Raw genomic sequence first — 57,671 nt, 5'->3', positions numbered from 1 at the left:
CTCGCCGATCACCGCCTCGGGGGCGAACTTGCCGGTGCTCCAGGAAGTGATCAGCACGTCGTAGGCATCGGCGAGGTCGGCGGGCAGGGAGCCATCCTTGCTCCATGTCACCTCGCCCAGGCCGGCGAGCCGTGCGCGAGTCGATTCGTCGTACAGGCGGTCTGACTCCTCTGGAGTGATCGCGACGAAGATGCGGGTGTTGCCGGCGGGGGTGGTCATGCGGTCTCCTTCGAGGGCTGGAGCAGCAGGGATGAGGGGTCCAGTGGCAGCACGCCAGTGCCGCGGGTCAGGCGGTCGAACAGTCCAGCCAGCCCAGGCGGTGCAGGTGCGCCCGGAGGTGGCGAGCGACGGCAAGGGACCCGGCTGTGGTGAGGTGACCGGGATCGGTCGAGAGCGAGGGTGGCTTGTTGCCCGCACGCCGCTCCGAGAGGTCCTCAGGGGTCGGTGCGAGGCCGGTGACGGCGGGCAGTTCGCGACTGGTGAGGAAGCGCTGGACGTCGACATAGCAGTCGCCGTAACGGGAGGCGCCGGCCGTGTTGATCGCCAAGATCTTGTCGCGCATCTCGGGATCGGAGTCATTGTTGGTGAACTGGCTGATCACCACCACGCGGGCCCCGGCCTCGGCTAGCCAATCGGCAGTGGCATCGATGCGCGCTATCACCCCAGTGGCGCTCGACCCCCGATTCAGGTCATTCTTGCCCATCCACAGCAGGCAGTCCTCCCCGCGCCAGGCGGTGCCCAGATTCGGGACGACAGGGCCGCCGTCGACAGGAACGGGGGCTCCCGGCTCGGTGCGGGTGAGGAAGACGCCCTCTTCGCTGCCATGCACGACGACGTCGAGGTCGCCGACGCGCCCTGCGAAGGGCTTCAGCGCGGCGGCCGACAGGTCCAGACCCGTCGGCCCCATCCGCACTGTCCCTGCGTTCGGTAGCGTGCCGCCTGCGACGCGGACCGGCACGGGCAGGGAACCGATGCGGGCGGCAGTGTGGTGGGAGGTCTCCCCGCCGCGGCCCTCGTTGATGAAGCGGATGCCGTCGGCGGCCAGCACAGAGTCCATCGCCGGGCCGATCAGGGCCATCGAGGAGGAACCCCATCCCACGATCCGGCGGCTCATGACAGCCACGCGTCCTTGCCGTCAGTTACGAACTGTTCGTCCAGCAGTTCGGGGTAGCGGCTGCGGGTGGAGGTGATCAGTTCGGACTGGCCGGGGGAGAGGAGGTCCGGGCCCAGGCTGGTGGTGGTGGACACCAGGCCCTGCTGTCGCAGCACCTCGTTGACCCCTGGCACGCAGCCGGCGAAGTCGTGAGCGACGTCGAAGACGGCGGCATTGACCTCGACCAGATCGGTGGCCGAGGCCATCAGGTCCTGATCGATCGCGCCGGATGCGACCGCGGCGTTCGCGCGGGCGACCAGCTCGACCGCTGCCTTCGTGCCCACTGCCCATTGCCCCAGCAATCCGCCGCGGGCGCGCACCTCGCGCAGCTGCCCCTTGACGGTCGCCCGATAAGGGGTGAGCAGATCGTGCACGATGGCATCGTCATTGCCGGTCAGCACCGCGACCCGGTCCCAGCGGTCGTGGGCCAGCAGCTCCTGCAGCACATCGTTCGTGCGGTACCGGTCGAAGGGAGCGACCTTCACGGCTACCACTGACTCCAGCTCGAACAGCCTGCGCCAGAACCTCCTGGTCAGCGGCGTGCCGCCGACGCTGTTCTGGAGGTAGAAGCCGATCGTGGGCAAGACCTCGCCGACGGCCTCGGCGCGCTCCAGCAGAGTGGCCTCGGAGCGCTTGCTCATACCCCAAGGGCTCATCAGCGCTGCCTCATACCCGAGCTCGCGGGCGGTCTCCGCTTCCCGGACCGCCTGCGCGGTGTCGCCGACGAGGCCCGCGACCATGACCGGGCGGTGCGCCAGGGGAGCGGCTGCTGCCGGAGGGGTCTCCTCGGCCGTGCGCGCGGCCAGCTCCCACACCGTGCGCAGCAGCCCGGGGTCGTGGTGGAGCTCGAACTGCGTGGTGTGGACGCCGACGGCCAGGCCATGGGCACCTGCGGCCAGCTGGTATCGCGTCAGTGCCCGCTGCGCGGCAAGGTCCAATGCACCGCTGTCGTCCAGCGCCAGGGGATGGGCGGGGATCACCACGCCTGCATCCAGGCGGGCGTGCAGGTCTGTGGCCGTCCGCTCCTCCAGATCGGTCATCAGAACTTCCCCTCCCGCTGCTGGAACTTGGTGGCCTTGCCCAACTGTCGGCCACCGCCGGACACCCACTGCCCGACCCAGCGCACCAGCCGACGCAGAGGAACACTGGGGTAGCCGAACAGTTCGTGGGCGGCAGAGGAGTCGCTCAGCAGGGCGTCTGTCGCTTCGTCGCCGACGATGATCGGCTCCGTTCCCATCTCCTCGCCGAGCCACTGCGCGATGCGGCGCACCGGCACCGTCTCCGGTCCCGTGGCGTTGAGCAGGTACGGATCCGAGTCCGCCACTGCGATCGAGCGCAGTGCCCAGGCGTTGATATCGCCCTGCCAGGCGACGTTGACGGCCGGCATGGTCACGTCCACCGGCTCGCCGGCCGCGATCTTGGTGGCGACGTCGGCGATCACCCCATAGCGCATCTCGCAGGCGTAGTTCAGGCGGAAGAGCGTCGTCGGCGTCCCCCAGGTGTGGGCGGCGTAGCTGAACAGGCGCTCGCGGGCCAAGCACGATTGCGCGTACTCACCGACCGGCTCGGCCGGGTCGGACTCCGCGGACCCGCCGTAGCCCAGCGGGGTCAGCGGATAGACGTTGCCGGTGGAGTAGACCACCGAGGGCACCCCGCGATACCGATCAGCGACCATGGCCGGCATCGCGGCATTGGACCACCAGGTCTGGTGTTCATTGCCGGCGGTGCCGAACTTCATCGCGGCCAGATAGAACATGGCCGCGGCATCAGGCAGATCCGCGTAGTTCGCGGAGTCGGAGAGGTCAGCCGGGTGCACGAGGACGCCGTTGGACTCGAGCTGCTCCCGGGCGGCTGGGTCCGAGAAGCGAGAGACCGCGATGACGCGGGCGTCGGAGCCCACCTCGTCGAGGGCCCGGCGGGCCATCCGGGCCATGGTGGGGCCGATCTTGCCGCCCGCACCTAGCATCACGATGTCACCGCCGGCAGCGGCCAGGGCCTTGCCCACACCAGGCAGTGGACGGGAAAGCAGCTCGTCGAGCTCGGCCTCGTCGCGCGGGCATGTGGTGGGGAGCGCTGTCCCCGGGATGCGTGTGGTCGCGGTCGACACTGATCGTCCTCACGTCGTGGATCGGTCGAGAGAAAAGCGTTTCTCTCCCTGGCTGAGCGTAGGACGGTTCCGTGGAAGCGTCAAGCGACCGATTGCAACAGTTATCCTCCCTGCATGGCAGTCACCCTGAAGGACGTCGCGCAACGTGCCGGCGTGTCGGTCCCCACCGCCTCGCGCGTTCTGTCGGGCAGCAGCTATCCCGTGATCGACGAACTCCGTGCCCGGGTCCGGCAGGCCGCAGAGGATCTCGACTATGTTCCCAACGCCCAGGCCCAGGGGCTGCTGCGAGGCAACACCGGCACCATCGGCGTGCTGGTCGGCGATGTGGGCGACCCCTACTTCTCCGAGATCGTCAACGGCATCCACGACCGCGCCACGGCGGAGAACCTATTGGTGACCATTTGCCACACCGAGCGTGATCCGGCCCGCGAGCTCGGGTACTTCCGGATGCTCCAATCTCACCGGGCCCACTCGGTGATCCTGGCCGGCTCCGGACTGAACGACGAGAGCTACCGAGCGGGCATCGCCACTCGCGTCACATCCTTCCGCGCCGCCGGCGGGCGAGTGGTCGCCATCGGCACCCCGGTGATCGATGTGGACCGAGTGCTGGTCAACAACCGCGACGGCGGCCGGATGCTGGGCCAGCACCTGACTGGGCTCGGCCATCGCGACATCGCCCTCATCGCCGGGGCTGCCACCCTGGTCTCCACCGAGGAGCGCCTCGGCGGCCTCAAGGAAGCCCTCGATGAGGCCGGGGCTCGACTGGTCATTCATCACGGACCGCCGACGAGGGACGAGGGATATCACGCGGCCGGCCGGTTGCTGGAGCAGCACCCGGAGCTGACCGCGATCACCGGCACCGCGGATCAGATGGCCATCGGAGCCCTGTCGTATCTGCGTGACCATGGGCGCAGCGTTCCGGGGGACATCTCCGTGGCCGGCTTCAACGACATCGACGTCTCGAAGGACCTCTCGCCATCGTTGACCACTGTGCGATTGCCGTTGCGAGAAATGGGGTCGACCGCGCTGGACATCGCACTGGGGCTGGACCTCGGGGCTGGAACCGGATCCGGTGAAGGCGCTGCGCGCGGCGCCCAGGCGCTGGTGGAACGGCAGCTCGGGGTCGAGCTGGTGGTGCGGCAGTCGACCGGGCCTGCGCGGACCGGATGAGGCCAGCATGCATGTGGCGTCCGTTCAATGTCGAGAGCTCCCCGGGGATATCCGGGTGGTCGACGCTGAGGCTTCGTTCACGGACATCCCGCTCACACCGCCGTTTGTGATCAGTGGGCGGCCGATGGCCCACCTGACCTCGGCGAAGGTCCACGTGGCAGTAAAGACGCGCGCGGGAACATCCGGGCACGGCTCCGGTGCAGGCATCCTCTCAGTGCCCTGGTCGTGGCCCCGCTCATCGCTGAGCCTGGACGAGCGAGACCAGCTCCTGCGTGAGCTCGTGCGTACATTGGCCGCTCGGCTTGTCGAGCTACAAGGCGTGGGAGACCCGTTTACGTTATGGCGCCCTCTCGAAGCGGAACTCGGCGCAGTCCTCGAGGCCACCGCGCAGCGGGCAGGGTTCGAGGAGATCCCGCCCCTGGCAGGGCTGCTGGCCCTTGGCGCCATCGACAGTGCCCTCCATGACGCCTGGTCTCGCACGGCGGGACGGAGCCCCTACGAGATGTACACCCGCGAGTACATGAACCAGGACATGGGCTGGGTGATCCCCGAGTTGGCCGGTGTGTACCCGGGGGACTATCTGGGGCCGCGGCGCTCTGCATTGCCTGTCCAGCACGCGCTCGGAGTGGGCGATCCCCTGCAGGGAGCCGGTCGGAAGGAGGGCGCGGCAGGGCCCGCCGGTCTGGAGGACTGGATCCGGACTGAGGGAGTCGCCCACCTCAAGCTCAAGCTCGCCGGTGATCCGTCGAGCGACGCGAAACGTATCGCCGATGTGTACGCGCTCGCCAGCGGCCTCCCCGGGGCCACCTTCTCCTTGGACCCCAATGAGGCATATTCCATCGAAGCGCTAGAGCAGATGCTCGACGAACTCGCGGCCCGTTCGAGTCGTGCTGCCTCGGCGATCACCTATCTCGAGCAGCCCTTCCCGCGTGGCACCGTGATCGATCCCGCCAGGATGGATCGATTGACCAGCCGATTTCCGGTGCTCATGGATGAGGGGTATTCGAGCCTCGGTCAGCTCGCGACACTGCGAGAGCAGGGCTGGTCCGGCGTGGTCATCAAGGCGGCGAAGGGACAGTGCCATGCGATGGCCACCCTGACTGCGGCCCGTGCTCTCGGGCTGCGGGTGGCAATACAGGACTTGACCACAGTCGGCGCCGCCCTTGAGCATTCGCTCGGTCTCGGCGCAGAGATCGGTGCCGATTGGCCCCAGATCGAGTACAACAGCCGCCAGTACGCGGCCGATGCCAACGCGAAGCTGGCCTTGCGGCGCCCCGAGCTGATTTCGGTGCGGGACGGGTACGTGCGCGTGGATCGGGTGCCGGTCGGGCTGTACAGCAGCTGACGAGGCGGCACGCCGTGCGAGCCCGGGAACTGTGACCCGAGCGGGACCAGAAGGGTCCCGCCTGCGGCCTCGTGATCACGATTCGATGACGGTGGCCCCAGATCTGCAACCGGTCGCCACACCCCCTTGACATCGCTTGCAGTGAGCGTGATGCTTCACACAGAAAGCGTTTGCGGTCACGGGGCGAGGACGCCCTGAGGCGACGGTGCCGACCGTATCGGAAAGGTGAATCACATGGCAGTGATCAAGAGTTCGAACCAATTCAACCGACGGGTCCTGCTGGGCGCCGGCATCGGCGGGACCGGCCTGCTCGCCACCGGTTGCTCGATCTTCGGTTCCGGTTCCGGCGGAGGAGGAAGCGGCGGGGGCGACGACGGCCCCGCTATCACCATCGCCCGGACCTCAGACATCGATAGTCTCGACCCGCATTACGTCAACAGCAGCATGTACATCCTGCCTGCCAGCATGATGGAAGGCCTGGTGATGCAGGACGAGACCGGCTCCGAGGTGGTCCCCGCCATCGCGGAGTCCTGGGACGTCTCTGAGGACGAGCTGACCTATACGTTCCATCTGCGCCAGGGCAACTGGTCCAACGGCGACCCGATCACGGCAGAGGACGCCGTCTGGTCCTTCCAACGGCTGCTGAGCCCCAGCGGAGCAGGATCGGGTTACACCACCGGCGCCTCGAGCTATCTGCCCAGTGCCCAGATCCGGGGGGCTGCCGATTTCCAGGCCGGCGCCCTGGATACCTGGGCTGACGTCGGCATCAGCGCTCCGGACGAATCGACCGTCGTGATCGAGCTGGAGGGCCCGAATCCGGACCTGCTGTTGAATATGACCCACTACTCGATGAGCGTGCTCCACCCGCCCTCCGTAGAAGCGGAGCCGCAGAACTGGACCCTGCCCGAGAACTGGGTGGGGAACGGCCCCTATGTGCTCACCAACTGGGTTCCCAACTCGACCCTGGAGATGGAGAAGAACCCTGAGTACTGGGACGCCGACAACGTTCAAGTCCAGAGAATCACCGTTCAGCTCTCTGGCGAACTGACCACCCAGACTCTCTCTTTTCGCAATGGAGAGCTCGACATCATCGGCGTGACGGGAGAGACCCTGCAAACCGATCCTGACCTGGAGGTATCCACGGTCCGGGTTGATGGGTACTCCACCTTCTACCTGCAGTCGATGTGGGGAGGGCACGAGGCGATCCAGGACCAGCAGGTGCGTCGAGCCATCTCGATGGCGATCGACCGTGAGGCACTGGCCGCGACCAACGCCGGGATCGTGGCAGCGGGCTCCCTTATCCCCGACAGCGTTCCCGGCTGGAGCGAGGAATTGGTGGCGCCATTCGACCCCGACGGCGCCCGAGCGCTACTCGAGGAGGCCGGCGTCATGGATGACCTGCCCGGGCTACGGATCCAGGCGGGTTACGAGGAGCCCATGCTCGAAATCCTGCGCGAAGGACTCATCGACGTGCTCGGATTGGATGTCACCATCGACATCCTCGAGGCGGGCGTGCATTCCGAGACCCGCTGGCAGGCACACGAGGACACCTCGTCCATGAGTTACTACTACGGGTCGTTCGCCGGTGTCTCGACCATGACCAATTGGATCTTGAACATCTTCGGCTCTGACCACGTCCGGCAGTTCTCGATGCCCTACGAGGCATGGGAGGAGCTGCAGGCCGTTCAGGGCGACGAGAGTATGAACGGCGCCCAGGTCGCGGGCAAGGTCGAGGAGATCCTCTCCACCAGGTCCACGGACGAAGCCCAGCAGTATGCCGAGATGGCAGGGGAAGCAGTGACCACCTTGGATGTGGACGAGCGGGCCCGGAAGTTCATCGACGCTGCGAAGCAGCGCGAGCAGCTCGCGTACACCGTCCCGCTGGCGTGGGGATCACAACTGCTCGCTGGGTCCGACCGGCTCAGCGGCATTCAACTGCGCCCCTCGCCGGAGGGCTACTACTACAAACACCTCTCAGTGTCCGAGTAGACGAGCGCACGCTCACCTGTTAGGAGGATCGATGAAGATCGTCATGTTCGTCGGACGCCGCCTGGTCCGTCTGGTGCTGTGTCTGTTCGCCGTCTCGGTTCTGACTTTTGGCCTGTTGCAGCTGGCTCCAGGGGACTTTGCCGGGATCCAGGCTGCGGGTGGAGGCAACGTGAGCCTCGCTCAACAGGCCACGTCCGAGACTCGTTCGGAGCTCGGGGACCGCTACGGGGCCGAAGTGCCGATGTGGGAGCAGTACACGACGTTCATGACGGGCGCCGTCACCGGAGACTTGGGGCCGAGCTACCGGTACCCCCACCGCACGGTGGAGGAGATCATCGCCTCCGCCTTCCCGATCTCGGCAGCACTAGCGGTGACCGCAACCCTGGTCGCGGTCGGAGTAGCTCTGCCGATCGGAATATTGGCGGCAGTGCGACGACGCACGATTCTCGATACCGGCACGATGTTCGTGGCGACCATCGGGAACGGTCTGCCCAACTACCTCGCCGGCCTGGTGCTGGTATTGATCTTCGGGGTCGCGCTCGGGGTCCTGCCCCTATATGGCTGGCAGGGGCCGGAGCACATGGTCCTGCCCACCTTGGCGCTCGCGATCGCCCCGATCGGAGTACTCGCACGATATGTGCGCTCCTCGATGCTGGAGAACCTGAGGCAGGAGTACGTCGTCACCGCCCGGGCCAAGGGCGGACGAGAGAGCGCGGTACTGATCGGCCATGTGCTGCGCAACTCGCTGATGCCGCTGGTGACCGTGGTCGGACCGATGTTCGCCTCTCTCGCGACCGGAACGATCTTCGTCGAGCAGATCTTCGGTATCCCTGGGCTAGGGCACTACTTCACCCAGGCGGCGGTCAGTCGAGACATGCCGCTGCTGATGGGCACGACACTCTTCTTCGCTGCACTGCTGATGGTGATGAACCTCCTGGTCGATCTCAGCTACGCGGCGGTGGACCCGAGAGTGCGAGCCGACCTCGGACTGGCTTCCGAGGGGCGCCGCCGACAGGACGTCGCCGATGGCGACGGCACCGGGGACACCGGTCAGCCTGTCTCGGCTGAAGGCACGGCGACGAGAGGAGCAATCTGATGACTGCTACCGCGAAATCGGGCGTAGAGGAGTCGGCGGCCATCACTGCGTCGGCACCACGCGCAACCAGTGAATGGACGCGTCGATGGCAGCGCTTCCTGCGCAATTGGCTGGCGGTAATAAGTCTCGCCTTCATTCTGGTGGTTTCGGTGGTAGCGCTGGCTTCGCCGATCATCGCGCCCTATGGGTATGCGACCATTCACGCCGGCCAGGAGCTGCTGCCCTCCTTCAGCGATGGGTTCGTCATGGGGACGGACCCGTTGGGCCGGGACATTTTCTCCCGGTTGATCTATTCGATCCGCACCGCGCTGTTCATCGCGATCGCAGCGGAGCTGATCTCCCTCTCCGTCGCCTTTGTGATCGGCCTCGTGGCTGGGTACAAAGGCGGCAAGTACGACCAGATCCTGATGGCCGCAACCGACGTGATGTTCGCCTTCCCCGGGTATCTCTTCGCGGTCCTGCTGGTCGCGGTCATGGGCCGTTCGACCTGGGCCATCATCCTCGCCTTGTCGATCGCTTCGTGGGTTGGCCAGTCTCGCCTGCTGCGCGCGCAGATCATGCGACTGAAGACTATGGAGTACGTCGAGGCTGGCCGCTCCATGGGTGCCGGTGGATGGACGCTGGTGATGCGCTACATGGTCCCCAACGCTCTTGGCCCGGTGCTGGTCACCGTCAGCTTTGGCATTCCCGCCAACATGCTCGCCGAGTCTGGCCTGGCGATTCTCGGCCTCGGAGTCGCACCACCGACGCCTTCGCTGGGCTCGATGATCATCGACGGCTATGCCTATGTCCTGAACCATCCGCACCTGATCGCCTGGCCCACGATCATCTTCATCGCGATCATGGTCGCCTTTACCTTCATCGGCGATGGCGTGCGCGACGCCTTCGACGTCGACGAGACCTAGCCGATAGACCAGGAAGGACTTATTCATGCTTCTCGACGTCTCCGATCTGGTTGTTGACTTCTCGATGACCGACGGCTCGACAGTCCACGCCGTCAAGGGCTTGGACCTCCAGTTACCCGACCAGGGTGCCACCGCAGTGATCGGAGAATCCGGTTCCGGCAAGAGCGTCTCTATGCGCGCGATCCTGGGACTGCTGCCCAGCAACGCGAAGGTCTCGGGCTCCGCACACCTCGAGCTCGGTTCCGGGGACAGGGTCGACCTGATCGCAGCTGGAAAGAATCGTCTGCGCAGAACTCGCGGGCGAGAAGTGGGAATGGTCTTCCAGAACGCCATGGAAGCTCTGAACCCCTCGCTCACCCTCGAGAGGCAGCTGTCCGAGGCGATCTTGTGGCACGGACTGGGAACGCGCCAGGAAGCCCGCAAGCGCGCCATCGAAGCGCTGGGGGAAGTTGGCATACCCGAACCGGAGCGACGGGTGAAGATGTATCCCTTCCAGCTCTCCGGCGGCATGCGCCAGCGCGCGATGATCGCAATGGCGACCATCACCCGGCCCCGCTTGGTGATAGCCGATGAGCCGACCACTGCGTTGGACGTCACCGTGCAGAAGCAGATTCTCGACCTGCTGTCCCATATGCAGGATGAGGGCATGGCCCTGGTGATGATCACGCACGACCTGGGGGTCGCTCGATATCTGGCTGAGGACGGCGTGGTGCTGCGTCACGGTGAGGTGCGCGAGCAGGGAACGATGCAGCAGCTGCTCACCGCCCCCGAGGACCCGTACACCAAGATGCTGCTGGAGTCCGCCATGGACATCCGGCCTCCCGAGCAGGTCCTCACTCCCTCCGAGGACACGCAATCCGCGGAGCCGATGTCACCGGCCGGGCCCGCGGAAACGCCAGCGCGCGAGGTGCCGGCTGGATCGACCGGCGGGCACCTCGGCGAGCCGGGGCGGCCAGTACCCACTGCTCCGGCACCGAGCGGTCCGATACCGCTCGTCCACGCTCGCGGACTGGTCAAGGTGTTCCCCGGGGCGGCGGGGCCGATCCGAGCCGTGGACGACGTCACTTTCGAGCTCGCCAGGGGCGGCACCCTCGGGGTCGTCGGCGAATCCGGATCTGGAAAGTCAACCCTCGCCCGCCTGGTGCTGCGGCTGATCGAACCTACCGACGGTGAGGTCCACTTCGACGGGCGGGATGTTCTCGCGATGGGGCGCAGGGAATTGCGTCTACAGCGACGTTCCATGCAGATGGTCTTCCAGAGCCCCTACGGCTCGCTGCTCCCCGCCTCCACCGTGGCGGAGAACATTGCCGAGCCCCTGCGCATCAACCGCATCGGATCCAAGCATGACCGTCGACGTAACGCTCTGGACCTGCTTGACCGGGTGCAACTGCCGGGCAGCTACGCGGATCTATATCCCAGACAGCTCTCCGGCGGTGAGCAGCAGCGGGTGGCGATCGCTCGGGCGCTCGCTCTCGAACCGGATCTTCTGGTCGCCGACGAGCCGACGTCGGCACTGGACGCCTCGGTGCAAGCCCAGGTGCTCGAGCTGCTCGACTCCCTCCGCGAGGAGCTCGGCTTCTCGATCCTGCTTATCACCCACAACCTTGCCGTGGTCGAAAGGTTCGCTGACGAGGTCATGGTCATGAAGTCAGGAAAGGTCGTCGAGACCGGCGCGACCTTCGACATCTTCTCCCGACCCCGCCACGAGTACACCCGGACGCTACTGGATGCCGTGCTCCCGGTACATGCCGATGCCCGCTGAACCGCTCCTTGCTCTCGATGGCGGCCCCGCGATAGTCCCGCACGGGTCTCTGCCCACCACTAACGACGCCGCGGGCCGCACCATTGGGGACGAGGAGGAGGTGGCAGTCCTGCGGGTCCTGCGCTCCGGGATGCTCTCCGGAGTGTGGGGCACAGAAGTCAAAGCACTGCAGAGCGAGTTCGCCGAGATGATGGGTTCGGCCCACGCTGTCGCCTGCTCCAGCGGCACAGCGGCCCTTCACCTGGCCGTCGCGGCGGTCGACCCGGCCCCGGGCGACGAGATCATCGTCCCGCCGATCTCCGACATGGGTTCGGTGCTGCCGATTCTCGCCCAGAACGCGATACCGGTGTTTGCGGACCTCGACCCGGCCACCGGATGCCTCGACCCGGAGGACGTCCGGCGCAGGATCACCTCCCGGACCCGTGCCATCGTCGTGGTGCACCTCTTCGGAGGTGCAGCTGAAGTCAGCGAACTGCGCCGGATCGCCGACACTGCTGGCGTGCTCCTCATAGAGGACTGCGCCCAGGCCTATCTGACACGCGAGACGACCCATGGCCCCCTGGTCGGGACCATCGGTCACCTTGGGTGCTTCTCCCTGCAGCAGACCAAGCACATCACCACCGGTGACGGCGGCCTGGTGATCACCGACGACGAGCAGTTGGCCCGCTCGATGAGGCTGTTCGCGGACAAGGCGTGGCCCCGCGACACCGGGGAACGCACCTACCTCTCCTTCGCACTGAACTACCGGATGCCCGAGCTCAGCGGCGCGGTGGCACGAGTGCAGTTGACGAAACTGCAAGCAGTCGTGGAACGACGGCGCCACAGCGCCTACCGGCTCAGCGATGCGCTGGAACAGCTGCGGGGGCTGACCACGCCGACACCCAGCGGTATCCATACCTACTGGTACTACCCGCTGATGATCGACGGGCTCACCCACAAGGAGCTGAGATGGTTCGCGGCCGCTCTGAACGCCGAAGGGGTGCCCTGTGTGGCCGGATATATCGCCCGCCCGCTGTACCAGGAGCCCGTGCTGCGGGAACCCACGGCCTACGGAGGATCGGGGTACCCGATCCGCGGAAGGGCCGAGTACCCCGACGGCGATTGTCCGGTCGCTGAGGCGCTCGTGTCAGAGCGACTGCTGGCGATCCCCTGGAACGAGAACCTCACCGACCAGCAGGTTGATGCGATGGCCGAGGCGATCGTCAAGGTCCACGAAGCGGTGATGCCCGTATGATCCTCGACTGCGACCTGCTCATCGGCAGGGACATCACGACCGGGCGAAGGCTGACGGCTGCCGATATGCAGACTCGCCTCGAAGCCGCAGGCATCGCCGGCGGCGCCGTCTCCGGTCTTCGGGCTCTGAGTTACGACCCAGAAACCGGCAACCGTGAGGCTGACGACGCCTCCCGGACCTTCGGGTGGACGTTCGTGTGCGGAGTCGACCTGCGCAATCCAGTCGATGCCGAATCACGAATGGCGGCCGCCGCCGACCGCGGCACACGCCTGGTCCGCTTCGCGACCACGCGCCAAGGCATCCCCGGCACCGCGCCGCGTCTACGACTGCTCACCCGCCGGGCCACCGCGCTGGGGCTGGCTGTGCTGGTCGAGGGATCGACCCGATCCGTTGGTCTTGCGATGATGGGTCTCGGCGCGACGGTCGTCTTCCTGGACCAGCATTTCTACGACGCGGGGGAGTTCATTCTTGCCGCCCGCGAGGAACCTGGATTCCACGCCTCCACCAGATTGCTGGGCGGCCCCGACGCTTGGGAGACCATCTCCGAGCACGTCGGAGCGCAGCGGCTCGTCTTCGGCGCCCGCAGCGGATGGTCCGAGGAGCACTCCGCCCTCGAACGGCTGCGCTCGAGCGGACTCGATGCGACGCAGCAGGGCCTGGTGACCTCCGGGAACCTCCTTCGCCTGAGCGGAGGCCCGAGATGACCACGCGCATCATCGATGTCCACGCCCATCTGGGACCGTGGTTCTTCGGGCCCGACCGGGGGAGCACAGCGGACAACCTGCGCTCCATGGACGCGCACGACATCGACATCCAGCTCGTCTCCGGGGTGGAGGCCGTCACTTACGATGCGGTCAGCGGGAACCCCGCACTGGCGGCCGCGATCACCGGGCAAGACCGCCTGCGCGGGATGTTCGTGGTCGACCCCCGATTCCTCGGCGAGGGCGAGACGCAGCTCGACGAGTTGCTGCCCTCCGGACTGTTCCTCGGCGCGAAGATCCACACCGACTACGCGGCCACTCCTGCCGGGTCCCCGCAGATGGCCGATGCCCTGCGACTGTGCGCCGAACGGAAGCTCCCGGTGCTCGTGCATTCCTGGGGGACTCAATTGCTGGACCTCGCAGAGACGGTCGCGCAGGTGGACGATGTGCAAGTGATCGCCGGGCACATGGGCGGTCCGGCCTGGAGGCTCGCCCCCGAGGCGATACGCCGCACCGATCGCCTCTGGCTCGAGCCCGGGTATTCCCAGCCCGAGGCGGACCGAATCCGCTGGGTGCTCGACCGGGCCGGCCCCGAGCGGATCCTATTCGGTACCGACTCCACCTTGATCGACCCGGCCCTGGCCGTCGGTGCCTTTCGAGCCGCTGGCCTCGACGAGCACGAGGAGCACCTGATCATGCACCGCAACGCGGAGCGGCTGTTTGGGCTGTGAGGAGCAGGCCTGACCGCGGCTTCCGCGGGGCGCCTAGCTTCGTTGACAGCGGTTGCAGAGTGCGAGAGGCTTGGGTAGAAATCGGTTGCAGAGAGCGGGCGACGGAGCCCAGCATCCTGGAAAGGTGATCACCATGACCCCGATTCGATACCCCATCGACCCCGCTGGTCCGCCCGACGGCGGCCGCCTCAGCAGACGGCTCGTGCTGGGAGGCGGAGCGGGCGCCGCCGGTCTGCTCGCCACCGGCTGCACTATCTTCGGTGACGACGCGCAGGGCGGAGGCGACGGCTCGGGCGATGAGCGGCCATCTCTGCAGATCGTCCAGTCCTCCGCCTCCATCGAGAGCCTTGATCCCCACTACGTGAACAACTCGATGCTCGTCGTGCCAGCCGGTCTCCTCGAGGGGCTGGTTCTGCAGGAGGAGGACGCGGTGGAGGTGGTGCCTGCCGCAGCGGAGTCCTGGGAGGTCAGCGAAGACAGGTTGAGCTATACCTTCGCCATGCGCAAAGGAGCCGCCTGGTCCAACGGTGACCCGGTCACCGCCGGCGATGCCGAGTGGTCCTTCCAGCGTTTGCTGGACCCCTCCGGCGCAGGCGGGAATTACGCGGCCGGGGCGTCAAGCTACCTGCCCGGCCTGGGGATCAAGGGTGCCGCCGACTATCAATCCGGAGCTCTGGACGACTGGGCCGACGTCGGTATCACGGTCGAGGACGACATGACCCTGGTGATCGAACTCGAGAGCCCGAGCCCAGACTTCCTGCTGCTGATGTCGCACTACTCGATGGTCCTGGTGCATCCACCCTCGGTCGAGGAGGACCAGCAGGGCTGGCAGCAACCCGAGAGCTGGGTAGGCAATGGAGCGTACGTCCCGGTGAGCTGGGAGCCGAACTCCTCACTGGTGATGGAGGCCAACCCGGAGTACTGGGATGCGGACTCGGTCGGGATCGGCCAGATCGATCTTCGCCTTGCCAGCGATGGGCCCACCAATCTGCTCGCCTTCCGCAATGACGATCTCGACGTGATCACCGTCAGCGCGTCCACCGTGGAGCGCGATCCAGAGCTCCAGGAGTCTGTGGTCACGGTCGAGGGGTACGGGACGTCCTACCTCCAGGCGATGTGGGGCGGCCATGAGGCGATCCGGGACGACCGAGTGCGTCGAGCTCTGTCCTTGGCAATCGATCGCGAGATGATCACCGAGGTCTCGGCCGGTCAGCCGGGCACTGCGCTGATCCCGGACGTGGTCCCCGGCTGGAGCAAGGAGCTGGCCGTCTCCTACGATGTCGAGGCCGCGAAAGACCTGCTGGACGAGGCCGGGATCCTCGATGACCTGCCCGGGGTGCGGATCCAGTACAACTTCGAGGAGCCGTGGCTCGAGGTGCTGCGCGAAGGATGGATCGACGCCCTCGGCATCGATGTCGCTATCGAGATCCTCGAGAGCGGGGTCCACTCCGAGACTCGCTGGGCTCCTCATGAGGACGACTCGGTGATGAGCTTCTACGCCGGGACCTTCTCAGGCCTGCCCACCTTGAACAATTGGATCTATAACATCTTCGGCTACGACTACGTGCGGCAGTTCAGCCTGTCCGCGGATGATTGGGCCGAGCTGCAGGCGGTCCAGAGCGACGAAGGCCTGGAGGGACCGGAGATGGCCGCGCGAGCCGAGGAGATCCTCTCGACCCGCTCCTCGGACCAGGCGCAGGAGTTCGCGAACCTGGTCGACGAGGCCGTGGCCACTCTCGACGATGCCGGGCGTGACCGGCTGTTCATCGAGGCGGCGAGCGTGCGCGAGCAGATGGCGCTGACCATTCCGGTGACGTGGAACGCCCAGACCTGGGCGGTCGCAGACGACGTGGGCGGGGTCCAGCCCAGGCCTTCGCCCGAGGGTTATTACTACAAGTACCTGACCCGCAGCTAGGCCCTCAGGTCGCGGCTGGTCGGGCCCCGGTTGGACAACCGCGGCGTCCCGAGCCTCTCGGGGCGCCGCGGCATGCCTCTCAACCGACGTCGTAGATGTGCACCCGGTTGTCGTCGATCAGGTAGATCTCGCCGCGGGCAGTGATCGTCAGCGACTTCCAGGCGTGCTCCTCGTCCAGGACCGTCACCTCGCCTGTGGCTGAGACCCGGAAGAAGGTCTGACCGCCAACCCCGTAGAAGCTCCTGTCGTGCTTGCGGTACCGCAGGGTTGGGCTGCGGCCCCAGGTGGCGCCGGTCGGCGTGATGCCCAGTTCGATCACCGAGGTCACCTCATGAGTGGTGATGTCATAGGTGAATAGGTTGCTCTCGTAGGTGACGCCGACGAGGGTCGATGCCTCGGGCTCGAAGCAAAGCGTGGAGACCGTCTCGTCGCCTGGCACCGGGACGATCGTCGAGGTGACCTCACGGGAGTCGAGGTCGAACTCGACCAGATGGCCATCGGTGGTGGTCGGGACGGTGGACATGCCGCCGTAGATGGTGGTGCCGGCGTAGATGATCCCGTCGCGGTGGACGACCGTGCTGACCCCTTGATCCGCCACGACATCGCGATACACGTCGTACTCGCCGGTGTCCGGGTCGATCAGGCTCAGCGCCCCTCCGAGGTGCCCGTACTCCGGGATGGAGGCGGCGGCGAGCAGGCCGCCCGCGTCGGTCATCTCGAAGATCCGGTCCTGCAGGTGCGGGGAGATGAGGGTGGCCAGGGTGTCGGGGTTGGAATCCCACTCCCACGGCTCGCGCGCGTCATACCGATAGACCACGCCGTTGGGGTACTTGCTGACCATCAGATATGGACCGACGGCGGCGATGGCATCACCCTGTTCCGGCCCCTCCAGCTGGGTGATCTCTCGGCTGTGACTGTCGACGGTCGCGATCACGCCGGCGCTGAGGTAGGCGCCCACCCAGACGTTGCGGTCCGGGCCGAGCCCGATGCTGTGGGCGATCACCGGGGCGCTGTCGACGGCGACATCATGGACGGACACCTCGTCGGCGCTCGGGTCGAAGACGATCACCTCCCCGTCCTGACGGAAGCACGCGATCACATCGTGGTCGTCGACCGGAAACGCCTCCAGGGCGCGCAGGGAGCTGGTGGAGACGCCGTGCTCGGCGAAGCCTAACGGGGTTGCCTCGAGGGAGTCGGCGTCGAAGGCCCAGAATTCTTCCTCGACGCGGAAATAGGAGAGAGCCGGATCACCTCCACTGGCGAAGGCAGACGCGACCTGGTCCATTCCGGGGAGATTTTCGTGCCAGGTGCCGCTCGTGGTGTCATACACGCCGGTGCGGCCGGGGAGTGGCACCAGCAACAGGGGCCCGGCGGTCCCCAGGGCGGCGATGCTCGCAGGCGGGTCGTCCAGTTCGATCTCGGTCCGCTGGCCGGTCTCGGTGTCGATGGCGACCAGTTGGCCGGTTCCGATCCCGGTGCCGACGTAAAGGGCGCCACCGATCTTGGTGAAGCCCCAGGCGTACTCTCCGCCGTTGTCACTGGCTGGACCGAACTCGCGGACCTCGCCGCTGGACAGGTCGAGGGCGTAGACCTCCGAGCGCGGGTAGCAGCAGAAGTAGAGCGTGTCCCCGTCTGGGATGACGTTGCGGATTACCGCGTTGGCGATCGGCTGTCCGGACCCGCTGGTGGTGATGTGGGTGACGGACTGTTCGGCGTGGTCGTAGAAATGAAGCGCGGTGGCACTTCCGCTTCGCGCGGTGAAATAGGCGCCGCCCTCGATGCCGTAGACGCCGGCCCCGTATGCCAAGGATTCATCGGGGAGTGACCAGGAGAACAGGCGTTTCCCCGTCTCGGGGCTGATCACCGAGAAGGTCACCGGGGTGCCGTCGGACAGGGCGTAGAGGCTCGTGCCGCCTGCGCCGTCCGGGCCGCTGCCGGTGAGCCGGACGTTGACCGATTCCATAGCGATCCCGAGATCGACCAGCTCGCCGGATCCGGGCCGGCCGGGCGGCGAGGCGAGAGCGGGAGCGGGTGCTGTGGCGGCGAGCCCCGCAGCTGCGGTGGTGACGAGACCGGTCTGCAGAGCTCGTCGGCGAGTCAGATGTAGTACAGGCATGGTCAGCCCTTCGTTGGGAGACTGCGGAAGACCTCCAGTCTGCAACCCATTGCAGGCGATGTCCATGCTTACGGCACTACTTGATAGCGTTCGTGAGCCACTCCCGGATTCTTGCCATCACATGCTGTGGCAGCGGGTGCCCGCCGTCGTGGAGCAGCAGGTCCGGGCTCGTCTCCTCGGGCCAGCGCGATCGCGCCGAGCGGAACAGCTCCAGGTTGTGCGCCCCGTCGCTGTCGCCGCCCCCTGCGAGCAGGAAGGGCCGGGGTGCGACGAGTCCCAGCAGTTCGTCCTGGTCCCGGCCTTCGGGGGGCACGCCGTCGAGGTACCAGGGGTCGGTCCAGTTGGAGTGCGCGAACCCGAGGCCCGGTTCGTGTGCTGCGCCGGCGTTGAGGCGTGTGTCGAGAGCCGCCAGGTGCATCGCCAGCTTCCCTCCTAGGGAATGGCCGAAGACCGCCAGGCGATCGTCGCCGCTGAGCCCGGAGTCCAGCAGTGCGGTGACAGCGAGCATCAGATCGCCGATGCTCCGCCCCAGCGCCGTCATCGTCTGCTCACGGCGGTGACGCTGCGCCGCAGGACCATAGCGCTCTGCGAGGGAGCCTGCCGCCGCCGTGGCCGGATCCGCGGCTGAGACCTGCTCGAACCACCAGGGCACGGCGAGCACGGCGTGACCGGCCTGTGCTAGTTGCAACCCGTATGCCCCGAGCGCCGGGTCGCGATCTGCGCGGCGAGTGCGTTCACTTGGTTCCCCGTACAGAGGGGCGGTGTCGTAGAAGGGCACTATGACCGTCACGCCCGTCGGCGGCACGCCCTCAGGTCGGTGGAACTCGCAGACCAAATCACTGTCATAGGAGGACAGGGTGAGCTGTTGAATCGGACCGCGCATCCCTTTGTGCTGCGGCTTCCGCACGGCACCGATCTGCCAGGAGCCTGCTGGGTCCGGTTCAGCCCCGAGCCACCGCCGCCACCAGCGGCGAATCTGTTCGGTATCGGACCCAGGCTCCGCTGGCCCGTGAGCACTCTCCATCTACGCCGACCTCAGGCGCGCACCGGCAGCTCGGCGGGACGGACCGGCTTCCCAGTACGGCCGGACTCGTAGACGGCCTCGATGAAGGCGACCGCAGCCCGTGCGTCGGCCGAGGTCACCAGGGGAGCGTGCTCGTTCTGGACGGCATCGACGAAGTCGAGGTGCTGCTCGAGCATGATGTCGACGGCCTCGAACTCCGGCAGTTCCAGGCCATCGCGCGAATGGAAGTGGATCACGCGCTCGGACTCGGTGACGATCGAGCCGGCATCGCCCATCAGGCTCACTCGGATCGGAAGCTTGCCGTAGGCGGCAGTGGTGGCCTGGAAGGTCAGCTGAGCGCCGCTGCGCAGACGGGCGGTCGCGGTGACGGTGTCCTCCACCTCGATGCGCTCATGGGCCAACAGACCGGTGAAGGCGAACAGCTCCTCGACGTCCCCGAGCAGCCACAGAGCCAGATCCACCAGGTGTACGCCCTGATTCATCAAGGCTCCTCCGCCATCGAGCTTCCAGGTGCCGCGCCACGCCCCGGAGTCGTAGTACTCCTGGGAGCGCCACAGCGGCACCTCGACGGTCGCGGAGGTGAGGCGGCCCAATTTTCCCTCGGAGACGAGCGTCTTTAGGAATTGGTTCTCGGCGGCGAAACGGCGTTGACTGGCGATCGACAGGATCTTGCCGGAGCGCTGTTCGGCCTCGCGGATGCGATCGGAGGCCTCGACCGTGACCTCGATCGGCTTCTCCAGGAACACGTGCTTGCCGGCATCGAGCGCATCGATGGTCACATCGGCGTGCAGGCCCGAGGGCACCGCGATCACCACCACGTCGATGTCGTCGCGACCCAGAAGCTCTTCGACGCTGGCTGACGCCTCGACCCCGTTCTCCTCGGCCACCGTCCGTGCGGCCTCGGGATTCGCGTCGGCCAGCGCGATCAGGGTTGCCGGGGACGCGTCGGATAGCAGGCGTGCCACGTGCTGGCGGCCGATGATGCCGACGCCGATCACGCCGAAGCGCAGGCTGCCCGCGGTGCTGGAGTCATTCATCAGGAGTTCCTTTCGAGAGTGGACGAGATGGCCGACAGCACCGCGACGGGCGCCAGCAGTTGGCCGGGGGAGCGGGAGACCGAGCCGGTCTTGACGGCCGCCAGGAATTCGGCCAGGGCAGGAGCGTTGTAGTCCCCGCCGAGCGTGAGATCGTGCGAGACCACAGCGCCCTGGTAGATACCGGTGGCATGGAACGGCACCCGCGGACCGGCACCGGGCACGACGAAGGTGAACGTCACCTCGGTGTCGGCGATACGCACCGTGGCCACCACGGTGTCGCCGCGGCGCACAGCCCGCACATCGAGCAAGGCGGGATCAACAGCGGGGTTGCCGAGGATCTCCAGCGCTGCCTCGACATGGTGGATGCCGTAGAAGAACAGCCCGGAGTACTCGCTGTCTGGATCGGCTGGGCCGATCACGTGCAGGTGACGCAGCGGGCCGCTCTCCTTCGTCGGCACCAGATGCCCGATCTCGGGCACGTATCGCAGCGCCGAGCAGGACAGCAGCAGCGCCGAATTCTGCTCGGCGACCGAGAGTAGTTCCCGGGCGTGCTCGACCGAGGCCGCCAGGGGCTTGTCGACCAGCACCGGCTTGCCTGCCTCTAGCAGCGGCCGGGCGTGCACGAGGTGCTTGGCGCCATCACGGGTGGAGACGATGGCAGCGTCGACCTGGTCGACCAGCTCTGCCGGCTCCCCGACGATCAGGTCGATCCCGCCCAGCTCGGCTAGCTCCAGATTCCGCTCGCTGCGGCCACCGGCGAGGGCGGCGGCGCGCACCCCCGGATGACGCTGCTCCACGTTCAGGAACCGGGTGAAATGCGTGATGTGCGAGTTCTCGGTGCCGATCATGCCGATGCGCAGCACGGCTGCTCCCCTCGTAGCCCGGGGCCGACCCGGACCTGTCGCTGGTTGGTCGCGGGCTCCGGCGATCGCCAGGGAGGCGTAGACGACGGTGCCTGCGGGTCCCAGCCTGGTCTGCAATCGCTTGCACGTCAAGGGGAGAACGCCGTAGCTTGGAGCTGTACACCTATCGTTCGGCGCACTGGACGGGACCTGGTCGCCCTGCTGGGCGCTCCGGCCTCACCAGGGAAGGGAACCTCATGAACACTGTGATCGGCGTCGGACTGATCGGTCTGGGAACCATCGGCCGCAGCCATGCGCGCGCCCTCGACGCTCTGCGCGATCGGACCGATTTGCGTGCCTTCAGTGGGGGCGGCACCGCTGCCGCTGCCGAGGCCGGCTGGCCCGGCGCCGCCCAGGTCCCGCCCGAGGAGCTGATGGTTCGCGCGGACGTCGACGTGATCGCGATCTGCTCTCCGAGCGGGGTGCACGCTGAGCAGGCCCTCGCGGCACTCGAAGCCGGCAAGCATGTGGTGGTCGAGAAACCGCTGGCCCTGACCGCGCCCGACGCCGACCGCATCGTCAGCCTCGCCGCCGAGAGGGGACTGACAGTCTCGACCATCTCCCAGCGCCGCCTCGAACCCGAGGTCGTCGCGGTGCGCCGAGCCCTCGAGGCCGGGACTCTCGGCGCAGTGCGCCTGGCCACCACCCACGTCCACTGGTGGCGCGGCGACGACTATTACGCAGCGGTTGCCTGGCGCGGGGACCCGGCCGGTGGGGGAGGGTCACTGATGAACCAGGGCGTCCACAACGTCGACCTGCTGCAGTGGCTGGCTGGCCCCGTCGAATCAGTGACCGCCCAGCAGGCCACCCTCGCCCACGACACCGAAGCCGAGGACATGACGGTGGCCACCCTCCGCTTCGCCGGCGGGGCGCTGGGCCTGATATCCACCACCACCGCCACACCCCCCGGATCGCCCGCGACCCTGACCTTGCACTGCGAGCGCGGCGTCGTCGAGATCGGTCAGGGCGAGATCACCCGCTGGGACGTCGACGGCGTTCCCACCCCGCAGTTCGGCACCGACCGCGAGGGCATCGGCGTCGGCTCCTCCGACCACACCGCCATCGGCCTCACCGGCCACATCCAGCAGTGGCGCGACATCCTGGCCGCCATCGCCGAGGGTCGGGACCCGGCGATCACCGCAGCCGACGGCGCCGCCACTGTCCGCCTGATCGACGCCATCACCACCGCGGCCCGCACGGGCAGCCTCGTAACCCTCAAGGAGCTTCGATGAAGGTCGCCATCCTCGGCGCAGCCCACCAGCACGTCGACTACGCCCTGGCCGAAGTCGCTCAACGCGACGAGCTCGAACTTGTGGCGGCCTCCGAACCGGACCCGCAGTTGCGCGAGAGGTTCCTGAGCGGAATCAGCGTCCCGCTGTACGACTCCCCACAGCGGTTGCTGGAGGCCCACGACGTCGACGTCGCGCTCATCGCCGGGATCTACAGCCAGCGCGCCGAGGCCACCGTCGCCGCGTTGCGAGCCAGCGCTCATGTGCTGGCCGACAAGCCACTGTGCACCTCCCTACCGCAGCTCGAGGCGATCCGAGAGGCCGCCGCAGAGTCCGACCGGCACGTCTCGATCGTCTTCGAGAAGCGCTTCTACCCCGCCACTCTCGCGCTGCGGCGCCTGGTAGCAGACGGCACGCTCGGCACCATTGCGATGATCGCCTCCACCGGCCCGCACATGCTCAATCAGTCCACACGTCCGGCCTGGTTCCTGGACCCTGCCACCTACGGTGGAATCGCCGGCGACCTTCCCATCCATGACATCGATCTGATGCTCGACCTGGTCGCTGAGCAGCAAGGCGCAACCCCGGAAGGGACCGTCTCCGCACACGTCGGCAATGTCCGGGCCAAGGATCATCCCGGCTTCGACGATCACGTCGCTCTTCTGCTGCGCGCAGGCGACGTCCTGGCGACGATCGAAGCGAACTGGTTGGGCCCTGAGGCGGCCGCCGTCCACGGTCACTACCGGATGCGGGTGACCGGCTCCCGGGGCACGGCTGAGGTCGACTGGGCCTACCACCGCCTCACCGTGACCACCCACGATCGTGAGATCTGGGACGAGCCGCTCGGCTCCCCGCAACGTTCTGCCCAGTACTTCTTCGATGCGCTGCTGGCCGACCGGGAGCCGAAGATCACGACGGCAGCCAGTCTGCTGGCCACCGAGGTTGCGCTGAAGGCGCAACGTAGTTCCGGCCTACGCGGAGCACCTCAGCCGTTCTGATCCTCGGTCGCGCATGCGGCAGTATGTTCCTGACACCCCTGATCGGGGCGTGGAGGGCCAAGCGAGGCCGACGGAAGGACGCATGATGAAGAGGGCCACGATCTACTCGATCGCCAGCATCGTGGGCGTTTCGCCCTCGACAGTCTCGCGGACCTTCTCGCGCCCGGAGATGGTCAAGGTGGAGCTCCGAGAGAGAATCCTGGCTACCGCCCGGGAGTTGGGCTACGCCCCCAACAGGGCTGCCCGTGGCCTGGCCACCGGGCGCTCCGGGGTGATCGGCATGCTCGTGCCCGACGTCGAGAACCCGTTCTTCCCGCCGCTGATTCGTGCCGTCCAGGCCGCCGCCCGGGTGGAGGATGCCGAACTGCTGCTCATCGACTCCGAGCTCAGTGCGAGCGCCGAGCAGGAGCTGGTCGATCGCATCCGCCCCCAGGTTGATGGGCTGATCATCGCCTCGCCCCGCCTCCCCTCGAAACAGTTGCATGAGGTGGTGAGGGGCGTGCCGACCGTGGCCGTCAACCGCGCGATACGGAGCTTGCCTGCTGTGGTCTGCGACAACACTTCAGCACTGGAAGAGATCGCCGATCACCTCCACCAACTGGGGCATCGCCGCATTGCTCTGTTGCGCGGCCCCCAGGCGGCGTGGGCCGCCACCCACCGCGCCCGGGCCGTGCGCAACTGGGCTGACGACAAGGGCGTCGAGCTGGTCGAGCTGGGACCGTTCGAGGCGCAGTTCGCCGATGGTCGTGATGCCGCTGCGCAGATCGTGGAATCCGGCGCGTCGGCAGTGTTCGCCTTCGATGACTTGATGGCGGCAGGCGTGATCGCGGGGCTCAGCGCGCTGGGGGAGAGTGTCCCGCGCGATCGCAGCATCGTGGGGTGTGACGACGTCCTGCTCGCGCAGACCATGACTCCCAGCCTCACCACCGTCACCGCACCCTTCGCCGAGCTCGGGAGCTCTGCCGTGGAGATGCTCAGCGAGCTGATTGCAGGGCGTTCCCCACGTACGGTCACCCTGTCAGGGACTGCGGTGCTGCGCGGGACGATCGGGCCGGCCGTGGGCTGAGCCTGCTCTGAGCACAGCTCGCACGCTCCTGAGTACTTGGTTCGGGATCGGGCAGCTGCCCCCCGTCACGGGCCGGAAGTGTCCAGCTTGCCGCTCACTTTCCGTCGAGCTTGATGAGCTGCATCAGGTTGCGGCAGATGTGGAACGGGTCCTTCACCGGCAGTGCTACCACCCGATCCAGTGGCGCCCCGGCACGGTCGCGGATCTGGATCCACTCCGCACCGTCCTCCCCGCCGGGGAACGTCGCCATCGTGTACTCCCAGATGCGACGATGCCACTGCTCGGCGCCCGCACTCCCGTAGCGACGCGCCGCGATCGCTGTCGTCGCGGCCGCCTCCGAATGCACCCACCACAGCTTGGTCGACCACGTCGAGGTCACGAGCTGCTCATACGGTGTGTCCCTCGAGACGCCCCTCGGAGCCACCGGTCCCTCACGGTCCGTGTAGCGCAAGAGCCCTCCATGCTCATCATCCCAGCCCAGCTCGCACATCGCCTCGAGCGAGTCGAGCAGCGGGCCACGATCACGGTCGTCCTCGAGCAGGTCCAGCGCCTCCAGCACCACCCAGATCCCCTCGATCGCATGTCCCGGGACCCGATGCCGGGACACCAATGACTCCGGATCCGGGCCCGGCATCTCCGAGAACGTGCCGTCGGGCAATCGATGCCAGAGCACCGCCTCGACCGACTCCCGCAGTTGCTCTCGCTCCACGCCGGGGACCCCCAACGCCTCAGCCGCCTGCGCATGCACCAGCAGCGTGTTCGCCAGGATCATGCGCGGGCCATAGGCCTCGTGCCCGGCCGGGATCTCATACGGGGGAGTGGGGGCGGCGCCGGCAAGATGATCCGCCCTGGACCTCGCCAGAACCGGCGCCGCTGCCTCCAGCCAGCGCGAATCATCCGTCGTACGTGCGAGTTCAGCCAAGCCCATCACCGTGAACCAGTCCGCGTACACACTGCGCCCGGACTGTCCGAGAGTCTCCGGCTGCCCGCCGTGCCGACCGACGACGAAACGGGTCGTCCCGTCCTCCTGGATCGCGTGATCGACGAGGAAGGCAGCCCCGGCGCGGGCAGTCTCCAGCAGCCGGCTCGCATCGGCCGCAAGCAGACCCTGATCGGCCAGTCGCGCAGCCCGAGCCAGGAGCCATACGAAACGACCCTGCGACCAGGTGAACTTATCGGTCGAGATCCGCTCCCGGCCCCGATTGTCGAAGCAGGTGAAAAACCCGCCTGCCTCCTCGTCGATCCCGTGCTCGAGCCAGAACGGGAGGACCACCTGCTCAAGATGCGTTCGAGGGTCAGGCGAGCCTATGGGCGTGGCGGGTAGGGCGGTCGAGCTCATCGGTATCCCTCCAGAGGATGGGGCGCGGTCCTCCTATGATGTCGGTCCACATGGTACGGTGCAACCGATTGCACTGCAGCACTGTTCAAACATGTTGCGTCAAGCATGGCCCGAGAAACGGAGGAGGATGCTGATGTCGGTCTTCGATCGAGCATCGAAAGTGAACGTGGTCGTGAGCGACTCGGCGGAATCTGCGGGCACTGCTGCCGGTCACGCCGCAGCCGCGACGCTGCGAAAGGTCCTGGCCGAGCAACCGAGGGCGCGTGTGATCTTTGCGTCCGCTCCCTCCCAGGAGCACATGCTGCGCACCCTGGGTCAGGACTCCCTGATCGACTGGTCCCGAGTGACGACCTTTCACATGGACGACTACCTCGAGCTGGACCCCGCGCACCCTGCTTCCTTCGGAACCTGGCTGGCTGATCGACTGCCTGAAGCTGCTCGACCAGGCCTGGACCGGATCAAACAGGATGTTGATCCGGACGACGAGGTCCGCCGCTACAGCGAGCTCATCGCCGCGGCCCCGATCGATCTGGTGTGCCTGGGGATCGGCGTCAACGGCCATATCGCCTTCAACGAACCCGGCGACACCGACTTCGACGACCCCACCCTGGTGCGCAAGATCGAGCTGGCCCGCACCTCCCGCCAGCAACAGGTGGACGAGGGGCTGTTCCCCGACATTGACGCGGTGCCCACCCATGCCCTGACGCTGACCGTCCCGGCCATACTCTCGGCCCGCTCCCTGGTGTGCACGGTGCTCGGTGAAGCCAAAGCCGCCGCGGTCGCAGCCACCCTTCACGGCCCAGTGACCACCGAAGTGCCTGCGAGTGCCCTGCACACCCACTCCGACGTCGTCGTCCACCTCGACGCCGCGGCGGCGGCCCAGTTGCCTGCACAGCTGCGCGCCAGCGACGCCACATGATGAGCGGCAACGGGGCGCGATGAGTAAGACCCCATACAGCCGCCAGGATGTCCGCGTTGAGCCTGGACTCATTGACCTGCAGGTCAATGGCTATGCCGGGCACGACGTCAATGCCGACGATGTCGACATCCGGACCATCACTGAGCTGACCTATGCCCTGTGGGCTAAGGGAGTGACCACCTACTTCCCGACCGTGATCACCGCGAGCGAGGAGAAGGTCACGCACGTGCTGGCCGTCATCGCAGCCGCCCGTCGACGTGATCCGTTGCTCGCCCACTCCATCGCCGGCATCCACGTCGAAGGTCCATCGCTTGCGCCCGACGATGGTCCCCGTGGGGCTCATGATGCACGCTACCTGCGAGATCCCGACCCCGCCGAGCTCGACCGCTGGCAGCGCGCTGCAGAAGGACTGGTCAAGATCGTGACCCTCGCTCCCGAAAGGGCCGGTGCCGTCGCCTACACCGTCGCCGCCACCGCGAAGGGCGTGAGGGTCTCGCTCGGGCATTGCGCTCCTACCCCCGAACAGATTCGGTCTGTCGCCAGCGCCGGCGCGAGCCTGAGTACCCACCTGGGCAACGGCACTCACGCCACGCTCCCGCGGCACCCCAACCACCTATGGGCCCAGCTCGCCGAGGACCGTCTGACCGCAATGCTGATCGCCGACGGCCACCATCTCCCGGCCGAGACTCTCACCGTGATGATTCGCGCCAAGACCCCCCAGCGCTGTGTACTCACCTCCGACTCGGTTGCTCTCGCCGGGAGCGCGCCGGGCCTGTATCCCACCCCCGTTGGTGGCACCGTCGAGGTCGGAGCCGACGGGCGCCTGTCGCTCCCCGGCACAGGACTACTGGCGGGCTCCGGGCATTCCCTGCGCGAGTGCCTGGACTGGGCCACGACCCATCTGCCGTTCCGTCCCGCCGAGCTATTGGGTATGGCGACCATTACCCCTGCCGAGCTGATGGGCTTGGGCGACCGCATTTCCGGCGGCAAGGACCGCGTCAAGGTGGAGGACGGGCAAGTCGTCACGACGACTGTTGCGGGGACGGTCGTCCACCGCGCCTCCCGGGCAGATCGTGAGAGGGAGCGGAGGGCGTCGAGGACGCAGCCCGGGATACGAGGAGATGCCCTGTAGGGATCTGCCTGGGTGCTGCACCCTTTCTCGTGCACTGCCGACGTCGGTAGTCCGATGCCCGCAATACTCCATGTGGTCCGTCGCGCCTTGGCCCGACCGAGGAGCCTGGATCTGAGTGCAGGAGCGGGGTAGTAGTTCCGCCGCACGGCGGAGAACTGCTCCTGTGCAGCCGCTGCGCACTGACCTGTACAGATGCGGACGGGGCGAAAGGAGCGGCCGGGTTGGGCGGGCCACCCGGTTGACCTGGGTCACAGTGCCCGGTATCTTGCAAGAAAGCGTTTGCTATCGCTTGTCGTACCGTCACCGACGGTGACGGTCCATCTGTTTCGAGGAGGAGACAATGGTCCATAGGATTTCCCGACGAGGTGCACTTGGCTTCGGCGCCGCGGGAGCCACTGCACTGGGTCTGGCCGCCTGCGGCGGTGGAGACACTGAGGTCGTTGAGGCGCCTCCGGAAGAGAGTGGAGATCTCACCGGCAGCGTCGTCATGTGGATCTATCCGCTCGCCGACTCGGCGAGCGAGGAGTGGTACCAGCCCCATATCGAGTCCTTCAACAAGAAGTACCCAGAGGTCGAGGTGCAGGTCATCCAGCAGGGCTGGGGTAGTCGTGAGGAGCAGTTGACCACTGCCATCTCCGGCGACAACGCACCGGACGTGGTCTACTTCAACCCCGACTTCGTGCCCCGTTTCGCGGAGGAAGAGCTGTTGGTGGGCCTGGACGACCTGCGCGACGACTGGGACAGTTTCGTGCCGTCGGCGTTGGAAGAGATGAGCTATGAAGGCACCCTGTATTCGGCGCCGATACTTATACAGGCCTCGCCCACCTTCGTCAACCAGAAGATCATGGACGAGATCGGTATGGAGGGCCCCACCACCTGGGACGAAATGCGAACCGTCGGCAAGGCGGCCAAAGAGGCCGGTTACTACCTGACCGAGTACAGCGGCATCGCCACCTTGAACCACAACTACTACATGTATCTTTGGCAGGCCGGTGGCGCGGTACTCAACGACGATGCGTCGGCCGCGGCCTTCAACACGCCCGAAGGGCTGGAGGCGCTGGAGTTTGTCAAGGAGATGGTCGACAACGGCTGGGTCCCTACCGAGCCGATCAGCGTTGAACAGCCCTTCGAGCAGAGCGCTTTGGCGCAGGGAAAGACCGCGTACAGCCTGGGTACCAACCTCAATACCGTGCGTGATGTGCTCGAGGATGAGATCACGGTGCTCCCGCCGATGACCCAGGAAAAGCAGGTTGCGATTGGCTCAGTCGGAGCCCTCTCGATCTTCAATACAACCGATTCCGTGGAAGCTGCGGCCGCCTGGGTCCACCATCTCACTGAGCCGGAATTCGTCGAGGATGTCTGCTCGACCTACACCTACTTCTCGCCACGGACAGACGTGACCGGGCTACATGAGGAGGATCCTCCGATTGCGGAGTTCGAGCAGTACGTAGACGTAGTCAACTCCGGGATCCTCCACCCCCAGGCCCGCGAAATCATCGACACGATGAAGCCGGCGATCCAGGAGGTCCTGTTGCAGGGCCTGGATCCCCAGGAGGCCCTGGACGTCATGGAGAGCGGGGTCAACGACCTGCTCTCGCGCGGTTCCTGATCGGGTGCGGATGGTGAGCCGGAAGGTCCCGCCTCCCGGTCCGCCATCTGCCGACTTCCGGGCCCACTGAAGGTGGTCCCACCCCCATCGCGTTGCGGAAAGGACAGTGATGACAGCGACCGCGACCCGCGCCTCCCCTGCACCGGAGGAGAACGCATCCGGCCCCGTGACGGGGCCAGCGAAGAACCGGATTCGAGAGACACTCCTGTCCCGTGGAGCGATGTTCGCCTACATCTTCATCCTCCCGTACGTAGTCTTCTTCACAATCTTTCGAATCGTTCCCGCGCTCTATGGGATCGTGCTGAGCTTCGGGGAATATTCGCTGGCTGGCCAATTGCGCCTCAGCGGACTAGAAAACTACGTGCGCCTGTTTCAGGACGACGTGTTCTGGAACTCCCTGCGGGTGACCGCTATTTATGCGGTGCTGGCGATCCCACTGTCGATCGTGGTCTCACTGCTGATGGCGCAGCTGTGCAACCGGACCTTGCGCGGCATGAGCATTTATCGCTCTCTGTTCTTCCTTCCGGTAGTAACCTCACCGGTACTCTCGGGAATCATCTTCGTGTGGATCTTCAGTGGCGCCGGGCCCATCAGTGCCGGACTGGAGGTCTTCGGGATCGAGCTCGGGAGCTGGCTGCAAAGTCGGTTGCTGGTGTTGCCTGCTCTGGCACTGGTGGCCGCCTGGTCCAGTTTCGGCTACAACATGTTGATCCTGCTGGCAGGCATGCTTGCCATCCCCTCGGATTACTACGAAGCGGCCGGCCTGGACGGCGCCAATGCCTGGGAGCGTTTCCGATACGTGACCCTGCCGCTGCTGAAGCCCTCCCTGTTCTTCGTGCTGGTGCTGGAGACCGTCAAGTCATTCCAGGCTTTCGACATCATCTACGTGATGACCGGTGGCGGGCCCGCCCACGACTCCTACACGCTGACCTACATGATCTACGACCAGGGCTTCGGGTACTCCGAGTTCGGCTATGCCAGCGCCGTGGGCGTGGTCCTGCTCGTGATCACGCTGATCCTGTCGCTGATCCAGCGTCGACTGATCGGAGGGCGTGAATCATGATTACGAACTCGATGGGTACCAAGCGCCCGTCCGATGCGCCGCACGCGCCCGGCGGAGCACACCCGGCAGCGATGATCGTCCGGCGCAAGCAGCCGGCGTCCGTGCGGGTGCGGAAGAACTTGATCCACATCCCGCTAATTATCATGGGGCTGGTGACGCTGTTCCCATTCCTGGCAATGTTGTCGATATCGCTACGTCCAGGCGAGGCGGTGTCTGTCCCTGACATCTTCATCAACCCCAATGTTTCGTTGGCCGCCTACGTCGAGGCGCTCAGCAACTCGCGCATACCTCGCTGGGCGCTGAACACCACCATCTACGCGGTGGTCTCGGTAGTGATGGTGCTGTTGTTCGCATCGATGGCAGGCTACGCCTTCGCAAAGAAGAAGTTCTTAGGACGGGAGGTCATATTTTGGGTCTTCATTGCCATGCTCATGATCCCCTACCAGCTCACGATCATCCCGCAGTACCTGATTGTTGGTCAGATGGGCGGGCTGAACACGATGTGGGGTCTTATCGTTCCCACGATCGCCAATGCTCAGGCGATGTTCCTCATGCGTCAATTCATCCAGGACATCCCCGATGAGCTTATTGACGCGGCGAAGATCGATGGCGCCGGTGAGTTTCGTGTGTACTGGTCGATCATCCTGCCGCAGACCAAGCCAATCTTGGCGACGCTGGGCACCTTCGTGTTCCTGTGGCACTGGAACGACTTCTTGTGGCCGCTGGTCTCCCAGCAGTCGCCCGACAACTATTTGCTGACTGTAGGCCTGAATAGTCTGCAGTCGGAGACGGTCTCTCTGGCCACACTGATGGCCTCGGCCGTGGTCACGTTCATCCCAGCTCTGCTGGTGTTCATCTTCCTGCAGCGCTATTTTGTGCGCGGAGTGATGATGAGCGGAATCAAGTAGTGCCGACGGTGAGCCACCCGCCGCCGTAAGCGGCTCTTCGCCAGGAAGGTGTCTCGTACGAGTCGGTGCGGGACTGGCTTGCCCCGGTCGAGGTCGATGACGGAACCTGGCCAGGTGTGACCAGCGAGGAATCCGCCGAAGTCACACGATTGGAGGCCGAGAACCGGCGGCTTCGGGAGGACAACGCGCTCCTGTGGAAGGCCTCGATTGTCTTCGCGCAGGTACTCGACTCCCGGAACTGCTGACCTGCACATTCATCCAGGAGACGAGAAGCGGGGATCGGCGCCCTGGTCTCGATGGCCACCCCCTGGCCGTCGGGATGGGCGTTGTGCGGGTGCTCTCCTTCCCGCTCTGGCCGGACGCGGAACCCCTCCCGGGCCGTGACCCGTCAGGACGCCACGGAGGCGCCGTCAGATCTGTTCGTGAGTCTTCGGTGGCCGGGGTGATTCCCGGACCCGTTCGTTCTCCTGAGTGACCAAGGGCTGGATCTGCTGAAGTCCGTCGGCGATCGAGGTCACATCGTCGGCCGCGTCGCCGTCGAGCACGAACGCGTGAGGGATGGGCGGCACGTTGACTTCTTTCACGGTCGCGAATTCGCTGCCGGGGGAGCGACGGCGTCACGGTGCTCGCTGACGCGCAGCCCGTCGTCCAGGGCCCGGAAGCTGCGCGCGAACAGTGCACCGAGCGTGGCGCTGCCATCCTCGGCCCAAGTCAGGAGGGAGATCAGGACGGCCTGTGCTATCGCCGCGGAGATCACTCTGGCCTCCAGGGAACCGCTCGCCCGGCCTTCCGGAATCTCCAGCACGGCCTGCAGTTGAGCGGTCATGTCGTCGGCCTGCCGACGCATCGCATCCCAGATCGCGGGCTCGTTCGTGATCCGGAGGATGCGCCGGCGCACGAACGCCCGGCTGTCCGGAGCGAGTGAATCCACTCCGGCGGCCACCTCACCCAGCGCGGCCTGCACGGCGCTGAGCGTCGAGCCCTGACCCAGGCTCCCCGCGATGTTCGCCATCACTCCCTGGTCGTGGTCGTCCCACAGCACGACCTGCTCCTTCGTGCCGAAGTAGCGGTAGATCGAACTCGGGGAAACGCCCGCCGCGCGGGCTATGCCCTCGATGGTGACCTTCTGATATCCGTGCTCGTCGAACAGGTCCATCGCGAGCTGCTGGATGCGACGCATGGCGGCGAGCTTGCGTTGCTCCCACGCTCCCAAGGCTTCGCTCATCCGTCGGATCCTACGCCGGCACACTCACCCCGCCCGTCGATTGCGGGGTGCCGACGGCACGCGCTATCGTGCACATACCTGAGAGTGACTGTCAGATTGGGGAGGTGTTCGTGAGAGTCGGATCCCGCAGGTCGTCTTTCGTGGATGCCACCAGTGCAGGGACCTACTTCGAGAACCACTACGCCGCGATGCTTGACCAGTGGCCCGATCACGAGAAGCGCGAGGTCGAGGGCCGGTTCGGCCGCACCGTGGCGCTCGTGGCCGGACCGGTGGGAGCCCCCGACCTGGTGCTGCTGCATGGCCGATACACCCCCAGTCCGAGCTGGGCGCCGCTGATCCAGGAGCTGGCCACGCGCTACCGCGTCCACGCGATCGACACCATGGGTGAGCCGGGGCTCAGTTACAACGGCGGAGCCCCGCTGTGCAAGCGCGCGCACTACCCGGAGTGGCTCGGCGAGACCCTCGAGGGGCTCGGCCTGGGCTCGGTGCACCTGGCCGGCTATTCCTTCGGAGGCTGGCTCGCCGCCCGCTTCGCCATCGAACAGCCGCAGCGACTGCGATCACTGACCCTGCTGGACCCCGCGCAGGTCTTCGCCCCCTTCTCGCTGCGATGGATGCTGCAGTGCGTGCCGCCGTACCTGTTCCCGAGCGAGTCCACCGTGCGGAGACTGTTCGACTGGGCCGGCCAGGGTCGCGGGGGCCACCGCGGGCTGGTCGACCTCGCGACCTCAGGCATGCTCTCCTTCCGGATCCGGACTCCCGAGGCGGCCCTCATCTCTTCGAAGCGTCTGGCTGAGCTCAGCGTGCCGACGCAGCAGCTCATCGCCGAGCACACGGTCGTCCACGATCCGCAGCGCGCCCTGGTGGGCGCGGCCCGGATCAATTCCGCCGTCGACTCGCACCTGATCCGCGACAGCACCCACTTCCTGCCCTACGACCAGCCGGCGCAGGTGGCGGGGCGGCTGTGCGCGCTGATCGACCGCACCGAGGCGGCGCTCGCCGCAACACGTGGGTGAACGGGACGGACTCCTATGTCCGTCATCGAGATCGGCGTCCGGTACTGATGTTGTGGGTCAACGCCCACGAACGGGGAATTTCCGCCGAGCTCGAAGAGCGCTGCCGCCGAGTCTGACCCACCGGGAGCTCACGCCGGGCCGGCGCCCCGCAGGAACTGATCGGTGGCCCTGTCCGTCAGCTCGTCGAGCAGCGACACATCGACCATGTCTCCATTGATCAGTGTCGCGATGCCCTGCATCGTCGCGAACAGCACGATGCTCACCTGCTCGGGCTCCCCGGGCGCCACGTCACCGGATTCCTGCCCCTGCGTGATCAGGTCGAACAGCAGGGTGAAACCGGGCTCGGCGGCGGCGCGCACGTCCTCGGCGCCCTCGCGATGCTTGCTGGAGAACATCAGCTCCAGCAGGGCGGCGTTATCGGTCGCGAAGCGCACGAAGGTGTTCACGGTGGCTCGCAGCCGCGAGGGGAAGTCCTCGGCGGCCTCGCGCAGGGTGCGGCGCAGCTGGGCATCCAGGCGCTCGAAACCGGCGATCGCCAGCGCGTCCAGCAGTGCCTGCCGGTCGCGGAAGTGGCGACGCGGCGCCCCATGGCTCACGCCGATCCCGCGGGCGAGCTCACGCAGCGAGAGCTCCTCCTGCCCCTGCTCGCGCAGGGTGGCCTCGGCGGCGCTGAGCAGCGCATCGCGGAGGCTCCCATGGTGGTAGGGCCGGTCTCTGATCTCGTCCTGGGTCTCGGGCACATCCCGAGCATAGCGATGTAGGCATTGACAACCTAGTAGTCGGTGTCTACATTTCTGGCATGACTCCTTTCACCGTGGATAGCATCACCGACCTGACCGGGACCACCGCCGTGGTCACCGGCGCGAACAGCGGCATCGGCCGCGAGGCCGCTCGCATCCTGGCCGAGAAGGGCGCTCGCGTCCTGATGGCCGTGCGAGACACCGACAAGGGGGCGGCGGCCGCCCGCACCATGACCGGCGACCTCGAGGTGCGCCGCCTGGACCTCGCCGACCTCGGCTCCGTCCGGTCCTTCGCCGAGGAGGTGGAGGAACCGGTCGATCTGCTGATCAACAACGCCGGATTGATGATGCCTCCGCTGGGGCGCACGGCCGACGGTTTCGAGCTGCAGTTCGGAACTAACCACCTCGGCCACTTCGCCCTGACGAACCTGCTCCTGCCGCAGATCCGCGACCGCGTCGTCACCGTCTCCTCCGTCGGCCACCGCACCGGGGTCATCGACTTCGAGGACCCCAACTGGCAGCAGCGCCCCTACCGCGCAATGCGGGCGTATGCCCAGTCCAAGCTCGCCAACCTCCTGTTCACCTCCGAGCTCCAGCGCCGGCTCACGGCGTTCGGCTCCCCGGTGCGCGCGATGGCCGCGCACCCCGGTTTCGCGGCCACCGATCTTTTGCGCACCCCGCAGAACCGGATCGTGGACACGGTCGAGAAGGTCGTCCTGCGGGTCGTCGGGCACGACGCCGAAGGCGGCGCCCTGCCGTCCCTGCATGCGGCCCTCTCCGACCTCCCTGGCGACACCTACATCGGCCCTGGCGGCTTCCTCGAGGGGAGTGGAGACCCGTGGCCGGTGGAACGCTCCCGGCGCGCCTCGGACCCCGCTGCGGCCCGGCGGCTGTGGGCACTGTCCGAGGAGCTCACGGGCGCGACCTTCCCGCTCGTCGCGGCGAGCGCATCGGGCCAGCGCGTGGACTGACAGGGTGGACTGACAGGCAGGGCGTGCGCTCAGCCCGGGCGCGGCGCCGCCGCGCAGGCGCATCGTGGCCGGCTCGCACGGATCGTCGTGCGAGCCGGCAAGGTCACAGTGATGACCTAGGCCTCATCTCGCGGATGCTGGAACCAGTTCCCGCATAGACTCCAGACAGTTGTCCACGAAGAAGTCGACGACTCCGGAGCTCACCGGTCTTGACGTTCTTTCTTCACCTTCCTGGGGGATCACTATGTCTGCTGCAGAATCGTCCGCACCGTCCCAGCGCACCCGCAAGGTCCGCGCCCTCCTCGCCGGAGGGCTCGTCCTCGGCGTCGGCGCAGCGATCACCCTCGCCGCCTGGAACGACTCCGAGTTCGCCGGAGGCGAGTTCGAGGCCGGCACGTTCAATCTCGAGGGCAGCCTCGACGGAACCGCCTTCTCCGAGCATGCCTCGGAGGCTGCGGCCGCGCCGCTGGACTTCAGCATCGACCCCACGAACCTCTCGCCGGGCGATGCCGTCTCGGCGCCCTTCGCCGTTCGCCTCGACGCCGCCACCACCTACGACGCCAGCGCCGTGGTGGACGGCGTGACGACCACGGGCACCGTCGAGAATCTGACCTACGAGCTGACCTCCACCGACGGCTTCGGCTGCGGTACGGGCACCGCCGCGACCCTCATCGACGCCGGCACGGCGCTCGGTGGTGTCGACGCGGACGGCGCTGCCTTCGACCTGGCTGCAGGGACGGGGAGCGAGGCCGGTGCCACGGTGAACCTGTGCTTCACCGTGACCGCGGGCGAGAATCTCACGCAGGGCCAGTCGGGCACTGCCACCTGGGAGTTCCTCGCCACCTCCGCGAACTGATCCTGTCCTCGATGGCAACGGTCGGTGCGCGGAGCACGCCTCTGGGGCGCCCCTGGTGGGTGCGCCTGCGAGCCGTGCTCGCCACCGGCCTCGTCCTGGGGACGGGAGCAACCATGACCCTCGCGCAGTGGACCGACCAGACTCTGCCCCGAGGGGAGTTCTCCGCCTCGAGCTTCGAGGTCCAGGCGAACGCCTCCACGCCGTACACCCCGGGCGCCCCCTGGGCGCAGCACACCGATGACGCAGCCGTCCTGCAGCTGAAGGCCGGCGACATGACTCCCGGCTCCCGGAAGCACGCCGCCCTCGCACTGCGCACGACCCCCGACTCGCTCGGAGGAACTGCCCTGCTGGGGCCCGGGGAGATCGTCGCCGGTTCCAACACCGGCCTCGCCGGTGCACTGCGCTACCGGGTCGTCGTCTCCGCACTCTGCGACAGCAGCGTGTTCACCCCGAACGCCACCTACGTCGTGGGAGGACCCGAGACCTCCGCGCCGTTGACGACCGGGCAGGCTCCGGAAGCCCCGCTCACCCTCCTGGCCGCCACGCCCGGCGCTCCCGGCCAGCCGCTCCATCTCTGCGTCGAGGTGCTCCTCCCCGTCGGCGCGAACAACGCGCTGCAGGGTGCGCAGATGGAGGCCCGCTGGCGCATCACCTCGCTGTCGCAGACTCCATGACCCGCACCACCTCGCCCAGAAGGGAGACGACGATGGATCAGACCACCCAGCCGCGCCGCGGGTTCCTCACCCACCTCCTGAACGCCGTCCTCAACCTCGCTGCCGTGGGCGGCGCGATCTGCATCGCCCTGGTGATCCTCGCGGTCGTATTCGACATCAGCCTGATCCTGTTCAGCACCGGTTCGATGGCCCCGACCATCCCGCAAGGATCCCTCGCCGTGGTGCGCGAGGTCCCCGCCGCGCAGACGGAGGTGGGTGACGTGGTCACGGTGGACCGGGAGGACGACCTCCCCATCACCCACCGCGTCACCTCCGCCCAGCAGCTGCCGGACGGCCTCACGCAGCTCACCATGAAGGGCGACGCGAACGAGGCGGAGGACCCAGCCCCGTACTCGGTGACGGAGGTGCGCGAGGTGCTGTTCTCGATCCCCGGCCTGGCCAAACCCGTCGCCGCCCTGAACTCGCCCTACGTGTTGGGTGGGATCACCCTGGCGGTCAGCGCGCTGGTGATCTGGGCGCTCTGGCCGCGCCCCCAGAAGGCAGCGCCGCAGGAAGCAGATCCCGACACCGAGAGCGGGGCCGACGCATGATGACGGCTCGCACGGTGCGCCGCCGACGCGTCATCGCGCTCCTGGCCGGCGCGATGGTGCCCCTGGTGCTCCTGGCCGGCATGCTGCTTCCGGTCTCGATCCAGCAGACCGAAGCAGGATGGACCGCCGAGACCTCGGTCTCCGCCACGGCCGCCGCTGCGGTGATTCCGGCGCCACAGCTGACGGCGCAGTGCCAGTACCGGCCCGGCGTGCTCGGCCTGGGAGCCGAGGTGAGGATCCACTGGGCACTTCCCGCCGGCTACGAGCTCACCGACATCGTCTTCCAGAAGTCCTCCAACGGGTTGGGCAGCCTGCTGGAGCCGATCACGGGGTTCTCGGGAGTCAGCGGGACGACGAGGAACACCGACGGGACCTACACGACGACCGTTCCCGTCGGCCTGCTCGGTGGCCTCCTCGGCCTGGGATCCGGGATGAACCTGGGCGTCACGGTGAAGGACGACTCGGGCTGGACCTCGCAGCCGGCCCTCGTGATGGCGCGATCCGGGGCGGTCGCCGGGCTCGGTTCAGGATGCTGGAACCAGACGTGAGCGGCCGGCAACCGGGCCTGAGGGCACCGGCACCCTGATTCCGGCCCTCACCGCCGCACCGGGTTCTCCATCCACCCCGCATACAGCAGCGACTGCGCCTGGTCGCCGAGATCGACCATCTGCAGGGTGTTGCGCAGTTGCAGGCGGTTCAGACAGGAGTGGGCGAAGGTCCCGGCCCGCAGGTCCACGTCCCCGGCCAGTCCCTGCGCGGTGCCCTGGTGCTCGGCCTCGTAGCGATCCAGGACTGCGGCGACGGTGCGCCAGAAGGTGTCGGCGCTCAGCACCCCGTCCGCATCGAGGATGCCGCTCAGGTGGCGCAGAACTCCGTCGAACACGTCGGTGAAGATCGACAGCGCCTTCTCGCTCCCGGGCACCACGGCGCGCACCCGGCCCGCCTCCGCCGGCAGGTCTCGGTTCCCGAGCACCGCCATCTCCTCGCCGATGTCCTTCATGAACGCCCCGGCCACGGTGTGCTCGCGCAGGCGCAGGATGAGGTTCTCGCCGTGGGGCATGAACACCACGTCGTGGGCGAGCAGGGCGTGCACGAGCGGGGTCAGGTACGCCTGGAGGTAGGCGGCCAGCCACTGCTCGGGCTCCTGATCCGATGCCCGGATCAGGGTGGTCGCGAAGGCGGTCCCCTCGTGGTCGCGGTGCAGCAGGGAGGCCATGGTGACCGCCTGCTCGCCGTCAGCCAGAAGCGGGAGGGGGTTCTCGCGCCACAGCGCCGCCAGCATCTTGCGGTGCGGATTGGTGGCCGCGGTGCGGTGGTAGACGTCCCCGGTGTACCCCAGTGCGGCGCGTTCGCGCAGCACGGAGAAGCCGGCGGCTGCGAACGTCGCATCCTGGTCCACCACCCCCGCGATCCAGTCGTTGATCGCCGGGGTGTCGCGCATGTACTGCGGGGACAGGCCGCGCAGGAAGCCCATGTTCTGGATCGCGAGGGCCACCTTCACGTACGGCGCGCCGGTCCGGGTGCGGTTGAAGAAGGTGCGCAGTGACTGCTGTGCCTGGTGCTCGTCGCCGCCGGGGCCCAGCGGCACCAGGTCCCCGCGGGCGATATCGGCGGCGAAAGTGATCGGCAGCCGGTGCTCCGCCTGCCACGGGTGCAGCGGCAGCAGGTGGTACTCGGCAGGGTCCAGTCCGTTGTCCGTGAGGCGGCCGGTGAAGGCGGCGCTTTCCTCGGGGCTCAGGGCGGCCTCGAGATGCGACTGCTCGGACAGGCGGTGACCGAGCGAGAGGTGGCTGAGCGAGCGGCGCGCCGCCACCCACACCAGGCGGGTCCTCGCCCCGATCTCCGGCGCGTAGGCCCGGTAGTCGCTCAGCGAGTAGCCGATGCGACCGTTGTTGGCGAGGAACCCGGGGTGGCCCTCCGTCATCGCGGCCTCCACCGTCTGCAGATCCGCACCCAGCAGTTCGGCCGACGTCGGCCGGCGGCCCTCCTCCGCTTCGTGACGGGTCACGGCGCCGGCGGCGAATGTCGAGGCGAGCTCCTCGAGGTAGGTGGACAGGAGATCCTCCGGGATCTGGAGGGACTCCTGGAGGTCCAGGATGAGCTGCTGGACGTCCAGCGGCCGGGGAAGGTCGCCGACGTGCCGGGTGATCGAGTCCTCTTCGACCAGCCAGTGCTCCAGCGGCAGCACCCGTGCCCGGTAGGAGTACGTGGTCTCGCCCAGGTCCAGATGGAAGCGGCCCGCTGAGTCCGCGCGCGGAGCGATGATCCGTTCGTGGGCGAACTCGGCCAGCGCCTTGGCCACCAGGTGGCGGTGGCTGCGGTCGGCGACGCCGCGTTCGAGATGGGCCAGGGGGCTGCGCTCGCCGGGTCGGCCCTGCCCCAGCGGGCTGGCCGCGAAATCCTCCCGGGTGCAGACGCTCAGGGCCGCGCGCTTGGTGTTCCCCTCGGCCTCCAGGGTGATCTCGCGCAGCACCCGGAATCCGGCGGCCGCGTTCTTCGCCAGGATCTTTGTGTTGCGCACATCGGGCTCCACGACCAGACGCAGCGCGCCTAAGCCGCTGGGTGCGGCGGGAGCGTCCTGGCCACCCCAGTCGTGCGGGCTGCCTGGTTCGCGCAGGCAGAAGTCGACCACCTCGGCCATCACCGAGGCGGTGAAGCCGCCGATGGGGTCACCGTCCGGTGGGCCGATCAGCAGGTGCATGCCGAGATCCCCGGGCTGGGCGGCAAACTGCTCCGGGGGCAGCAGGATGCCGGGCGCGTAGGTCTCGACGTAGAACCGTGCGGCCCCGTCGCTGCGGCCGATCCAGCCGCTTGACTGCGGGTCACGGGTGCCGGTCTCGAGGTACTCGCGGACCTGGTCGAGGCGGTGGTCCTGCATCTGCCAGAAGGCGGCGTGAGGCGTCGTGAGCCAGGCGTGGATCGTGGCGGCGTCGCACGCGGGATCGACGGGTTCGAGGGTGAAGGTGCTCATGGGGTGATGCTCCTGAGACGGGGGAGGGTGGGAGACGGTCAGCGCGAGGTAGCCGAACCCGCTGTGGCGGGCGTGGCGCCGGGACGCGCGGGCTGTGGGGGCAGACCGAAGCTCTGGAAGGCGATGCTCTGCTCGATCGGATACGGCTCGCGACCGGTGATCGCGGCGAGCACGACGCTGGCCCGCCAGGGCCCGAAACCGAGATCCGGGGCGGTGACGCCGTGGGTGTGCTCCTCGGCGTTGAGCACGTGGATGCGCCCGGCCGCATCGACGGTGTAGTCCCGGGACACGTCCAGGCGGCCGCGGGCATCGAACCGGATCCGCTCGGCGATCGGATCCAGGAACGCGGGTGGGGAGGAGAGGTACCCGGTGGCGGCGATGACCGCCCCGGTGCGGTGCTCGCGCTGAGTGCCCAGTTGGCCGTGGCGCAGGGTCAGCACGTGCTCGCCGGTGGCCGCATCGTGGCGCGCGGCGGTCACGGCGACGTCGCTCAGCAGCGTGGTGGGCACTTCCCGCCCACCCTGGGACAGCCGGTACAGAGCCTCGTGGATGTCGTCGATCAGGTCGCCGCTGATGCCTTTGTACAGACCGCGCTGCTCCCGGCCCAGCTGCTCACGCAGCTCCTCGGGCAGGCCGCGGTAGTGATCGGTGTACTCCGGGGAGGTCAGCTCCAGGGACAGCTTCGTGTACTCCATCGGGAAGAACCGCGTGGAGCGGGTGACCCAGTCCAGCTGCACGCCGCGCGTGGTCGCCTCGTCCAGCAGGTCCCGGTACACCTCGGCGGCGGACTGCCCGGAGCCGACGATCGTGATCGACCCTGCCGCCAGCAGGCTCTCGCGAGCCGGCAGATAGTCCGCGGTGTGGAGCACCGGCCCGGCCGACGGGTCTGCGCCCGCCTGCGCGGCCAGCTCGCGCAGCGAGGGCGGGAGCTCCGGGTCGGTGCCGACGCCCAGCACCAGGTGGCGGCCGCGGTGCTGCTCGATGCCGATCACGGCGCCCGCCGCATCGAGCACCTCGGCGGTGACCAGGAAGGGCTCGTCGGCGCTGGCAGCAGTGTCGTCGGCCTCCCTCTCGACCGCGACCACGCGGCGGCGCCAGCGCAGTGACTCCAGGCGCTCGGCGACCCAGCGGCAGTAGGCGTCGTACTCGCTGCGCAGCGGGTAGAAGGACTCGCGGATGTAGAACGGGTAGAGCCGCCCGGTGGCCTTGAGGAACGCGAGGAAGGAGTACGGCGAGGTGGGGTCGGCCATCGTCACGAGGTCAGCGAGGAAGGGCACCTGGATGGTGGCGCCCTCCAGCATCATCCCGGGGTGCCAGCGGAACTCGCTCGCCTGGTCCAGGAAGATCGCGTCGACATCCGCCAGCGGCTCGGACAGCGCCGCCATGCCCAACCCGAAAGGGCCGATCCCGATACCGACCAGGTCGTGCACGTGCGGGGCGCTCATCGGGCACCCCCGGAGACGGTCTCGAGCTCCCGGTCGGACAGAGCGATACCGGCCAGGAGGCCGCGCGCCGTGGCGCGCACCAGGTCCAGCACGGAGGTGATGTCGGCGAGCGTCGCGTCCGGATTCAGCAGTGTCAGCTTCAACCAGGGCGTGCCGTCGATCGTGGTGCGGGCGACCATCGCGCGCCCGGAATCCACCAGGATGCGGCGGATCAGCGGCACCAGGCGGTCGCTGCTGGCGGCGTCCACTCCCGCGGGGCGGAATCGGAACAGCACGGTGCTCAGATCGGTGGCCCCGAGCACCTCGAAGTCGGCGTCCCGCTCCAGCAGGTCGTGTACCTCGGTGGCGAGATCGCAGACGGCATCGACCATGGCGCCCAGGCGGTCCGGCCCGATCGAGCGCAGCGTGGTCCACAGCTTCAGGGCGTCGAAGCGGCGGGTGGTCTGCAGGGACTTGTCGACCTGGTTCGGCTCGGCGTCCGGGCTCGCGGCTTCCCCTGCGGGATTGAGGTAGTCGGCGTGCCAGGTGGCCGCGGCGAGGTCTGCTCCGTTGCGCACGATCACGGCGCTCGAGGAGACCGGCTGGAAGAACGTCTTGTGGAAGTCGATGGTCACCGAATCGGCCCGCTCGATGCCCTCCAGCAGGTACCGCCGGGCGGGGGCGATCAGCAGCCCGCCGCCATAGGCGGCGTCCACGTGGAGCCAGGTCCCGGACGGCTCGCACAGCTCGGCCACGGCGACCAATGGGTCGATGACGCCGCGGTCGGTGGTCCCCGCCGTCACCGAGACCGCCATGACGACGTCGCCCGCAGCGGTGACCGCCTCGAGCGCGGATCCCAGTGCAGCGGGGTCGATCCGGCCGTGCTCATCGCAGTCGATGTTGACCACTGCCTCCTCGGGCAGCCCCAGGAGCATCGCGGAGCGGGCCACGGAGAAGTGCCCGGCAGGGCTCGTGAGCAGTCGCAGGCGGCCGATGGCCTCAGCGCGGGGGAGTGCGCTCGAGGCCAGGGCGCGTTCCCGGGCCAGGAACAGGGCCTGCAGGTTCGACTGGGTGCCCCCGGAGGTGAACACGCCGTCCCCGTGCGCAAAACCGACTCGCCGCGCGGTCCAGGAGACCAGACGGCGCTCCATGAGGGTCGCCACCTGGGACTGGTCGTAGGTGTCCACCGAGGTGTTGATCGCCGCGAGCATCGCCTCGGCGGCGACGGCCGGCAGCACCACGGGGCAGTTCAGATGGGCGGTGTATGCGGGGTGGTGGAACCACACGGCGTGCGCGGCGTACAGCGAATCCGCCTCCCGCAGCGCGGCCTGGTCGCCGATCCCCTCGCCGTCGAGATCGACCGCCTCGACCAGGCGTTCCAAGGTGTGCCGGTCCGGGCCGCTGGACGGGGAGGTGACGGTGTGGAAGCGGCCGGCTACTGCGTCGACCACCTCGTGCAGGAGATGGGCGTACCGGTCGGCGCTGGCCGCATTCAGCAGTGCGGTCGCAGCGACGGGGTGGCCGGGGCGGGAGCCCGGCGAGGCCGGGAGGGCGGTCGCGGGATCGGCCTGGGGGTGACCGAGCACGGCAGGGCCGTCGTCGGTCCTCGGAGCGAGCCCGGGCGCGAGTGAGTCGTAGTGCAGAGGTGGCATGAGGCAGGGAAGCCTTCCGGCGACGAGGGGCACGACACCGGCCCCGAACTAGGTGAGGGTTGCCTACCCTAAGTTCGACTTACTGTGAGAGCGCAAGCCGTCGATGCTTGCGAGGTGATATTCACCACGCCGTCTCTGACCTGGTCGGATGCCTGAAATCTCCGAACTTCCCGGTCGCCGATGCATGGTGTTGATGTCGCCGTGATGTTCCGACAGTGTCTCGTCGCCGGCTCGTGTGCTCGCGGGGACGCCTGTTCGTCCGCTCTTCGTCAGGGGCCGAGCAGAGCCTCCGCGAGCGGGTCGTCGACGATGAGCACGTCGATGAGGCCGCCGCGTACGGCTGCGCGGACCGCGTCGGCGCGGTGGGCCCCGGCGCACGCCCCGATCACCGTGCCGATCGCGCGCAGCTGATCGAGGGTCAGGCCGACGATCCGTTCGTCGACGCCGACATCGATCGCGTGTCCCTCGTTGTCGATGACGCGACCGGAGATGACTGCGGTCGCACCGGCGTCCGCTGTTCTCGCGACGAGTTCTTCTGGCAGCAGCGGCAGGATCGACGACCCTTCACTCGTCCAAGTTCCGATGCCCACCACGGCATGGTCTACCTGCGCGCCGCGCGACATGACTCCTGCGATCTCCGGCGCGCGCATGAGGGCTGAGGCGATGTCTCCGGACGGGGCCACCAGCGGAGCGTAGATCGGGTGGGCCGTGCCTTCTGCGATGCGAGCGACCTGGCGGACCACCTCTACCGAGCCCACCCGGTCTCCGGGGAATGTCAGGGCCCCGGCGAGCTGCACGACGTCGCACGGGGCCATCTGCCGCAGCTTGCCGGGCATCATCTCAACGATCCGGGACCAGACGATCCCGAGCATCTCGCCGGCGCGCACGGTGTCGGAGACGTAATCGGCCAGGCCCTGAGCGACGGCGTCGAGGCTGGGGTACGGCGGCGCGCCGCGACCGCGATCGACCACGATCACCTCACGGACGCCGAGGGCCTCCTCGACCCGTTTGGCGAGGCCGTCAGCGGAGGTGTCCCTGTCCTGGACGCGGATGGTGACGATTCCGGTCTCTCGAGCCTCGGTGAGGAGGCGCGCCACCTGCCATCGGCTCAACCCGGTCTCTTTGGCGATGTCGACCTTCGAGCGGTCATGGAGGTAGTAGGCGCTGGCCACGTCGAGCATCAGGGCTCTGCTGATCGCTTCGGTTCGTCGCCTCGTATCTACCACGTGCCCACTATTGCACATCTGAGCGTTCTGGAGGATCACGCTTGCGCGACCATGTGTGACCTCCTACACTCTCACCAACATTCGAGCAGTCCACGGACTGCTCATCTGTGCACAGCGTTTCCGGGTCCAGAGAGGGCACCATGTCCGAGGCACGTCCCAACATCGTCTTCGTGATCACCGACCAGCAGCGTTTCGACACGATCGCTGCGCTCGGGCACGAGCACGCGATCACTCCGAACCTCGATCGACTCGTCCGTGCGGGGACGTCGTTCACCCGGACCTACGTGACCTCACCGTCCTGTGCGCCGTCCCGAGCGAGTCTCTTCACCGGGATGTACCCGCACACCACCGGGGTGCTCAAGAACAACGATCCCTGGAAGCACTCCTGGGTGGAGATGCTCGCGGACTCCGGGTACCGCTGCGTCAACGTCGGCAAGATGCACACGTACCCCTACACCACGAGCGTCGGATTCCACGAACGCCATGTGGTGGAGAACAAGGACCGCTCGAACCCCACGCTTCCCTTCTTCCTCGACGAGTGGGACAAGGCGTTCCGCTCCCGCGGTCTCGTCAAGCCGGACCGCGCGACGAAGTACCGCGCTCTCGAGGACTACCGGGAGCGGCTCGGCGCCTTCGAATGGGAGGCGCCGGACGACCTCCACGTGGACAACTTCGTCGGCGGTCTCGCTTCGCACTGGCTCGACGTCTATCCGGGTCAGGAGCCCTTCTTCCTGCAAGTCGGGTTCCCCGGCCCGCACCCTCCGTACGATCCGACCCCCTCGGCGCTCGCGCAGTACGACGGTGTGGAGATGCCTGCTCAGCACGACTCGGCGGAGGATCGGGCGAGCCAGCCCTACGCCGTCAAGGATTTGATCCGGGACAACCTCGAGGTCGATCACGACGGCATCGTGCATCTCGAGCACCCCACGCCCGAGCAGGTCTCCCGGCAGCGCCGCCACTACATGGCGAACGTGACGATGATCGACGAACAGCTCGGGCAGATCGTCGACGCTCTCCAGCGGCGCGGTGTGCTCGAGGAGACCGTCATCATCTTCACGTCCGATCACGGGGACTGCCTCAACGACCACGGACACATCCAGAAGTGGTCCATGTACGAGCCGAGCGTTCGCGTGCCCGCGGTGGTCTCCGGGCCAGGGGTGATGATGGACCGGCAGCTCGACGGGCTCACCGCGTTGTTCGACCTGGGCCCGACCGTTCTCGAACTCGCGGGGATCACGCCCCCGGCGTGGATGGAGGCCCAGTCGCTCGGTCCCGCGCTGCGCGGCGAGGAGTACGCCGGCAGGGAGTTCGCCTTCTCCGAGCACGCCCGGGACATGGTCCTGCAGAAGACCGAGCTCATGACGATGGTGCGCGACGAGCGCTACAAGCTCGTCGAGTTCATCGACCACGACGACGGTCAGCTGTTCGACCTCCAGTCGGATCCGCACGAGATGTCGAACCTCTGGGACCATCCCGCGTCCCGTCCTCAGCGCGATCATCTCTCACGCGTGATCTCCCGATGGAGGGCCGAGAGCGAGCTCCACACAGCTGATTGGTCCGCAACGTTCCGCTGACCCCTGCATCTGCCCCGTACCCCCGTAGGTCACCACCCCAGTTACGAAGGAGTAGCGATATGCGCATGACACCGCCCCGAGGCATGGTCCTTCTGGTCGCCGCTGCAGCAGTCAGTAGCACGGTCACCGGCTGCGCCGACAACAGCGCCGGCGAGGCGGGTGCTGCCTGCGACACGATCTCGATGGTCGTCCCCTACGCGCCGGGAGGAAGCTCGGACACCGTCGGCCGAGCGCTCGCGGACGCCGTGAGCAAGAACGACGGTATCCGCGTCGAGGTCACCAACCCCACCGGGGCCAACGGAACGGTCGCCGCGACGGAGGTCGCGACGCAGAGGCCCGACCCCTGCCAGGTGATCTACCTGCCCAACGGCCCGTTCGCGTCCATGCCGTACTTTCAGGACGTCCAGTTCGAACCCGGCGACTTCCGCGGGATCGCGGCGGTGAACGAGGAGCCGATCGTGCTCGTGGTCAACGCCGAGAGCTCGTGGCAGAGCATCCAGGACCTCCGCACCGAAAAGGATCATCGTTTCACCTACGCCAATTCGGGGACTGGCAGCTATACGCAGCTCGCCGTGGCGCAGACCTTCTCCCAGCTGGGGAAGGAGGCAGAAGGGATCCCGTTCGACGGCTCTGCTCCGGCGATCACGGCCCTTCTCGGTGGTCAGGTGGATGCGGTCGCCGTGCATCCGGGCGAAGCTATGCAGTACCTCGAGTCCGGCGACCTCCGCGCGATCGCTGTGTTCGGCGCAGAACCGCTGGAGTCGCTGCCGGACGTACTGACCGCCCTCGAACAGGACGTGGACGTCGAACGCTCCGTGTGGAAGGCGATCTACGCGAGCGCGGAGATCCCCGACGACGCTGCCGCCGAACTCGAGCGGACCTTCCAGGAAGCCCGCGACTCGGAGTCGGTCCTCACCACGCTCGAGAGCCTGCACTCCGAGCCATCGAGCGTTCCTGCGCAGGAGCTGGTCGAGAAGCTCCAGGCCGAGCACGACGAGAACAAGACCACCTTCGCCGAGCTCGGAATCACCGATGGCTGAACGAGCTGCCGCAGCATCTGACGCAGAAGAGCCCGATATGGAGAATGCGCACACCCCATCCGACCCACTCATGGATGGGGACCAGGCAGTACCGGTCACCTTGCCGGGACACAGCGTGCTCAAGCCCCTCGGGGCTGCCGTGCTGGCCATCCTCGGAGTCGGGGCAGCAGTCTGGGCCATCACCTTCGACGTCGGCTCGCTGGACCGACCCGGTGCCGGACTATGGCCGGTGACCCTGGGCAGTGCACTCGCCGTCAGCGCGGTGGTCTTCCTGCTCTTCAATCGCGACGGCAAGGAAGGCGCCTTCGGCCGGGAACAGATCGATGCGTTGATCGCGATCGCGTCGATCGTCGCGTTCATCGTCCTCTTCCAGCACGTGCACTTCGTGGCAGGCGCGCTCGTCCTGATGGCGGGCTGTCAGGTGGCGGCTGGCGCGAGAAAACCCCTCTCGATCGCCGTCACCTGCGTTCTGGCGACCGCTGCCGCATGGGTGCTCTTCTTCGTGATCCTCGGCGTCTCGACACCGCTGTAACTCACCGCCTCGAACCAGACACGAACACCGAGAAACCGAGGTCACGCTGATGGAAGAGTTCCTGCTGGGACTGTCGACCGCCTTCACGCTGCACAACCTGTTGATCGTCTTCATCGGAGTACTGGTCGGAAACCTGATCGGGGTGCTCCCGGGACTGGGGTCAGCCGGGACGATCGCACTGCTCCTCCCGATCACCTTCGCGATGCCGCCGGAGTCGGCCATCATCATGCTCGCCGGCATCTTCTACGGTTCTGCCTACGGCGGCACCATCACCTCGGTGCTCCTGAAGATCCCTGGTGAGGCGACGACCATCGTCACCACCTTCGACGGATACCAGATGGCGCGCAAAGGTCAGGGGGGAGTGGCGCTCGGAGTCTCAGCCATCGGCTCGTTCGTGGGCGGGACGGTCGCGATCGCAGGGCTGCTCTTCCTTGCGGCGCCCATCGCGAGGCTCGCTCTCGGATTCGGACCCGCAGAGTACGCGCTGCTCGCCCTGGTCGGGATCGTGCTCGTGGCTTATTTGGCCAACGGAGGCCTGCTGCGCGGAATCGTGGTGGCCTGCCTCGGGCTCCTCCTCGCCGCCATCGGTACGGATCCGATCGACGGCACCGCCCGATTCACGATGGGGGTTCCAGGGCTCGCCGGCGGGATCGAGTTCACGGCGGTCGCGATGGGGCTGTTCGGTATCGGCGAGCTCCTTCATACGATCGAGGAGTCCAAACGCAATCCGCCGCAATCGTTGGGCTACGGCCGGGTGCTCCCGAATCGGCAGGAGATGAGGTCATCCACGGGGCCGTTCGCTCGCGGATCGGTGATCGGCTTCCTCCTCGGCATACTCCCCGGCGGTGGAGCAACGATCGCGTCGATGGCCTCCTATGGCATCGAGAAGCGAGTCTCGAAGCATCCGGAGAAATTCGGGACGGGAGCGATCGAAGGCGTCGCTGGCCCGGAGACCGCGAACAATGCTGCGGCGAATGCCTCGTTCATTCCGCTCCTCAGCCTGGGCATCCCAGCGAACACGACGATGGCTGTGATCTTCGGTGCACTGATGATCCAGGGGATCACACCTGGTCCTCAGCTCATCCAGACCCATCCGGAGGTCTTCTGGGGCGTGATCGTCTCGATGTTCATCGGCAACATCATGCTTCTCGTCCTGAACATTCCCTTGATCCACCTCTTCACCCGACTCCTCAGTGCGCCGATGCGCTTCCTGGGTCCACTCACCCTCCTGGTGACCGTGGTCGGGGTGTACAGCGTCAACAATTCGATATTCGACATCTGGATCGCGCTGATCTTCGGTGTGCTCGGCTATGTGATGAAGAAGTTCGGCTTCGAGGTGGCGCCGTTGGCGCTGGCCTTCGTGCTCGGGCCCTTGCTGGAGGCCAATGTACGTCGCGGGCTGCTCCAGTCCGATGGCTCGTTCGGAATCTTCGCGAGCAGCCCTGTCTTCGCGGTTCTGGTCGTAGGAGCGCTGCTGTGGGCCGTCATCGGGTGGACGGGACGGCGTCGTGCATCCTCGCGTGAGTCCGTGACGCTAAGGAGGTGAACAGGTCATTCGAGGCGCACGCTGGATGGAGGCCACCGGCGACGCCATCGCCGGTGGCCTCCAGATATTGGGCCCTCGGCGCCCCGTCCCTCAGCGCCCGTACGCCCGCGCCGGGATCTGCGTGGCGAGCTTCCCGCCGGAGACGTCCAGGAGCGTGCCGGTGATGTAGGAGGCGGCGTCACTCGCCAGGAAGATCAGCAGGTTGGCGACATCGTCCGGGCTCTCCCAGCGGCGCAGGGAGAGGGTGTCCAGCAGGCGGTCCTGCGCCTCGGTGGGCATCTCGGCGAACCCGTTCATCGCGGTGGGCACCATGCCGGGAGCGTAGGCGTTCACGGTGATGTCCCAGGGGCCCAGTTCGGAGGCGAGCACACGGGTCAGCTGCACCACTGCGGACTTCGAGGCGGAGTAGGCGGCGCTGGCCACGCTCGGGACGATCGCCGCGAAGGAGGCGGCGTTGATGATCCGCCCGCCGCCGGCGGCCTGCATGAGTGGGGCGACAGCCTGGCTCATGAGGAAGACTCCGCCCACGTTCACGTCGAAGCAGGCCTTCCAGCGCTCCCAGGCGATCTCCGCCACGGGGCCCTCGACATTGATGCCGGCATTGTTGACGAGCACGTCGATGGTGCCGTGGCGTCGTGCTACCTCATCCACCGCGGCCTGGACGGATTCAGGGTCCGTCACGTTGCACAGCACCTGCTCGACGGGATGGGCCGCGACGGGTTCTTCCGCGGGATCGGGGAAGGCGAGGTCGAACGCCACCACCGTCGACCCCTCGCCGGCGAACCGCTGCGCGATCACCGCTCCGATGCCGCGCGCGGCGCCCGTCACCACGACCACCTTGTTCCTGAGATCCAGCTCCATCGCGTCGTCCTTCCCTGGTGCCGGTTCGACCGGCGGCTCGCGTCGGCGCGCCCCGTCGGCGCACTCCCGAATAAGCATACTATTGGGGCCTGCCGTGTCCTGTCGTCCCGAGCACGGCGGCACGAGCAGACCGGGACGAGATGCGACAGCACCATGAAGGGGACCACATGACTGACACCGAGAAGCGCGCGCTCTGGATCACCGGCGGAGGCAGCGGCATGGGCCGCGCGGTCGCCCGCGCCGCCGCTGGGAACGGATGGTCCGTCGCCGTCAGCGGGCGCCGACGCGACGTGCTCGAGGCCGTGGTCGCCGAGATCACCGCTGACGGCGGTGACGCGATCGCCGTGCCGCTGGACGTGCGCGATCGCAGCGCCGTGAACCAGGCGGCCCAGAAGGTGGTCGAGGCGTTCGGAGGCCTCCACGGCCTGGTGCTCGCCGCCGGGCAGAACGCTCCGCGCCGCCGCTGGGACGACCAGGACATCGAGGAGTTCGAGGCCATCGTGGGGACCAACCTCACCGCCGTGGCGACCGCCGTCGATGCCGCCCTGCCGCACCTGCGCGCGAGCCAGGGGACCGTCGTGGCCATCTCCTCGTACGCCGGCTGGAGCTTCCAGCCGGGAGCGGGCGTGGCCTACTCCGCCAGCAAGACCGCTGTCTCCTCCCTCGTGCGCTCCCTGAACCAGCAGGAAGCGGCCCACGGAGTGCGCGCCTGCCACCTGTGCCCCGGGGACGTCGCCACGGACTTCCTCGAGCAGCGACCCCAGGTGCCCGACGCCGCCGCCCGCGCGGTGATGCTCAGCCCCGAGGACATCGCGCGCACCGTCAGCTTCGTGCTCGAGTCCCCGGCGCACGTGCGCATCGACGAGCTGGTCGTCTCTCCCGTGTCCCAGGCGTGACGGCGAGCGGAACCGCCTTCGACCGCGCGCTGGACCTGCTGGGCCGTGCGATCGTCGACGGGGAGCTGCCCGTCGGCCACACCGACACCATCGAGGGGCTCGTCGAGCGCGCCGGCGTCTCGCGCAGCGTGGTGCGGGAGGTGACCCGGGTGCTCGGCTCCCTGGGCATGCTCAGCGCCGGGCGCCGGGTCGGCCTGCGCGTGCTCGGCGGCGAGCACTGGGACGTGCTGGATCCCCTGGTGATCCGGTGGCGGCTCCACGGCCCCGAGCCCCAGGAGCAGATCGACGAGCTGCGCGCGCTGCGCCACGCGATCGAGCCCGCCGCCGCGGCCGCCGCGGCCACGGCGGTCCAGCGCGGCCAGCGGGAGACGCAGACGCTCGAGGACGCGATCACCGCGATGCGTCGCGCGGCGGGCGCCCCGGAGGCCGCCGCCTTCCTGCAGGCAGACCGTGCCCTGCACGCCGCCGTGCTCGGCCTCTCCGCCAACAGCATGTTCACCCGGCTGCGCGCCGTGATCGATGAGGGCTTGCAGGAGCGGGCGCTGCGCGAGCGCGCCGAGCTGCTGCCGGATCCGCACGACGTGGAACTGCACGGGCGCGTCGCCGAAGCCATCCTCGGAGGCGACGCCGAGGCGGCCGCCTCGGCGATGCGGGAGATCGTCGAGCGCACGACGCGGGCGGCGCGCTGATCGGAGCGACGCCGGCTCTGACCGCTGCTGCTCAGAGCCCGACGCGAGGGTCCGGCTCGCCGAATCCTGCGGGAAGCCGGACCGGGCAGAACTGCTGCATGGTCGGGTCGACGTAGGCCTGGGCTGCCGCGACGGCCGCTTCCGGGGTCTCGGACTGCTGGTTGAGGCTGCCCTGCATCATCATCATCGCGTCCCAGAGCTTCGTCCCGACCGGCAGAGGCGGGCGGGAGCGGGCGAACTCCATGATCTCGACGAAGAACTGAATGCTCGGGTCCCAGGCCTCGCGGTCCTTGATGGCCTGCAGATTCGTGGGGATCCGGGAGATCTGCGGCATGAGGATCTTCTGCCCCTCGTACCCGGCGTAGAACTTCATCAGCTTCCATGCGGCCTCGGACATGCTCGACCCCTTCGGCATCGCCAGCCCGAAGCCGCCGGCCCAGGTGAAGGGATCATCGCCCTCCTCGGCGACCGGCACGTGGGTCACGCCGTAGCGCATGTCCGGTTTGTAGTCGGTCTGGGACTGGACGCCCCACGGGCCGGAGATCTGGAACATCTGCCGGTCCGAGAAGAAGGAGGTCTGGGTCGGCGGGGCGTTCGGCGGTTGGTAGGTCGCCTTGAAGGCGTCGACGCGGGAGTACTGGAGCCGCTCGACCCAGCCCGCGTATTCCGTGGCGACGTCCAGCATCGCCGGCGAGTCCAGCGCCATGGCGCAGCTGTCATCGTCGAAGAAGGTGGCGCCGAACGCCATCGCCCACATCAGCAGCGATGCCTCACCGTCCCAGGGGATCCAGGTGAGCTGCTCGTAGGTGCCGCGCTCGTCCTGGACGTCGAAGGCGTCGCTGATCTCCCACAGCTGAGACAGCGTCATCGGCCCGTTCGCCGGATCCAGCAGCGCCGGATCGACCCCGGCGGCCTCGGTGAGGTCCTTGTTGTAGTACATGGCGCGGGTGTCGGTATCCATCGGCAGCCCGTACCACTGGCCGTCGTAGAACAGCTCGTCCGTCGAGAACTTCACCCACCCCGCCATGAACTCCTCGGGATCCACGCCCTCGTACTCCTCGATGAGAGCGTTGATCGGTTCGAGAAGCCCGAGCGAGGCCATCTCGGCGCCGCTGAAGCGCCCCATGAAATAGACGTCCGGCCCGGTGCGGCCGCGGACGGCCGTGATCACGGAGGAGGCATCGCCCTGGGAGTTGCTGGGCACCTGCGAGACGGCGACGGTGACCTCCGGGTTCTGCTCGGTGAAGGCCTCGATCACTTCGGCCTCCTTGTCCTCGTCGCTCGCCCAGATGCCCCACATGGACACCGTGTTCGGGTCTCGGTCTGCTCCGATGGGCCGGTTGGTGCATCCGGTGATGGCGCCGCCGGAGACGGTGACGGTGCCTCCGGCGGCGAGCGTGCTCAGGAAGGCGCGTCGATCGATCATGTGAACTCTCCCGCGGTGATGTCGTGGACGATGAACCCCTGGAACTCGACGGCCCGGGTGACGTGGTCAGGTCTCACGCCTGGTAGGTGTGCCCGGTGGGGTCGCCGGCAGCGGCGACGAGTCCGTGCCCGAGGCCGTGGCCGAGGATGTGGTGGTTCGTCGGCGGATCGGCGGGAGCGGTGGGGAGCGAGGTCATCGTCGACCTTTCCTCTGGTGGGGGCGTGGGAGCGTTCAGCGGTCCGTAGCCGTGAACGTACCGAGCGCGACCGGCTGGTCGATAGGCAGAGGGCGGACGCATGGGTTCGCGCAACGGACGCGGCCCGGCCATCCGATCCGAGGCAACAGGTCGGGCGCGGGTCGGCGAAGTGAGGCGAGCCGAGCCATGCTCGGCCTGGGCTCAGCTCGGATCAGGGGACCGGTACCGCGCCACGTACCGCTCGAAGTCCCAGGGCTCGCGGGTCTCGGTGCCGTCGAGGAAGTCGGTCGCCGCCTGCCGACCGCTCTCGTACAGCAGGTCGTGGTCCGCCTCCGAGAGGTCGAACTTGGTGGGTCGGACCGCGGCGGTGTCGATGAAGATCGTGCGGGCGAGGGAGTGGGAGGCATCGATGTGCAGGCGGTCGTGGAATCCGGTCACGGTATCGAGCACCGCCTTGCCGAAGGACAACGGCCCCGTGATGCGATTGGCGATGCCGAAATCCGCCTCGGGCCGCGCGGAGAGCTTGATGCCGAAGGTGGGCCACCGCGGGCTCTGACCCGCCGGCAGGTCGAACACCGAGACCGGGAAGTTGGACAGGAGTCCACCGTCGACGAGCCACGCCGTCCGACCGAACGCGTTCTTCCACTTCGCCGGGCGGAAGACGAGGGGGATCGACACCGAGGCGCGCACGGCGTCGACCACTCGCAGCTGACTCGGATCGATCCCGAACGCCTCCGCGTCGCGCGGGAGGAAGCGCAAGCGGCCGGCGGAGAGATCGGACGCGGTGATCACGAGTCGGAAGAGCTGCGAGGGGGGCAGCTCGCGCTCCGGATCCGGGTCGCGATACAGGAGATCGGCGAAGGTGCCGGTCCACTCGCGGTCGCCGTGGGCCTGGAGCTGCTGCGTGAGCCAGCTGGTCAGGTACTTCCCGCGGTAGACGCCGTTGTGGAGCAGGATGCTGATCGCCTTGCCCAGCAGGAAGCGGGTCCAGAAGGGCCCGTCCTGGAAGCGGCGATAGTCGGTCTCCCGCAGGATCTGGACCATGGTGGACGCCGGGATCCCGGCAGTGATCAGGGCGCCGGCGATCGCCCCGGCAGAGGAGCCGGCGACCCGATTGACGCTGTAACCGCGCTCCTCGAGCACTTCGAGCGCACCGGCCAGGGCGATGCCCTTGACCCCTCCGCCCTCCAGGACGAGGTCGATGCGTTGTGCGCCTCCGTCGTCGGGCGCGGACCTGTGGGGCCTGGACTCGTCGGGCGCGGAGCCGTGGGGCCCAGATGGCGAAGGCTGCGCGGTGACCATGGAGTCACTTTAGGGCAGGAGGCCGTTCCGTCGGCTCTGACCTCGTTCAATCCCGCGCAGAAATACTCGCGCGGCGCATCGTCGACCTCTTGCACTGGATTCTTGCTAAATCGCGACTATCCACTTAAAAGGTCCAAAGCGGACATAGCGGATGAAATAGCTAATGCTGGACACGAGTCGACAGGAAGCTGTCTCAAAACGACTCAGGCGGACATCCGCGCAGGTCACGAGGTTACTTGCGGGTCATAAGACGTTTTGCCTGGTCGGCCCGGAAAAACGCCTCCGACCAGCCATGCGGCGTTTGTAACGTTCCCACAACAAGTCGATCTGCAGCGGGGAAATCGTGCTTTTCCTGGTCGTTCGATGAAAACCTCACGGGGTCACTGTCGTGACACCCGTCTTGCGTCTCGGACCCTTCCCCACCGCTGCGCACGGCCCCCACCCCACAACAAGATGGAGCGAAAGTGGAAAGTCTGCAGACACCACCACCGCCCGCGTCTCGACGGCGGTCACACCTGTTCAAGGGTGTCATCGCGTCGGTCGCTACGGCGGGCTTGACCCTGATGTCGGTACCACCGGCTCTCGCTGCCGAGGACGATCTGTCCGAGGCGCTCGGGCGTGTGATCAACGCCGATGCGCTCAGTCTCGATCTCGCGGACGCCGGCACCAGTGCATCCGGCTTCCCCAGCGATGCGGGCCCCAACGCGAACCCGCTGAACGTCGGCGCCCTTGACGCGCTGAATCTCGATCTCGGCACGCTGACCCTCCCCCTGGTCGGCGACGAGAACAACGTCGGCCTGCTCCACCTCGGCGAGGTGGGTGCGGTGTCGAGCTTTGCCGAGTCTCCGGACGGCATGACATCCACCGCCAGTGCGGGTGCGGTCGGTGAGGGCGGCGCCCTCGACCTCGACGGCATCGAGAACGGCACCTACGGCAGCGCCGAGGTCGATCTGACCCAGCTGCTCGATCAGGCCGGCGTGAGCGGGTTGACCGACGAGATCGTCGACGAGCTCTCGCTCCAGCTCGGCGCGCTCGGGTCCACCGCGAACGCAGCGAACGGCGAGACCAGCTCCGAGTACGTCGTCGCAGACGGCCAGCTCCTGATCAGCTCCCCGCTGGTCGGCGGCGTCTCCACAGAACTTGACACGGCACTGACCGACGTCGGCACCGTGCTCAACGGTGCGGTGGGTACTGACGGCGCCCTGGGCACCATTGCCAACGAGGCTGCGATCGACCTCGACATCGGCCTCATCGCGGTCGAGGCCGGCGGCGGCACGATCGGCGTCAGCGGTCTCGACGCTGCACTCGATCAGGCGAGCACCTCGCTGCTCGCCGAGCCGCTCGTCGACGAGAACGAACTCGTGTCCATCGACCTGGCCAACGGCACCATCGCCGTGGATCTCCAGAAGCTCGGTGGCGCGGACGGTCTGAACGGACTTCCGGCCAACACCGAGCTGCTCGACGCGGACACCATCGCACTCATCACCGGTGCGGTCACCGAGGCGCTCGGCACCCTGACCGAGAGGGTCGGCCAGGTCCTCATCGACGACGTCTTCAACAATGTCGGGCTGACCATCGAGCTCCCGGCCAACGTCTCGACTCTGGGCCTGCCCGCAGCGAATGTCGACATCGTCGTGGAGACCACGCTGGGTCAGCTCGCTGGCACTGCCGAGGGTGAGCCGACGATCGATATCGACGGCAGCCTGCTCGGCATCATCCCGATCGGGACTCTGCTCGGCGCTCTGACGACCCCCGTGCAGGACCTGCTGATCGCTCCTCTTCAGGGAGTGGTCGGTGGCGTGGTCGACACCGCGACGACCGGTCTGACCGACTCGCTCGACGGTGTCATCAACCCGCTGCTGGAGACCCTCTCTCCGGTGCTCTCGGGCGTGCTCGCCGAGGTTGTCTCGGTGACCATCAACGAGCAGCCCGAGCCGGGTTACCTCGGTGACGAGTCCTTCACGGTGAATGCTCTCAGCCTGGAGCTGCTGCCCAACCTGGCTGCGGTGAACGTCGATCTGGCGTCCTCCACGGTGCGCGCGGCCGCCGAGGTCTTCGAGCCGACGGTCACCCTTGATCCGGGAACTGTTGAAGACGGCGGAACCACGGTCGTGACGGGTGAGGGCTACCCGCCGAACACCGATGTCTCCGTTCAGCTGGTTGACGTCGACGGAAACAACGTCGGCGACCCCGTGGTCGTGACCACCGATGGTGAAGGTGGCTTCACCACCGACCTGGTTGTCCCCGAAGGCACGGAAGCAGGCGACTTCGAGGTCGTCGGCACCGCAACCTCCGGTGAGGAAGCTGCCGCGCCGCTCGTCGTCACCAATGCTGAGGATCCGACGGACGACAACACGGCGGAGAACACCGAGGTCAACACCGAGGTGAACACTGACGTCAACACCGAGGTGAACACTGACGTCAACACCGACGTGAACACCACGGAGAACGACGCGGACAACACGACGGACAACACCGACGTGAACACCACGGAGAACGACGCGGACAACACGACGGATAACACCGACGTGAACACCACGGAGAACGACGCGGACAACACGACGGATAACACCGACGTGAACACCACGGAGAACGACGCGGACAACACGACGGATAACACCGACGTGAACACCACGGAGAACGACGCGGACAACACGACGGATAACACCGACGTGAACACCACGGAGAACGACGCGGACAACACGACGGATAACACCGACGTGAACACCACGGAGAACGACGCGGACAACACGACGGATAACACCGACGTGAACACCACGGAGAACGACGCGGACAACACGACGGACAACACCG

General features: G+C 67.3%; 51 protein-coding genes (1 of these 51 running past the window's edge). 31 read left to right on the top strand and 20 right to left on the bottom strand.

All coding sequences use genetic code 11. The annotated features are described in order from the left end of the window. The 4 genes from INT51_RS13660 to INT51_RS13645 all read right to left on the bottom strand — a co-directional run. On the bottom strand, nt 1–219 hold the start of the coding sequence (locus INT51_RS13660) for a hydroxyacid dehydrogenase (protein WP_193105879.1). The gene continues 789 nt to the left of window position 1, outside the view; the window shows 219 of its 1,008 coding nt (coding positions 1–219); the start codon lies at nt 217–219; its stop codon lies beyond the left edge, outside the window. A gap of 67 nt (nt 220–286) precedes the next feature. Next, on the bottom strand, nt 287–1,114 hold the full coding sequence (locus INT51_RS13655) for a hypothetical protein (RefSeq protein ID WP_193105878.1): 828 nt from the start codon (nt 1,112–1,114) through the stop codon (nt 287–289). Next, on the bottom strand, nt 1,111–2,193 hold the full coding sequence (locus INT51_RS13650) for a dihydrodipicolinate synthase family protein (protein WP_193105877.1): 1,083 nt from the start codon (nt 2,191–2,193) through the stop codon (nt 1,111–1,113). The genes INT51_RS13655 and INT51_RS13650 overlap by 4 nt, the downstream gene beginning before the upstream one ends. Beyond that, complete coding sequence (locus tag INT51_RS13645; RefSeq protein ID WP_304502192.1) at nt 2,193–3,260, bottom strand: NAD(P)-dependent oxidoreductase; 1,068 nt, start codon at nt 3,258–3,260, stop codon at nt 2,193–2,195. Before INT51_RS13645 ends, INT51_RS13650 begins: the two co-directional genes overlap by 1 nt. Before the next feature lie 114 nt (nt 3,261–3,374). Between INT51_RS13645 and INT51_RS13640 the strand changes: the two genes are divergently transcribed. From INT51_RS13640 to INT51_RS13595, 10 genes are all read left to right on the top strand, one after another. Continuing rightward, complete coding sequence (locus INT51_RS13640; protein WP_193105876.1) at nt 3,375–4,430, top strand: LacI family DNA-binding transcriptional regulator; 1,056 nt, start codon at nt 3,375–3,377, stop codon at nt 4,428–4,430. 319 nt (nt 4,431–4,749) lie between these two features. Beyond that, the gene (locus INT51_RS13635; RefSeq protein ID WP_193105875.1) at nt 4,750–5,775 is read left to right on the top strand and encodes an enolase C-terminal domain-like protein; all 1,026 of its coding nucleotides are present in this window, start codon (nt 4,750–4,752) and stop codon (nt 5,773–5,775) included. Nucleotides 5,776–6,009: 234 nt separating this feature from the next. Next, nucleotides 6,010–7,764, top strand: a complete 1,755-nt coding sequence (locus INT51_RS13630; RefSeq protein ID WP_193105874.1) for a peptide ABC transporter substrate-binding protein — start codon at nt 6,010–6,012, stop codon at nt 7,762–7,764. 31 nt (nt 7,765–7,795) lie between these two features. Then, the gene (locus INT51_RS13625) at nt 7,796–8,860 is read left to right on the top strand and encodes an ABC transporter permease (RefSeq protein ID WP_193105873.1); all 1,065 of its coding nucleotides are present in this window, start codon (nt 7,796–7,798) and stop codon (nt 8,858–8,860) included. Then, nucleotides 8,860–9,765, top strand: coding sequence for an ABC transporter permease (locus tag INT51_RS13620; RefSeq protein WP_193105872.1), 906 nt, complete (start codon nt 8,860–8,862; stop codon nt 9,763–9,765). Before INT51_RS13625 ends, INT51_RS13620 begins: the two co-directional genes overlap by 1 nt. 25 nt (nt 9,766–9,790) lie before the next feature. Further along, on the top strand, nt 9,791–11,527 hold the full coding sequence (locus tag INT51_RS13615; protein ID WP_193105871.1) for an ABC transporter ATP-binding protein: 1,737 nt from the start codon (nt 9,791–9,793) through the stop codon (nt 11,525–11,527). Then, nucleotides 11,517–12,761 (top strand): DegT/DnrJ/EryC1/StrS aminotransferase family protein, encoded by a 1,245-nt coding sequence (locus INT51_RS13610; protein ID WP_193105870.1) that lies wholly within the window; start codon nt 11,517–11,519, stop codon nt 12,759–12,761. Before INT51_RS13615 ends, INT51_RS13610 begins: the two co-directional genes overlap by 11 nt. 65 nt (nt 12,762–12,826) lie before the next feature. Then, nucleotides 12,827–13,465 carry a hypothetical protein gene (locus INT51_RS13605; protein ID WP_193105869.1) on the top strand — a complete coding sequence of 213 codons (639 nt, stop codon included), beginning with the start codon at nt 12,827–12,829 and terminating at the stop codon, nt 13,463–13,465. Beyond that, nucleotides 13,462–14,193, top strand: coding sequence for an amidohydrolase family protein (locus INT51_RS13600; protein WP_193105868.1), 732 nt, complete (start codon nt 13,462–13,464; stop codon nt 14,191–14,193). Before INT51_RS13605 ends, INT51_RS13600 begins: the two co-directional genes overlap by 4 nt. A 133-nt stretch (nt 14,194–14,326) precedes the next feature. Beyond that, the gene (locus INT51_RS13595; protein WP_193105867.1) at nt 14,327–16,108 is read left to right on the top strand and encodes a peptide ABC transporter substrate-binding protein; all 1,782 of its coding nucleotides are present in this window, start codon (nt 14,327–14,329) and stop codon (nt 16,106–16,108) included. Nucleotides 16,109–16,187: 79 nt separating this feature from the next. Here the strand turns inward: INT51_RS13595 and INT51_RS13590 are convergent, their stop codons facing one another. The 4 genes from INT51_RS13590 to INT51_RS13575 form a co-directional block, all read right to left on the bottom strand. Further along, nucleotides 16,188–18,224, bottom strand: a complete 2,037-nt coding sequence (locus INT51_RS13590) for a hypothetical protein (protein WP_193105866.1) — start codon at nt 18,222–18,224, stop codon at nt 16,188–16,190. 76 nt (nt 18,225–18,300) lie between these two features. Beyond that, nucleotides 18,301–19,014, bottom strand: coding sequence for a hypothetical protein (locus INT51_RS13585; protein ID WP_193105865.1), 714 nt, complete (start codon nt 19,012–19,014; stop codon nt 18,301–18,303). Between the two features lie 245 nt (nt 19,015–19,259). Then, entirely contained in the window at nt 19,260–20,285 is a 1,026-nt protein-coding gene (locus tag INT51_RS13580; protein ID WP_193105864.1) for a Gfo/Idh/MocA family protein, read from the bottom strand. Continuing rightward, a complete protein-coding gene (locus tag INT51_RS13575; protein WP_193105863.1) occupies nt 20,285–21,148 on the bottom strand; it encodes a Gfo/Idh/MocA family protein in 864 nt (287 codons plus the stop codon). The genes INT51_RS13580 and INT51_RS13575 overlap by 1 nt, the downstream gene beginning before the upstream one ends. 236 nt (nt 21,149–21,384) lie before the next feature. Here INT51_RS13575 and INT51_RS13570 point away from each other — a divergent pair, with 236 nt between their 5' ends. The 3 genes from INT51_RS13570 (at nt 21,385) to INT51_RS13560 (ending at nt 24,480) form a co-directional block, all read left to right on the top strand. Next, nucleotides 21,385–22,419, top strand: a complete 1,035-nt coding sequence (locus tag INT51_RS13570) for a Gfo/Idh/MocA family protein (protein ID WP_193105862.1) — start codon at nt 21,385–21,387, stop codon at nt 22,417–22,419. After that, on the top strand, nt 22,416–23,414 hold the full coding sequence (locus INT51_RS13565; RefSeq protein WP_193105861.1) for a Gfo/Idh/MocA family protein: 999 nt from the start codon (nt 22,416–22,418) through the stop codon (nt 23,412–23,414). Before INT51_RS13570 ends, INT51_RS13565 begins: the two co-directional genes overlap by 4 nt. A gap of 85 nt (nt 23,415–23,499) precedes the next feature. After that, entirely contained in the window at nt 23,500–24,480 is a 981-nt protein-coding gene (locus INT51_RS13560) for a LacI family DNA-binding transcriptional regulator (RefSeq protein WP_193105860.1), read from the top strand. A 94-nt stretch (nt 24,481–24,574) separates the two neighbouring features. Here INT51_RS13560 and INT51_RS13555 read toward each other — a convergent pair whose 3' ends face one another. Next, complete coding sequence (locus INT51_RS13555; protein ID WP_193105859.1) at nt 24,575–25,753, bottom strand: AGE family epimerase/isomerase; 1,179 nt, start codon at nt 25,751–25,753, stop codon at nt 24,575–24,577. 199 nt (nt 25,754–25,952) lie between these two features. On the opposite strand from INT51_RS13555, the gene INT51_RS13550 reads away from it, so the two are divergent. The 5 genes from INT51_RS13550 to INT51_RS13530 all read left to right on the top strand — a co-directional run bounded on the left by INT51_RS13550 (nt 25,953) and on the right by INT51_RS13530 (nt 31,450). Beyond that, nucleotides 25,953–26,738: a 6-phosphogluconolactonase gene (locus tag INT51_RS13550; protein ID WP_193105858.1), complete on the top strand. Its 786-nt coding sequence runs from the start codon at nt 25,953–25,955 to the stop codon at nt 26,736–26,738. A gap of 19 nt (nt 26,739–26,757) precedes the next feature. Continuing rightward, a complete protein-coding gene (locus tag INT51_RS13545; protein WP_193105857.1) occupies nt 26,758–27,870 on the top strand; it encodes an N-acetylglucosamine-6-phosphate deacetylase in 1,113 nt (370 codons plus the stop codon). A gap of 340 nt (nt 27,871–28,210) precedes the next feature. Then, nucleotides 28,211–29,479, top strand: coding sequence for a sugar ABC transporter substrate-binding protein (locus INT51_RS13540; protein ID WP_193105856.1), 1,269 nt, complete (start codon nt 28,211–28,213; stop codon nt 29,477–29,479). Between the two features lie 109 nt (nt 29,480–29,588). Beyond that, entirely contained in the window at nt 29,589–30,542 is a 954-nt protein-coding gene (locus INT51_RS13535) for a carbohydrate ABC transporter permease (protein WP_193105855.1), read from the top strand. Then, nucleotides 30,539–31,450 carry a carbohydrate ABC transporter permease gene (locus INT51_RS13530; RefSeq protein ID WP_226832423.1) on the top strand — a complete coding sequence of 304 codons (912 nt, stop codon included), beginning with the start codon at nt 30,539–30,541 and terminating at the stop codon, nt 31,448–31,450. Before INT51_RS13535 ends, INT51_RS13530 begins: the two co-directional genes overlap by 4 nt. 410 nt (nt 31,451–31,860) lie before the next feature. Here INT51_RS13530 and INT51_RS13525 read toward each other — a convergent pair whose 3' ends face one another. Both INT51_RS13525 and INT51_RS13520 read right to left on the bottom strand, forming a co-directional pair. Beyond that, nucleotides 31,861–32,019: a hypothetical protein gene (locus tag INT51_RS13525; protein ID WP_193105854.1), complete on the bottom strand. Its 159-nt coding sequence runs from the start codon at nt 32,017–32,019 to the stop codon at nt 31,861–31,863. An 11-nt stretch (nt 32,020–32,030) separates the two neighbouring features. Continuing rightward, a complete protein-coding gene (locus INT51_RS13520) occupies nt 32,031–32,675 on the bottom strand; it encodes a TetR/AcrR family transcriptional regulator (protein WP_193105853.1) in 645 nt (214 codons plus the stop codon). Between the two features lie 140 nt (nt 32,676–32,815). Between INT51_RS13520 and INT51_RS13515 the strand changes: the two genes are divergently transcribed. Next, on the top strand, nt 32,816–33,691 hold the full coding sequence (locus tag INT51_RS13515; protein WP_193105852.1) for an alpha/beta fold hydrolase: 876 nt from the start codon (nt 32,816–32,818) through the stop codon (nt 33,689–33,691). Nucleotides 33,692–33,819: 128 nt separating this feature from the next. On the opposite strand, the gene INT51_RS13510 is transcribed toward INT51_RS13515, so the two are convergent. After that, complete coding sequence (locus INT51_RS13510) at nt 33,820–34,431, bottom strand: TetR/AcrR family transcriptional regulator (protein ID WP_193105851.1); 612 nt, start codon at nt 34,429–34,431, stop codon at nt 33,820–33,822. Between the two features lie 59 nt (nt 34,432–34,490). On the opposite strand from INT51_RS13510, the gene INT51_RS13505 reads away from it, so the two are divergent. The 5 genes from INT51_RS13505 to INT51_RS13485 all read left to right on the top strand — a co-directional run bounded on the left by INT51_RS13505 (nt 34,491) and on the right by INT51_RS13485 (nt 38,070). Next, a complete protein-coding gene (locus tag INT51_RS13505; protein WP_193105850.1) occupies nt 34,491–35,402 on the top strand; it encodes an oxidoreductase in 912 nt (303 codons plus the stop codon). Between the two features lie 244 nt (nt 35,403–35,646). After that, a complete protein-coding gene (locus INT51_RS13500) occupies nt 35,647–36,258 on the top strand; it encodes a SipW-dependent-type signal peptide-containing protein (protein WP_193105849.1) in 612 nt (203 codons plus the stop codon). An 11-nt stretch (nt 36,259–36,269) separates the two neighbouring features. Further along, nucleotides 36,270–36,932, top strand: coding sequence for a hypothetical protein (locus INT51_RS13495; RefSeq protein WP_193105848.1), 663 nt, complete (start codon nt 36,270–36,272; stop codon nt 36,930–36,932). Nucleotides 36,933–36,964: 32 nt separating this feature from the next. Further along, nucleotides 36,965–37,522 (top strand): signal peptidase I, encoded by a 558-nt coding sequence (locus INT51_RS13490; RefSeq protein WP_193105847.1) that lies wholly within the window; start codon nt 36,965–36,967, stop codon nt 37,520–37,522. Further along, nucleotides 37,519–38,070: a hypothetical protein gene (locus INT51_RS13485; protein WP_193105846.1), complete on the top strand. Its 552-nt coding sequence runs from the start codon at nt 37,519–37,521 to the stop codon at nt 38,068–38,070. Before INT51_RS13490 ends, INT51_RS13485 begins: the two co-directional genes overlap by 4 nt. A 47-nt stretch (nt 38,071–38,117) precedes the next feature. Here INT51_RS13485 and INT51_RS13480 read toward each other — a convergent pair whose 3' ends face one another. The 4 genes from INT51_RS13480 to INT51_RS13465 all read right to left on the bottom strand — a co-directional run bounded on the left by INT51_RS13480 (nt 38,118) and on the right by INT51_RS13465 (nt 44,795). After that, nucleotides 38,118–40,493 (bottom strand): GNAT family N-acetyltransferase, encoded by a 2,376-nt coding sequence (locus tag INT51_RS13480; RefSeq protein WP_193105845.1) that lies wholly within the window; start codon nt 40,491–40,493, stop codon nt 38,118–38,120. 38 nt (nt 40,494–40,531) lie between these two features. Beyond that, on the bottom strand, nt 40,532–41,938 hold the full coding sequence (locus INT51_RS13475) for a lysine N(6)-hydroxylase/L-ornithine N(5)-oxygenase family protein (RefSeq protein WP_193105844.1): 1,407 nt from the start codon (nt 41,936–41,938) through the stop codon (nt 40,532–40,534). Next, a complete protein-coding gene (locus INT51_RS13470) occupies nt 41,935–43,569 on the bottom strand; it encodes a pyridoxal-dependent decarboxylase (protein WP_193105843.1) in 1,635 nt (544 codons plus the stop codon). The genes INT51_RS13475 and INT51_RS13470 overlap by 4 nt, the downstream gene beginning before the upstream one ends. Nucleotides 43,570–43,838: 269 nt before the next feature. Then, a complete protein-coding gene (locus INT51_RS13465) occupies nt 43,839–44,795 on the bottom strand; it encodes a sugar-binding transcriptional regulator (protein WP_193105842.1) in 957 nt (318 codons plus the stop codon). A 140-nt stretch (nt 44,796–44,935) separates the two neighbouring features. On the opposite strand from INT51_RS13465, the gene INT51_RS13460 reads away from it, so the two are divergent. From INT51_RS13460 to INT51_RS13445, 4 genes are all read left to right on the top strand, one after another. Continuing rightward, nucleotides 44,936–46,369: a sulfatase gene (locus INT51_RS13460; RefSeq protein WP_193105841.1), complete on the top strand. Its 1,434-nt coding sequence runs from the start codon at nt 44,936–44,938 to the stop codon at nt 46,367–46,369. 65 nt (nt 46,370–46,434) lie between these two features. Further along, complete coding sequence (locus INT51_RS13455) at nt 46,435–47,409, top strand: tripartite tricarboxylate transporter substrate binding protein (RefSeq protein ID WP_193105840.1); 975 nt, start codon at nt 46,435–46,437, stop codon at nt 47,407–47,409. Beyond that, nucleotides 47,402–47,941, top strand: a complete 540-nt coding sequence (locus INT51_RS13450) for a tripartite tricarboxylate transporter TctB family protein (RefSeq protein WP_370540810.1) — start codon at nt 47,402–47,404, stop codon at nt 47,939–47,941. Before INT51_RS13455 ends, INT51_RS13450 begins: the two co-directional genes overlap by 8 nt. 49 nt (nt 47,942–47,990) lie before the next feature. Further along, nucleotides 47,991–49,487 carry a tripartite tricarboxylate transporter permease gene (locus tag INT51_RS13445; RefSeq protein ID WP_193105838.1) on the top strand — a complete coding sequence of 499 codons (1,497 nt, stop codon included), beginning with the start codon at nt 47,991–47,993 and terminating at the stop codon, nt 49,485–49,487. Nucleotides 49,488–49,577: 90 nt separating this feature from the next. Here INT51_RS13445 and INT51_RS13440 read toward each other — a convergent pair whose 3' ends face one another. Next, the gene (locus INT51_RS13440) at nt 49,578–50,348 is read right to left on the bottom strand and encodes an SDR family NAD(P)-dependent oxidoreductase (RefSeq protein WP_193105837.1); all 771 of its coding nucleotides are present in this window, start codon (nt 50,346–50,348) and stop codon (nt 49,578–49,580) included. Nucleotides 50,349–50,515: 167 nt separating this feature from the next. Between INT51_RS13440 and INT51_RS13435 the strand changes: the two genes are divergently transcribed. After that, complete coding sequence (locus INT51_RS13435) at nt 50,516–51,244, top strand: SDR family oxidoreductase (RefSeq protein WP_193105836.1); 729 nt, start codon at nt 50,516–50,518, stop codon at nt 51,242–51,244. Further along, entirely contained in the window at nt 51,241–51,933 is a 693-nt protein-coding gene (locus INT51_RS13430) for a FadR/GntR family transcriptional regulator (protein ID WP_193105835.1), read from the top strand. Before INT51_RS13435 ends, INT51_RS13430 begins: the two co-directional genes overlap by 4 nt. A 31-nt stretch (nt 51,934–51,964) precedes the next feature. Here the strand turns inward: INT51_RS13430 and INT51_RS13425 are convergent, their stop codons facing one another. The 3 genes from INT51_RS13425 to INT51_RS13420 form a co-directional block, all read right to left on the bottom strand. Continuing rightward, the gene (locus INT51_RS13425) at nt 51,965–53,359 is read right to left on the bottom strand and encodes an extracellular solute-binding protein (RefSeq protein WP_193105834.1); all 1,395 of its coding nucleotides are present in this window, start codon (nt 53,357–53,359) and stop codon (nt 51,965–51,967) included. 73 nt (nt 53,360–53,432) lie between these two features. Then, nucleotides 53,433–53,555 (bottom strand): hypothetical protein, encoded by a 123-nt coding sequence (locus tag INT51_RS22550; RefSeq protein ID WP_255509787.1) that lies wholly within the window; start codon nt 53,553–53,555, stop codon nt 53,433–53,435. 201 nt (nt 53,556–53,756) lie between these two features. Further along, nucleotides 53,757–54,857, bottom strand: a complete 1,101-nt coding sequence (locus INT51_RS13420; RefSeq protein ID WP_193105833.1) for a patatin-like phospholipase family protein — start codon at nt 54,855–54,857, stop codon at nt 53,757–53,759. 563 nt (nt 54,858–55,420) lie between these two features. On the opposite strand from INT51_RS13420, the gene INT51_RS13415 reads away from it, so the two are divergent. After that, nucleotides 55,421–57,671, top strand: a 2,251-nt coding sequence (locus tag INT51_RS13415) for a choice-of-anchor G family protein (protein ID WP_193105832.1), incomplete at its 3' end; no start/stop codon positions are given.

Source organism: Brachybacterium sp. FME24 (genome assembly GCF_014897705.1).
GTDB lineage: Bacteria > Actinomycetota > Actinomycetes > Actinomycetales > Dermabacteraceae > Brachybacterium.
Note: the sequence above shows the minus strand (reverse complement) of the source record. Positions and strands in the feature narration are given on the sequence as shown.

Bases quoted from the DNA above. Each gene is read 5' to 3' on its own strand.
- INT51_RS13655 (WP_193105878.1), bottom strand. From the start codon at position 1,114: ATGAGCCGCCGGATCGTGGGATGGGGTTCCTCCTCGATGGCCCTGATC.
- INT51_RS13650 (WP_193105877.1), bottom strand. From the start codon at position 2,193: ATGACCGATCTGGAGGAGCGGACGGCCACAGACCTGCACGCCCGCCTG.
- INT51_RS13640 (WP_193105876.1), top strand. From the start codon at position 3,375: ATGGCAGTCACCCTGAAGGACGTCGCGCAACGTGCCGGCGTGTCGGTC.
- INT51_RS13630 (WP_193105874.1), top strand. From the start codon at position 6,010: ATGGCAGTGATCAAGAGTTCGAACCAATTCAACCGACGGGTCCTGCTG.
- INT51_RS13625 (WP_193105873.1), top strand. From the start codon at position 7,796: ATGAAGATCGTCATGTTCGTCGGACGCCGCCTGGTCCGTCTGGTGCTG.
- INT51_RS13620 (WP_193105872.1), top strand. From the start codon at position 8,860: ATGACTGCTACCGCGAAATCGGGCGTAGAGGAGTCGGCGGCCATCACT.
- INT51_RS13615 (WP_193105871.1), top strand. From the start codon at position 9,791: ATGCTTCTCGACGTCTCCGATCTGGTTGTTGACTTCTCGATGACCGAC.
- INT51_RS13610 (WP_193105870.1), top strand. From the start codon at position 11,517: ATGCCCGCTGAACCGCTCCTTGCTCTCGATGGCGGCCCCGCGATAGTC.
- INT51_RS13605 (WP_193105869.1), top strand. From the start codon at position 12,827: ATGCAGACTCGCCTCGAAGCCGCAGGCATCGCCGGCGGCGCCGTCTCC.
- INT51_RS13600 (WP_193105868.1), top strand. From the start codon at position 13,462: ATGACCACGCGCATCATCGATGTCCACGCCCATCTGGGACCGTGGTTC.
- INT51_RS13595 (WP_193105867.1), top strand. From the start codon at position 14,327: ATGACCCCGATTCGATACCCCATCGACCCCGCTGGTCCGCCCGACGGC.
- INT51_RS13590 (WP_193105866.1), bottom strand. From the start codon at position 18,224: ATGCCTGTACTACATCTGACTCGCCGACGAGCTCTGCAGACCGGTCTC.
- INT51_RS13580 (WP_193105864.1), bottom strand. From the start codon at position 20,285: ATGAATGACTCCAGCACCGCGGGCAGCCTGCGCTTCGGCGTGATCGGC.
- INT51_RS13570 (WP_193105862.1), top strand. From the start codon at position 21,385: ATGAACACTGTGATCGGCGTCGGACTGATCGGTCTGGGAACCATCGGC.
- INT51_RS13565 (WP_193105861.1), top strand. From the start codon at position 22,416: ATGAAGGTCGCCATCCTCGGCGCAGCCCACCAGCACGTCGACTACGCC.
- INT51_RS13560 (WP_193105860.1), top strand. From the start codon at position 23,500: ATGAAGAGGGCCACGATCTACTCGATCGCCAGCATCGTGGGCGTTTCG.
- INT51_RS13550 (WP_193105858.1), top strand. From the start codon at position 25,953: ATGTCGGTCTTCGATCGAGCATCGAAAGTGAACGTGGTCGTGAGCGAC.
- INT51_RS13545 (WP_193105857.1), top strand. From the start codon at position 26,758: ATGAGTAAGACCCCATACAGCCGCCAGGATGTCCGCGTTGAGCCTGGA.
- INT51_RS13540 (WP_193105856.1), top strand. From the start codon at position 28,211: ATGGTCCATAGGATTTCCCGACGAGGTGCACTTGGCTTCGGCGCCGCG.
- INT51_RS13535 (WP_193105855.1), top strand. From the start codon at position 29,589: ATGACAGCGACCGCGACCCGCGCCTCCCCTGCACCGGAGGAGAACGCA.
- INT51_RS13530 (WP_226832423.1), top strand. From the start codon at position 30,539: ATGATTACGAACTCGATGGGTACCAAGCGCCCGTCCGATGCGCCGCAC.
- INT51_RS13520 (WP_193105853.1), bottom strand. From the start codon at position 32,675: ATGAGCGAAGCCTTGGGAGCGTGGGAGCAACGCAAGCTCGCCGCCATG.
- INT51_RS13505 (WP_193105850.1), top strand. From the start codon at position 34,491: ATGACTCCTTTCACCGTGGATAGCATCACCGACCTGACCGGGACCACC.
- INT51_RS13500 (WP_193105849.1), top strand. From the start codon at position 35,647: ATGTCTGCTGCAGAATCGTCCGCACCGTCCCAGCGCACCCGCAAGGTC.
- INT51_RS13495 (WP_193105848.1), top strand. From the start codon at position 36,270: ATGGCAACGGTCGGTGCGCGGAGCACGCCTCTGGGGCGCCCCTGGTGG.
- INT51_RS13490 (WP_193105847.1), top strand. From the start codon at position 36,965: ATGGATCAGACCACCCAGCCGCGCCGCGGGTTCCTCACCCACCTCCTG.
- INT51_RS13485 (WP_193105846.1), top strand. From the start codon at position 37,519: ATGATGACGGCTCGCACGGTGCGCCGCCGACGCGTCATCGCGCTCCTG.
- INT51_RS13480 (WP_193105845.1), bottom strand. From the start codon at position 40,493: ATGAGCACCTTCACCCTCGAACCCGTCGATCCCGCGTGCGACGCCGCC.
- INT51_RS13475 (WP_193105844.1), bottom strand. From the start codon at position 41,938: ATGAGCGCCCCGCACGTGCACGACCTGGTCGGTATCGGGATCGGCCCT.
- INT51_RS13470 (WP_193105843.1), bottom strand. From the start codon at position 43,569: ATGCCACCTCTGCACTACGACTCACTCGCGCCCGGGCTCGCTCCGAGG.
- INT51_RS13460 (WP_193105841.1), top strand. From the start codon at position 44,936: ATGTCCGAGGCACGTCCCAACATCGTCTTCGTGATCACCGACCAGCAG.
- INT51_RS13455 (WP_193105840.1), top strand. From the start codon at position 46,435: ATGACACCGCCCCGAGGCATGGTCCTTCTGGTCGCCGCTGCAGCAGTC.
- INT51_RS13450 (WP_370540810.1), top strand. From the start codon at position 47,402: ATGGCTGAACGAGCTGCCGCAGCATCTGACGCAGAAGAGCCCGATATG.
- INT51_RS13445 (WP_193105838.1), top strand. From the start codon at position 47,991: ATGGAAGAGTTCCTGCTGGGACTGTCGACCGCCTTCACGCTGCACAAC.
- INT51_RS13440 (WP_193105837.1), bottom strand. From the start codon at position 50,348: ATGGAGCTGGATCTCAGGAACAAGGTGGTCGTGGTGACGGGCGCCGCG.
- INT51_RS13435 (WP_193105836.1), top strand. From the start codon at position 50,516: ATGACTGACACCGAGAAGCGCGCGCTCTGGATCACCGGCGGAGGCAGC.
- INT51_RS13425 (WP_193105834.1), bottom strand. From the start codon at position 53,359: ATGATCGATCGACGCGCCTTCCTGAGCACGCTCGCCGCCGGAGGCACC.
- INT51_RS22550 (WP_255509787.1), bottom strand. From the start codon at position 53,555: ATGACCTCGCTCCCCACCGCTCCCGCCGATCCGCCGACGAACCACCAC.
- INT51_RS13420 (WP_193105833.1), bottom strand. From the start codon at position 54,857: ATGGTCACCGCGCAGCCTTCGCCATCTGGGCCCCACGGCTCCGCGCCC.